41 protein-coding genes and 1 pseudogene are annotated in these 46,981 nt (G+C 53.9%); 23 read left to right on the forward strand and 19 right to left on the reverse strand.

Annotated features, from left to right (window positions below; genetic code table 11):
- Positions 1 to 144 precede the first annotated feature (144 nt).
- The 4 genes from ACQKE4_RS16310 to ACQKE4_RS16325 all read left to right on the forward strand — a co-directional run bounded on the left by ACQKE4_RS16310 (position 145) and on the right by ACQKE4_RS16325 (position 5,800).
- Positions 145 to 1,596 carry a tripartite tricarboxylate transporter permease gene (locus ACQKE4_RS16310; RefSeq protein WP_427389383.1) on the forward strand — a complete coding sequence of 484 codons (1,452 nt, stop codon included), beginning with the start codon at positions 145 to 147 and terminating at the stop codon, positions 1,594 to 1,596.
- A 58-nt stretch (positions 1,597 to 1,654) separates the two neighbouring features.
- Positions 1,655 to 3,262: a gamma-glutamyltransferase family protein gene (locus ACQKE4_RS16315; protein WP_427389384.1), complete on the forward strand. Its 1,608-nt coding sequence runs from the start codon at positions 1,655 to 1,657 to the stop codon at positions 3,260 to 3,262.
- Positions 3,263 to 3,407: 145 nt separating this feature from the next.
- Positions 3,408 to 5,258, forward strand: coding sequence for an ABC transporter ATP-binding protein (locus tag ACQKE4_RS16320; protein WP_427389415.1), 1,851 nt, complete (start codon positions 3,408 to 3,410; stop codon positions 5,256 to 5,258).
- 293 nt (positions 5,259 to 5,551) lie between these two features.
- Entirely contained in the window at positions 5,552 to 5,800 is a 249-nt protein-coding gene (locus ACQKE4_RS16325) for a hypothetical protein (RefSeq protein ID WP_427389385.1), read from the forward strand.
- A gap of 146 nt (positions 5,801 to 5,946) precedes the next feature.
- On the opposite strand, the gene ACQKE4_RS16330 is transcribed toward ACQKE4_RS16325, so the two are convergent.
- A complete protein-coding gene (locus ACQKE4_RS16330; protein ID WP_033988338.1) occupies positions 5,947 to 7,248 on the reverse strand; it encodes an ISL3 family transposase in 1,302 nt (433 codons plus the stop codon).
- Positions 7,249 to 7,326: 78 nt separating this feature from the next.
- Complete coding sequence (gene merR / locus ACQKE4_RS16335; protein ID WP_006911920.1) at positions 7,327 to 7,773, reverse strand: Hg(II)-responsive transcriptional regulator; 447 nt, start codon at positions 7,771 to 7,773, stop codon at positions 7,327 to 7,329.
- Positions 7,774 to 7,846: 73 nt separating this feature from the next.
- Here merR and merT point away from each other — a divergent pair, with 73 nt between their 5' ends.
- From merT to ACQKE4_RS16365, 6 genes are all read left to right on the forward strand, one after another.
- Positions 7,847 to 8,197, forward strand: coding sequence for a mercuric ion transporter MerT (merT, locus tag ACQKE4_RS16340; RefSeq protein WP_027965778.1), 351 nt, complete (start codon positions 7,847 to 7,849; stop codon positions 8,195 to 8,197).
- A gap of 13 nt (positions 8,198 to 8,210) precedes the next feature.
- Positions 8,211 to 8,507: a mercury resistance system periplasmic binding protein MerP gene (merP, locus tag ACQKE4_RS16345; protein WP_022519794.1), complete on the forward strand. Its 297-nt coding sequence runs from the start codon at positions 8,211 to 8,213 to the stop codon at positions 8,505 to 8,507.
- A gap of 2 nt (positions 8,508 to 8,509) precedes the next feature.
- The gene (merF, locus tag ACQKE4_RS16350; RefSeq protein ID WP_033988342.1) at positions 8,510 to 8,767 is read left to right on the forward strand and encodes a mercury resistance system transport protein MerF; all 258 of its coding nucleotides are present in this window, start codon (positions 8,510 to 8,512) and stop codon (positions 8,765 to 8,767) included.
- Positions 8,768 to 8,840: 73 nt separating this feature from the next.
- Entirely contained in the window at positions 8,841 to 9,080 is a 240-nt protein-coding gene (merF, locus tag ACQKE4_RS16355; protein WP_027965777.1) for a mercury resistance system transport protein MerF, read from the forward strand.
- Complete coding sequence (gene merA, locus ACQKE4_RS16360) at positions 9,073 to 10,722, forward strand: mercury(II) reductase (protein WP_082051506.1); 1,650 nt, start codon at positions 9,073 to 9,075, stop codon at positions 10,720 to 10,722. Before merF (ACQKE4_RS16355) ends, merA begins: the two co-directional genes overlap by 8 nt.
- Before the next feature lie 81 nt (positions 10,723 to 10,803).
- Entirely contained in the window at positions 10,804 to 10,935 is a 132-nt protein-coding gene (locus ACQKE4_RS16365) for a hypothetical protein (protein WP_427389386.1), read from the forward strand.
- 121 nt (positions 10,936 to 11,056) lie between these two features.
- On the opposite strand, the gene ACQKE4_RS16370 is transcribed toward ACQKE4_RS16365, so the two are convergent.
- Positions 11,057 to 11,332 carry a DUF5666 domain-containing protein gene (locus ACQKE4_RS16370; RefSeq protein ID WP_427389387.1) on the reverse strand — a complete coding sequence of 92 codons (276 nt, stop codon included), beginning with the start codon at positions 11,330 to 11,332 and terminating at the stop codon, positions 11,057 to 11,059.
- A gap of 127 nt (positions 11,333 to 11,459) precedes the next feature.
- Positions 11,460 to 11,612 (reverse strand): alternative ribosome rescue factor ArfA, encoded by a 153-nt coding sequence (arfA, locus tag ACQKE4_RS16375; RefSeq protein ID WP_427389388.1) that lies wholly within the window; start codon positions 11,610 to 11,612, stop codon positions 11,460 to 11,462.
- A 276-nt stretch (positions 11,613 to 11,888) separates the two neighbouring features.
- Here arfA and ACQKE4_RS16380 point away from each other — a divergent pair, with 276 nt between their 5' ends.
- The gene (locus ACQKE4_RS16380) at positions 11,889 to 13,148 is read left to right on the forward strand and encodes an MFS transporter (RefSeq protein ID WP_427389389.1); all 1,260 of its coding nucleotides are present in this window, start codon (positions 11,889 to 11,891) and stop codon (positions 13,146 to 13,148) included.
- Here ACQKE4_RS16380 and cobA read toward each other — a convergent pair.
- Together cobA and ACQKE4_RS16390 are read right to left on the reverse strand one after the other, a co-directional pair.
- Entirely contained in the window at positions 13,113 to 14,012 is a 900-nt protein-coding gene (gene cobA, locus ACQKE4_RS16385) for a uroporphyrinogen-III C-methyltransferase (protein ID WP_427389390.1), read from the reverse strand. The two genes, ACQKE4_RS16380 and cobA, sit on opposite strands and share 36 nt — an antisense overlap.
- Positions 13,972 to 16,731, reverse strand: coding sequence for a molybdopterin-dependent oxidoreductase (locus ACQKE4_RS16390; RefSeq protein WP_427389391.1), 2,760 nt, complete (start codon positions 16,729 to 16,731; stop codon positions 13,972 to 13,974). Before ACQKE4_RS16390 ends, cobA begins: the two co-directional genes overlap by 41 nt.
- 716 nt (positions 16,732 to 17,447) lie before the next feature.
- Between ACQKE4_RS16390 and ACQKE4_RS16395 the strand changes: the two genes are divergently transcribed.
- From ACQKE4_RS16395 to nirD, 3 genes are read left to right on the forward strand one after another with little or no spacing between them, the layout of a single operon-like run.
- Positions 17,448 to 18,755, forward strand: a complete 1,308-nt coding sequence (locus tag ACQKE4_RS16395) for an NAD(P)/FAD-dependent oxidoreductase (RefSeq protein ID WP_427389392.1) — start codon at positions 17,448 to 17,450, stop codon at positions 18,753 to 18,755.
- Position 18,756: 1 nt separating this feature from the next.
- Positions 18,757 to 21,282 carry a nitrite reductase large subunit NirB gene (nirB, locus tag ACQKE4_RS16400; RefSeq protein ID WP_427389393.1) on the forward strand — a complete coding sequence of 842 codons (2,526 nt, stop codon included), beginning with the start codon at positions 18,757 to 18,759 and terminating at the stop codon, positions 21,280 to 21,282.
- Between the two features lie 31 nt (positions 21,283 to 21,313).
- Positions 21,314 to 21,721, forward strand: a complete 408-nt coding sequence (nirD, locus tag ACQKE4_RS16405; RefSeq protein ID WP_290833101.1) for a nitrite reductase small subunit NirD — start codon at positions 21,314 to 21,316, stop codon at positions 21,719 to 21,721.
- 72 nt (positions 21,722 to 21,793) lie between these two features.
- Here the strand turns inward: nirD and ACQKE4_RS16410 are convergent, their stop codons facing one another.
- Together ACQKE4_RS16410 and ACQKE4_RS16415 are read right to left on the reverse strand one after the other, a co-directional pair.
- Positions 21,794 to 22,630 carry an alpha/beta fold hydrolase gene (locus ACQKE4_RS16410; RefSeq protein WP_427389394.1) on the reverse strand — a complete coding sequence of 279 codons (837 nt, stop codon included), beginning with the start codon at positions 22,628 to 22,630 and terminating at the stop codon, positions 21,794 to 21,796.
- A 98-nt stretch (positions 22,631 to 22,728) separates the two neighbouring features.
- A complete protein-coding gene (locus ACQKE4_RS16415) occupies positions 22,729 to 23,271 on the reverse strand; it encodes a GNAT family N-acetyltransferase (RefSeq protein WP_427389395.1) in 543 nt (180 codons plus the stop codon).
- Positions 23,272 to 23,401: 130 nt separating this feature from the next.
- Here ACQKE4_RS16415 and ACQKE4_RS16420 point away from each other — a divergent pair, with 130 nt between their 5' ends.
- Positions 23,402 to 24,355 carry a cation diffusion facilitator family transporter gene (locus ACQKE4_RS16420; protein WP_427389396.1) on the forward strand — a complete coding sequence of 318 codons (954 nt, stop codon included), beginning with the start codon at positions 23,402 to 23,404 and terminating at the stop codon, positions 24,353 to 24,355.
- Between the two features lie 4 nt (positions 24,356 to 24,359).
- Here ACQKE4_RS16420 and ACQKE4_RS16425 read toward each other — a convergent pair whose 3' ends face one another.
- The gene (locus tag ACQKE4_RS16425) at positions 24,360 to 25,505 is read right to left on the reverse strand and encodes an MFS transporter (RefSeq protein ID WP_427389397.1); all 1,146 of its coding nucleotides are present in this window, start codon (positions 25,503 to 25,505) and stop codon (positions 24,360 to 24,362) included.
- A 138-nt stretch (positions 25,506 to 25,643) separates the two neighbouring features.
- Here ACQKE4_RS16425 and ACQKE4_RS16430 point away from each other — a divergent pair, with 138 nt between their 5' ends.
- Complete coding sequence (locus ACQKE4_RS16430) at positions 25,644 to 27,029, forward strand: PLP-dependent aminotransferase family protein (RefSeq protein WP_427389398.1); 1,386 nt, start codon at positions 25,644 to 25,646, stop codon at positions 27,027 to 27,029.
- Between the two features lie 78 nt (positions 27,030 to 27,107).
- Here the strand turns inward: ACQKE4_RS16430 and ACQKE4_RS16435 are convergent, their stop codons facing one another.
- The 5 genes from ACQKE4_RS16435 to ACQKE4_RS16455 form a co-directional block, all read right to left on the reverse strand.
- A complete protein-coding gene (locus tag ACQKE4_RS16435; RefSeq protein WP_427389399.1) occupies positions 27,108 to 28,361 on the reverse strand; it encodes a PQQ-dependent sugar dehydrogenase in 1,254 nt (417 codons plus the stop codon).
- A 74-nt stretch (positions 28,362 to 28,435) separates the two neighbouring features.
- Complete coding sequence (locus tag ACQKE4_RS16440; protein ID WP_427389400.1) at positions 28,436 to 29,224, reverse strand: metallophosphoesterase; 789 nt, start codon at positions 29,222 to 29,224, stop codon at positions 28,436 to 28,438.
- Positions 29,225 to 29,314: 90 nt separating this feature from the next.
- Positions 29,315 to 31,027, reverse strand: a complete 1,713-nt coding sequence (locus ACQKE4_RS16445) for a thiamine pyrophosphate-dependent enzyme (RefSeq protein ID WP_427389401.1) — start codon at positions 31,025 to 31,027, stop codon at positions 29,315 to 29,317.
- Positions 31,028 to 31,809: 782 nt separating this feature from the next.
- Positions 31,810 to 32,361 carry a spermidine N1-acetyltransferase gene (gene speG / locus ACQKE4_RS16450; RefSeq protein WP_427389402.1) on the reverse strand — a complete coding sequence of 184 codons (552 nt, stop codon included), beginning with the start codon at positions 32,359 to 32,361 and terminating at the stop codon, positions 31,810 to 31,812.
- A 53-nt stretch (positions 32,362 to 32,414) separates the two neighbouring features.
- Positions 32,415 to 33,662: an NAD(P)/FAD-dependent oxidoreductase gene (locus tag ACQKE4_RS16455; RefSeq protein ID WP_427389403.1), complete on the reverse strand. Its 1,248-nt coding sequence runs from the start codon at positions 33,660 to 33,662 to the stop codon at positions 32,415 to 32,417.
- 115 nt (positions 33,663 to 33,777) lie between these two features.
- Between ACQKE4_RS16455 and ltaE the strand changes: the two genes are divergently transcribed.
- The gene (gene ltaE, locus ACQKE4_RS16460; RefSeq protein WP_427389404.1) at positions 33,778 to 34,785 is read left to right on the forward strand and encodes a low-specificity L-threonine aldolase; all 1,008 of its coding nucleotides are present in this window, start codon (positions 33,778 to 33,780) and stop codon (positions 34,783 to 34,785) included.
- Between the two features lie 37 nt (positions 34,786 to 34,822).
- Here ltaE and fhuB read toward each other — a convergent pair.
- Positions 34,823 to 36,810 (reverse strand): annotated as a pseudogene (gene fhuB / locus ACQKE4_RS16465) (Fe(3+)-hydroxamate ABC transporter permease FhuB).
- A 173-nt stretch (positions 36,811 to 36,983) separates the two neighbouring features.
- On the opposite strand from fhuB, the gene ACQKE4_RS16470 reads away from it, so the two are divergent.
- The 4 genes from ACQKE4_RS16470 (at position 36,984) to fhuF (ending at position 40,247) form a co-directional block, all read left to right on the forward strand.
- The gene (locus ACQKE4_RS16470) at positions 36,984 to 37,910 is read left to right on the forward strand and encodes a siderophore-interacting protein (protein ID WP_427389405.1); all 927 of its coding nucleotides are present in this window, start codon (positions 36,984 to 36,986) and stop codon (positions 37,908 to 37,910) included.
- Complete coding sequence (locus ACQKE4_RS16475; RefSeq protein WP_427389406.1) at positions 37,903 to 38,469, forward strand: cytochrome b; 567 nt, start codon at positions 37,903 to 37,905, stop codon at positions 38,467 to 38,469. The genes ACQKE4_RS16470 and ACQKE4_RS16475 overlap by 8 nt, the downstream gene beginning before the upstream one ends.
- A gap of 82 nt (positions 38,470 to 38,551) precedes the next feature.
- The gene (locus tag ACQKE4_RS16480; protein ID WP_427389407.1) at positions 38,552 to 39,319 is read left to right on the forward strand and encodes an ATP-binding cassette domain-containing protein; all 768 of its coding nucleotides are present in this window, start codon (positions 38,552 to 38,554) and stop codon (positions 39,317 to 39,319) included.
- Positions 39,320 to 39,461: 142 nt separating this feature from the next.
- Complete coding sequence (gene fhuF, locus ACQKE4_RS16485) at positions 39,462 to 40,247, forward strand: siderophore-iron reductase FhuF (RefSeq protein ID WP_427389408.1); 786 nt, start codon at positions 39,462 to 39,464, stop codon at positions 40,245 to 40,247.
- Between the two features lie 10 nt (positions 40,248 to 40,257).
- Here the strand turns inward: fhuF and ACQKE4_RS16490 are convergent, their stop codons facing one another.
- On the reverse strand, positions 40,258 to 41,910 hold the full coding sequence (locus ACQKE4_RS16490; RefSeq protein WP_427389409.1) for a multidrug ABC transporter permease/ATP-binding protein: 1,653 nt from the start codon (positions 41,908 to 41,910) through the stop codon (positions 40,258 to 40,260).
- 204 nt (positions 41,911 to 42,114) lie between these two features.
- Here ACQKE4_RS16490 and ACQKE4_RS16495 point away from each other — a divergent pair, with 204 nt between their 5' ends.
- Positions 42,115 to 43,479 (forward strand): glycerophosphodiester phosphodiesterase family protein, encoded by a 1,365-nt coding sequence (locus tag ACQKE4_RS16495; RefSeq protein WP_427389410.1) that lies wholly within the window; start codon positions 42,115 to 42,117, stop codon positions 43,477 to 43,479.
- Positions 43,480 to 43,488: 9 nt separating this feature from the next.
- On the opposite strand, the gene ACQKE4_RS16500 is transcribed toward ACQKE4_RS16495, so the two are convergent.
- The 3 genes from ACQKE4_RS16500 to ACQKE4_RS16510 form a co-directional block, all read right to left on the reverse strand.
- On the reverse strand, positions 43,489 to 44,211 hold the full coding sequence (locus tag ACQKE4_RS16500) for a hypothetical protein (RefSeq protein WP_427389411.1): 723 nt from the start codon (positions 44,209 to 44,211) through the stop codon (positions 43,489 to 43,491).
- Between the two features lie 76 nt (positions 44,212 to 44,287).
- Positions 44,288 to 44,845, reverse strand: coding sequence for a cytochrome b (locus ACQKE4_RS16505; protein ID WP_427389412.1), 558 nt, complete (start codon positions 44,843 to 44,845; stop codon positions 44,288 to 44,290).
- Between the two features lie 138 nt (positions 44,846 to 44,983).
- Complete coding sequence (locus ACQKE4_RS16510; protein WP_427389413.1) at positions 44,984 to 45,856, reverse strand: LysR substrate-binding domain-containing protein; 873 nt, start codon at positions 45,854 to 45,856, stop codon at positions 44,984 to 44,986.
- A gap of 99 nt (positions 45,857 to 45,955) precedes the next feature.
- Between ACQKE4_RS16510 and ACQKE4_RS16515 the strand changes: the two genes are divergently transcribed.
- On the forward strand, positions 45,956 to 46,831 hold the full coding sequence (locus ACQKE4_RS16515; protein WP_427389414.1) for a DMT family transporter: 876 nt from the start codon (positions 45,956 to 45,958) through the stop codon (positions 46,829 to 46,831).
- Positions 46,832 to 46,981 lie beyond the last annotated feature (150 nt).

Below are 46,981 nucleotides of genomic sequence, written 5' to 3' on the forward strand. Positions count from 1 at the left end.
GGCGCATACCGCACTGGAGCAACTGTTTGCGGGGGAGGTGCCAGCCTTCATGCAGCAAGAAGCCCCGACTCAGCCAACCGGTGCTGAATAGTTACGACTAATTTTTTCCTCCAAGCGCTCGCTGAGGTCGGCACGCCATCGGTTTTGGGGCTGATTGTTCTCGGCGTGTTGTTTGGAATCATTGGCGGCAGCATCCCTGGATTCACCGTCACCATGGCCATCCTGGTGGTCTTCCCATTCACCTTTGCTATGGATCCGGTAAGCGGTGTTTCTTTAATGGTCGGCGTGTTCGTAGGTGGGTATTCAGGCGGGATTGTCTCTGGCGTCATGTTGGGAATACCCGGTACACCCTCTTCTATAACGACCGTGTATGACGGCTACCCAATGGCGCAGAAAGGCGAACCTGGCCGTGCGCTGGGTATCGGTGTTGCGTCCTCGTTTCTAGGCACCATTATCAGCGTGGCGGTTTTGGTCTTTTTTGGGCCACTCATTGCCAGTTTCAGTATGAATTTTCGCCCTTGGGAAATCACTGCACTGATCGTTTTTGCGTTAACCCTGGTAGCTGGACTTTCAAATGGGGCGCTATTAAAAGGCTTACTCGCAGCAGCATTAGGCTTGCTAATCACCACTGTGGGCTACGATCGTAATAGCAATCTGCGCTTTGATTTTGGTATTCCGGCGTTTGGGTCAGGCTTTGAAATATTACCCGTGATGATTGGTATATTTGCCTTCTCCCAACTGCTCGGCAATATCGAAAAGCTTAAGGACGAGAAAAGCGAAACTAAGAAAATCGATACTAATGTCTCGATTCCCTACGGCCAAATCCTCAAAGATATGGCAGGGCAAAAGCTCAACACCCTGCGCTCTTCGTTAATTGGTAGCTTGGTCGGAGCGCTTCCTGGTACGGGTGGCACCGTGGCTAACTTTTTAAGCTACGATCAGGCTAAAAAGTTCTCTAAAACCCCGGAAGAGTTTGGTAAGGGTACCCCAAGCGGTATTGTGGCTTCTGAAGCTTCCAACAGCGCAGTGGCGGGCGGTGCTTTTGTGCCTACTCTAGCGTTGGGTATACCAGGTGATTTGCCGATGGCGATCATGATGGGGGTACTGATTCTGCACGGTATTACACCGGGGCCGATGATGTTTGAACAGAACCCCGTATTGGTGGGCGCTATCTACGCAAGCCTGTTAATTGGCGCGGTGGTGATGGTGCTGTGCAACCTGCTACTGGTGCGCTGGTTCGCCAAAATATCGCTCATTCCTCAACAGATTCTTGTACCTGTAGTGCTAATGCTCTGTGCCATTGGCGCTTACGCACTAAACAATAACTTGTTCGATATTTGGGTGTTATTTATCTTCGGGGTTATCGGTTATCTACTTTGGAAAGCTGACGTTCCACTTACACCGCTAATACTGGGTGTGGTGCTTGGCGACAACCTCGAGCGCCAGCTATTCCGAGCCCTTGAGCTAAATGAAAGCTGGTTAACCTTTTTGACTCGGCCGCTGTCTGCGCTTTTCTTAGCGTTAGCCGTCGTTTCCATTCTATTTTCGCTTTATCAGGATCGTAAGATTCAGCGTTTAAAAAATGCCGCTCAGTAAGAGAATGTTTAATACCTAAATAAGTTAAATCAACAACACCGCTTAAAAGGACTCTAGTATGCAACAAAATGCACACTATTACCCCAGCGCCTCGCGCCGCATGGCAACGTACGGCAAACATGGCATGGTAGCCACCTCACAGCCACTAGCTGCGCAGGTGGGCGTTAGCATTTTGCAGCAAGGGGGCAATGCGATTGACGCCGCGATTGCCGCCGCCGCCGCATTAACCGTGGTCGAACCTACCTCCAATGGGATCGGCAGCGATGCCTTTGCCATTGTCTGGGTCGACGGCAAGCTACACGGCCTTAATGCCAGCGGCCCTGCTCCACAAGCGGCAACTATTGAAGCGCTGAAAGCACTTGGCCACGACGCCATGCCCAATCACGGCATGCTGCCTGTCACAGTACCCGGTGCACCCGCTGCATGGGTGGCACTTTCCGAGCGCTTCGGTAAGCTGCCGTTCGCCGAACTGCTAGCGCCTGCCATTGCGCTGGCCGATGAAGGCTTTCCCGTTTCCCCGGTTATTCATCAAATGTGGAAGGAGGCTTTCAATACTTATTCAGCGTATAGCGACGCTTCTTTCAAACCTTGGTTTGATACGTTTGCGCCAGAAGGACGGGCGCCAGAGGCTGGTGAACTGTGGCGCTCTGAAGGCCATGCAAAAAGCCTAAAAGCGATTGCTGAAACTCACGCCAAAGCGTTTTACGAGGGTGAACTGGCTGATGCCATCGACGCCTTTTCTCAAGAACATGGCGGACTGTTACGCAAAGCAGACTTGACTGCTTACCAACCGGAGTGGGTAGACCCGATTAGCGTTAGCTATAAAGGCCATGATATTTGGGAAATCCCTCCCAATGGCAGCGGCATGATTGTGTTGCAAGCACTGGGTATGCTTGAGCGCTTAGATGAAGCGGGATCAGACCCAGTTGAAACGCTGCACCGTCGTATTGAGGCCACTAAACTGGCCTATGTGGATGGCTTCGCGCACGTTACTGAGCTTGAAGCGATGCGCCCCACTGTTGATCAGATGCTGGCCGACGAGTATCTGAAATCACGTGCCGCCCTGATTGGCGAGCAAGCCGTTGATCCCGTACATGGCAACCCAATCAAAGGCGGCACGGTGTATCTGGCAACAGCGGATAGCGATGGCAATATGGTGTCGTTGATTCAAAGCAACTTTAAGGGCTTTGGTTCGGGGATGGTCGTTCCTGGCACCGGCATCAGCCTGCAAAACCGCGGCTGGTCGTTCTCCCTTGACCCTCAGCACCCTAATGCTTTGGCACCTGGCAAACGTACCTACCACACTATTATCCCTGGCTTTATTACCAAAGATAACCAAGCTGTTGGGCCGTTCGGCGTGATGGGTGGCTATATGCAGCCCCAGGGCCATGTGCAGGTGGTAACAGCCATGCTAGAAGATCAACTCAACCCTCAGGCGGCGCTCGATATGCCGCGCTGGAAGTGGACAAAAGGCAAAACCATCGAAGTCGAAGCTGACTTCCCTAATCACTTAGCCCTGGCGCTAGCCCGCCGTGGCCACGACATCGTCAAAGTCGCTGACTCCATCAGCTTTGGACGTGGCCAGATCATTCTACGCGACCCTGAAACCGGCGTACTGCAAGGCGGCACCGAGCCGCGCACCGACGGGGCAGTGCTGCCCTGGTAAGTTGCTGTTCTAATAAATCGCGATTGAGCCAATACCTCTCCGCCGTGTTGCCGTTGAAGGCAACCGGTGGTTGCGCTGGCTATCCACGCTGAACCACCGCATCATGGCACTCCTTTTTTACTCAGTGCTTTTTGCCAACCTAATGATGTCCCCACCACCTTCTGAAGCTACTTCCTCCTCACCGCTAAGCGGTTTTTTTGGCGTGTTTCGGTATAGCCGCCGCGCGCTTGGCTTGGTGTGGGAAACCTCCCGCTGGATGATGCTTGGCCTTGCACTGTGCACGTTGGTCGCAGGGGTACTTCCCGCCGTGGCGGCGTGGGTCGGCCAGTTGATTGTGGATGGTGTGGTGAGCGCCATGGAGACTCATCGCGAAGCCACCAATCCCAACCTGCTGGTCTTGATCACGCCGGTTCTAAAACTGGTGGGGATTGAAGCGCTTATCATTGGGTTAATAGCGTTAGCCCAGCGCGGCCTTTCTGCTCAGCAGTCGCTGTTAAGAGCGCTTTTGGGGCAAAAAGTTAATGTGATGATTCTGGAGAAAGCGGGCGCGCTTTCACTTAGTCAGTTTGAGGATTCAGAGCTATACGATCAGCTCACCCGAGCACGGCGTGAGGCGTCTACGCGCCCCCTTGCGCTGGTGAATAAAACTTTTGGGCTGCTGCAAAATGCTATCTCGCTGGGCAGCTTCGGTGTACTGCTGGTGCAGTTTTCCCCTTGGGCACTGCTGATCTTAGTAGCGGGCGCGCTGCCAGTATTTATTTCGGAAGCAAAATTCTCCGGTGACGCTTTTCGGCTATTCCGCTGGCGCTCGCCGCAAACCCGTATGCAGATCTATTTAGAGACAGTTCTTGCCCGGGAAGACAGCATTAAAGAGGTCAAGCTGTTTGGCCTTGAAGGACTCTTTCTTAAGCGCTACCGCGATATCTTTACTCAGCTATTTGCCGAAGATCGACGTCTCACTTTACGCAGGGAAAGCTGGGGATTTCTGCTCGGTTTACTTGGCACCTTAACCTTTTACGCCGCCTACGGCTGGGTGGTCATCGAAACCATTGCTGGGTCGCTGACACTTGGTCAAATGACCATGTACTTAATGGTCTTCAAACAGGGCCAGACAGCGCTTTCAGCTAGCCTCACAGCGATCAGCGGCATGTACGAAGATAACCTCTACCTCTCCAATCTCTACGAGTATCTGGAGCAGCCGGTGGAGGCCGCGAGCGGCACGCTAACACAAGGCGCACAGCCAGGAGATGGGCTGCGCTTCGAGAACGTCAGCTTCTCCTACCCGGGCGGTGCTGATGTTCTGCACGATATCTCGCTGCACATCTCACCTGGTCAGAGCCTGGCATTAGTAGGCGAAAATGGCTCAGGGAAAACCACGCTAATCAAACTGCTGACACGGCTCTATCACCCGACCAAGGGGCGGATTCTGTTAGATGGTAGCGACCTGCGCGACTGGAGTACTCATGCGCTTCATGAGCGTACCGGCGTGATCTTTCAGGATTTTGTTCGCTATCAGCTACAAGTGGGGGAAAACCTAGGGGTAGGCGATATTCATGCCTTTGACGACGAGCAGCGCTGGCAGCAAGCCGCTCGACACGGCATGGCGGATGACTTTATTGCGCGTATGGCTAACGGTTACAACACTCAGCTTGGCCGATGGTTTAAAAATGGCCAGGAACTCTCCGGCGGCCAGTGGCAGAAAATTGCTCTCTCACGCGCTTACATGCGTGAAAATGCCGATATCATTGTGCTTGACGAACCCACCGCTGCAATGGATGCTGCCGCAGAAGCAGAAGTATTTGCACGCTTCCGTGAACATAGCCGCGACAAGATGGCAATTTTAATCTCGCACCGATTCTCAACGGTGCGCAGTGCTGACCTTATCCTTGTGATTGATCAAGGTCATATTATTGAGCGCGGCACACACGAAGAGCTGCTTAAGGAAAATGGTCGATACGCGAAGCTGTTTAAGCTTCAGGCTAAGGGCTATCGATAACTTAACGATTGACCCTACTGGTAAGCATCGGTTAAAAGATAAGAGCTGTCTTTACTAGGCAGCTCTTATCTTTTACTAACGAGAACTACTCATGCACTGGCACATCCGCGTTACACGAATCAATAAGCTACACCGCATTATGAATAATGCGGTGTCAGCATGTTGTGGTCGCGGGCCAGTGAAGTAGTGAGAAATTTGGCCGCGGCATGTGTCGCGGCCAGGTGCTTTATCGTTACTTTTGATACTTTCTGATCGCGATCATGTCGGGCCTCCTAATTAAGGAGACCGTCACCATGGCAATCGCAACCATTACATGTAAGCTATTAAGCGCCTTAAAGCGTTATCATACCCAGCGTCGCCTATACGAAAACCCGCACTTGCATGACCCGCACCTATTAAAAGATATAGGCTTACGCTGGGAGCAGGGTCAGTTGATATCGATTCATGGTGTAAATGAGCCGAATCAACACGCTCAGCGCCATCAGGCTGAAACCCGGGATGCCTACGAAACCTGTCCACTATGTGGGAGCAGTCTGACATAGCGAACGCCCCGGCCACAGGGAGTGGTCGGGGCGTTTTGAACACTTACTCGATTAAATGCTAATTAGTAATTGCTTAGAGCAGCGCTTTTAAAAAATAGGGTATCCGGATTAAGTGGTAGATGGAGCCCCCTTGCTCCTTCGAACCCTTAACTCTCCCAGAAGGTTGATAGATCGACGCCGTAGTTTTTCTCAGGCTCGGGAAGACCCATGCTGTAGGTCATGGTGGCCTTGCCCAGGAAGGGGGATTCCTTGATCTGCGGCACCTTCTTCTTGTGCTTGGTGGTGTAGAGCATCCGGGCCCGCATCACCTCGAATGAGTAGCCCCGGCCATCGCGGTTCTTGTCCTTGGCCAGCCGATTGATCGACTCCGTGAAGGCGTTGGTGATTGGGGTGTCGGTTTCGAAGTAGGCCAGCACCTCCTCGCGCCATCCGCTGACGGCGCTGACGAGATCCTTCCACACCTCTTTCTGCCCCTGTGGAATGTCGTCAATCCAGCGGGCCAGCGCCTTTTCGGCATCACGCCGGGTGGTGCTGTCCCAGATGTGGTAGAACCGCTCCTTGTGCTCGTAGGCCGCCAGGAGCTGAGGGAAGGCCCCTGTCCATGTCTCCATGATAAGCCGCTCGCGATCTGAAACGTCGTGGGCACGCTTCAGCAGGATCTTCCTATCGCCCTTGAGGGTCCGCCGCTGGTTTGGCTTCAGATCCTTCCTGAGTCCCTTACGCACCTTCTCCAGGGCTTCGTTGGCCATCCGCACCACATGGAACTTATCGACCACAATGCGAGCCTGCGGCAGTACCGCCTGGACAGCACGGCGGTAGGGTTTCCACATATCCATGCTGACGATCTCGACCTGGTGGCGCTCGGTCATGCTCATGAGGCGCCTCGTCACCGCGTCCTGCTGGCGACCGGGCAGCAGGTCCAGTAGGGTACGCTCCTCCAGGTTGGTCAGGATGCAGCGGTAGCGGCGGTTCAGGTACAGCTCGTCGATCCCCAGGCAGCGGGGTGTCTCGAAACGATGCCAGGCTGCCAGGAACTCAGCCTTCTTCTTGAATATCTCGCGGACAGTCTTCTCGTCGAGGCCCGTGGTATCAGCCACGTAGGCGTAGGGGTGATTGAAGGCTTCCTTCTCGACGTGGTTGTAAAGCCTCCGCGTCATGCGGTGATCGTCTACCATTTCCGGAAGAGCTGGCCGGAACGTCCTTCCACACGCCCGGCAGGTGTAGCGGCGACGGACCACCCAGAGGGTGACCCGCTTTCCGTGGATGGGTAGGTCGCGATAGGCCACATCGCGCTTGCCGAACCTGACAAACTCACTCTCAACGCCGCATTCCTCGCAAGCTAGAGGCTCAGGAGCTTCGACCTGGTAGTGGAGATCATGCTCTTCCATCTTGGTGCCTAGGACGTGGTACTCGGGAAGGTGAAGGATGTTGTCAGGCAAGCTAGTCATGCAAACTTTCCTTGTCGACATGGTCCATAGATGATCGCGACTCTTTGACCGCGTTGTTTTCAACGAACTGAAGGTGAGTTACTCCCTTGGGTCTTCTGCTTCTCTGAGCCCTTCATGCAATGACGCAATTAGCGGGCAAGTGATATTGCCTTGTTGTGCATGGCATCTGTCGACCATTTCGCTCAGCACCTTCTCAATTCTTTCAAGCCTGTCGATCTTCTCGCGAACGTCCCCTAACTTGTGCTCTGCGAGAGCACTGGCTTCTTGACAGTGGGCGCCATCTTCCAGCCGAAGTAGGTCACTGATCTCATCCAGACTAAAGCCCAGCTGCTGCGCCGTTTTCACGAACGTCAACCTGTCGATATCGGCGGCACTATAGCGTCGAATACCTCCGGGAGGGCGTTCGGGCTCCGATAATAGCCCTCGTCGCTGGTAATAGCGGATTGTCTCGACATTGACGCCGGCCGCCTTGGCCAGGCCGCCAATGGTCATGGTGTCCGCCACTTTATCTGCATGTCTCTTCATGATGCTTGACTCCGTACCAAGCTACGGAAGTAACCTTATCGTAGCTCCCCCCATCCCGAAAGGAGAATCGTCAATGCGGACATCTAAAACGGGGCGAGGGCCCCTGGCCGCCGGAGGAGTCGCGGCCCTCCTGGCCTCGGCGTGTTGCCTCGGCCCGCTGGTGCTGATCACGCTGGGCGTTTCCGGCGCCTGGATCAGCAATCTGGCGGCGTTGGAGCCCTATCGCCCGCTCTTTATCGGCGTCGCGCTGGTGGCGATGTTCTTCGCCTGGCGTCGCGTCTTTCGGCCAGTGGAAAAGTGCCAGCCGGGAGAGGTGTGTGCCGTGCCACGGGTCAGGACGGGCTACAAGGCGATCTTCTGGCTCGTATCGCTGCTGGTGCTAATCGCCCTGGTATTCCCCTACATCTTGCCCCTGTTCTATTAAAAGGAGATCTACCATGAAAGCTCGTTTCGCCTTCATCGCGCTACTCGCCCTGCTCAGCACGCCCGCCTTAGCGGCCCTGCAGACCGTGACGCTGTCGGTGCCGGGCATGACCTGTGCCGCCTGCCCGATCACCGTCAAGGCCGCCCTCAACAAGGTGGACGGCGTCTCGCAAGTCGACGTGAGCTACGCGGATCTCGAGGCCGTGGTCACCTTTGACGACGCCCGAACGTCGGTGGAGGCATTGACCGAGGCCACCATCAACGCTGGGTATCCATCAACCCCGACATCCTCGCAAGCGGATCGAGAGTGATCATGAAGAATCCCAAGCCCCTGCTGCGCGTGAGCGTGATCGGCACCGTCCTGGTGGCATTGTGCTGCTTTACGCCGATCCTGGTGATCCTGCTTGGCACGGTGGGCCTGGCGGGGCTGACGGGCTATCTCGACGTTGTGTTATTGCCGGCCCTGGCCTTCTTCATCGGCCTGACCATTTATGCGATTTGGCGTAAGAAGCAGTTCGACGCCTGTTGTGACAACGGCTCTATCAAATCAAGGAATACGCCCCCTGAGTGACATCAAGCAGCTGCACATCGCGGTCATCGGGTGAGTTGTTTACGAGCTTGCCCGCCACGGTGAAGGAATAAGCGTGAAAGATTCGCAGAAATTTTTAAGCGTCGTGCTTGGCACCGGGTTGATGGTGCTGTGTTGCGCCGCGCCAATCGCCCTGGTGCTATTCGGTACGGCGGGCCTGGCCGCGTTGGCAGGCTATCTCGATTACCTGCTGTTTGCCGCCCTGGCCATCGGCTTACCTCTCTACGCGCGATACCACAAGCGGAAGCAGGATGCCGGCTTTACTAATGAAGACTCGGAGAAACGTGATGATTGAACTCAACGTGAGTGGCATGACCTGTGACCGCTGTGCGGATCATGTCAGGGAAGCCCTGGAGAAGCTGCCCGGCGTGCAGTCGGTGGAGGTATCCTATCCTCAGGGGACGGCATCGGTAGCCGTTGATCCGGAGACACCGGCCTCGGCGTTGACGTTTGCCGTGACCCGACTTGGCTACCAAGCTCGACTGGCCAACAGTGGGCCCACTTCCCCGGCAGGCGCATCGGTGTCCAAGGGCCGTGATGAAGACGCCCCGCACATCGCGGTGATCGGCAGCGGCGGCGCCGCCATGGCGGCGGCCCTGAAAGCCGCCGAGCGCGGCGCCCGGATCACCCTGATCGAACGCGGCACCGTCGGCGGTACCTGTGTCAATACAGGCTGTGTGCCTTCGAAGATCATGATTCGCGCGGCCCATATTGCCCACTTGCGTACGGAAAGTCCCTTCGATGCAGGCCTGAGCGCCCAGGCGCCGGTGGTGGATCGGGCCAAGCTGCTCGAGCAGCAGCAGCGACGTGTCGAGGAACTGCGTGACGCCAAGTACGAGGGGATTCTGCGCGACCACCCGGCCATCACGGTCCTGCACGGCGAGGCCCGGTTTATCGATGCCCATAGCCTGATGGTCAAGCTGAACGAGGGCGGCGAGCAGGTCGTCCACTTCGACCGCGCCTTAATCGGTACTGGCGCCCGACCGGCAGTACCGCCGATCCCGGGTCTTGCCGACACCCCCTACCTGACCTCTACCAGTGCGCTGGCCCTGGACACCCTTCCCGAGCGGCTGATTGTGATCGGCGCCTCGGTGGTGGCCCTGGAACTGGCCCAGGCCTTCGCCCGGCTGGGCAGCCGGGTCACGGTGCTGGCCCGCAGCCGCCTGCTCTCCCAGGAAGACCCGGCGGTAGGGGATGCGGTGGAGGCGGCGTTTCGCCGCGAGAGCATCGAGGTCCTCAAGCAGACCCAGGCGAGCCGCGTGGACTACACCGACAATGAATTCATTGTCGACACCAACGCCGGCACCTTGCGGGCGGATCAACTGCTGGTGGCCACCGGACGGACACCCAATACCGAGGCCCTGAACCTGGCGAGCCTCGGCGTGGAAACCGCACGTGGGGCGATTCTGGTCGATGAGCATCTGCACACCACGGTGCCGGGGCTCTATGCCGCCGGTGACTGCACCGATCAGCCGGAGTTCGTCTATGTCGCCGCCGCCGGGGGCAGCCGGGCTGCCGTCAACATGACCGGGGGCGAAGCCACCCTGGACCTGAGCGCCATGCCGGCGGTGATCTTCACCGACCCCCAGGTGGCCACCGTCGGCCTGACGGAAGCCGAGGCCATCGAGCAAGGCTTCAGCGTCGATACCCGCGAGCTGGACCTGGAAAACGTGCCGCGTGCGCTGGTGAATTTCGACACCGGTGGTTTCATCAAGCTGGTGGCCGAACGCGACTCGGGCCGGTTGCTGGGGGTGCAGGCGGTGGCGGGGGAAGCCGGTGAGCTGATCCAGACGGCGGTGATGGCGCTACGCGCACGCATGACCGTACACGACATCGCCAATGAGCTATTTCCCTACCTGACCATGGTGGAAGGGCTCAAGCTCTGTGCCCAGACTTTCACCAAGGATGTGACGCAGTTGTCCTGCTGTGCCGGGTGAACGATATGAGCGCGACCGTGGTGCCACTGGGCGGCGGCACCACGGGTTTTGGGCATGGACACCACAGGGAGCTCTGTCACGATGAACACGACACTACCCGATTGCGGGATGATGGGGGCGATGGGCTGGATAATGCCAGTGATCGGAATTGCCCTACTACAGCTGGTCCTGGGCATCGCCTGTTTGGTGAAGTATCTGCTCTCTAGCAAGTGAGCGTACTGAGCGAGCCATCAACCAGCTAATCCGTTGTGGGTTGAGTTTGTCGGCCACCTTTCTCTCTCGCATACCAACCAGATAATCCGGATACCCAAAAAATATACGCAATTATTGCCACTTAATCATCAATTTCAATTTCTCGTACGATCTGTCGGCCATCTTGATAGTCATAATCTACTTCGACACGCATACCTTCTTGTAAACCTTCAAAGCTACGGAGGCCATCGTCATAATCGGTACGATCATCAACTTCAAACTCAATTCCTTGTACGGTGAACGTCTGGCTATCTGCATTAATGCTCTCAATGACACCTTCAACATCATCCGCGTGGGCGGAAAGAGCAAACCCAGAAAGCGCAACAGCTGCTACCAAGTGACGAATTTTAACTGCCATGTGAAAACTCCTTTTTCGTTAAGTGACTTACTTTATACCGACTACGTGTTGAAAAGTTCTATCCTTGAGACCGATACGCTAATTTTAAGACAGAAATATAGCCAAATCACTTGAGTCAAAATGTTGCTCAAGCGGCTTGGCTATATCCCCGCTGGGTATCACCACGGTTTTTACGGGAGTAGCTGCCTTTGCCTTTTTTGGGGGTTTGCTGCTGCATTTTGAACATCGGCGTTCGCAGCTGAGCTTTTAAGGCGTTGTCTTGGATATTGCGCGTTTTCATCGTTTTCTCCTGACTTTTGAAAGATGCCTGCCAGTAGGCAGATATCTACTATGACATAGCTTATCTGTTAGCGTTCCAAGCTGCACTTATCCCGCATACACTTTCGCTGATACAACCTAATTCGCTGATACAACCTAACGAAATGCAAAGCAGGGTTAGGCATTACATTTTGCATCATTAACATCCTTTTCTATTGATAGCGTGTTAACTAACATGGGGTAGCAACCTCCCCACTTCAACCCTTTGCTAGTGAAACTCGCCTACCATGACGATGCTATGAACGCTGCTACTAACAATGACCTCAGCTCTTCAGAACCTTTACTACCGCTTCACCGGCAATCGGGCTTTTTAAGCTTTCTGCTGTCGCGATTGGCAGCGGTCTTTGCCATGCAAATTCAAGCTGTCGTGGTGGCTTGGCAGGTCTACGATATTACCCGTGACCCTATGGCACTAGCCTATGTGGGATTGGCCCAATTTCTGCCTATGGTAGTACTCCTATTACCCGCGGGCGATTTTGTTGATCGCTTCTCACGCAAACGTATTTTGCAACTTAGCTGGGTAGTGCAAGGGCTGTGCAGCGCGCTTCTTCTCACCCTTTCGCTAAATGGAAGCCAGAGTGTGGGGGGATTTTATGCAGTACTGGCGCTATTTGGTGCCGCGCGCGCCTTTACCGGCCCTGCATTACAAAGCTTGCTGCCCAACATCGTGCCCCGATCGCAGCTTGCCTCCGCAATCGCCCTGAATAGCTCCATCATGAAAATTGCCGTGATTGGCGGCCCGCTATTAGGCGGCATTCTGTATGGGTTAGGCGGTGGTAACCTTGCCTACAGCGTATGTTTAGGATGTTTTATAGCGGCGCTTATACTGCTGCTTCCAGTACCGATTCGTTTCACCGAAGCGGCTAAAACGTTAGAGAGCACCGCCGTGAAGCGCTTTACGGCGGGCATTCGCTATATCCGCCATCAGCCGATTATTTTGGGCGCTATTTCGCTGGATCTTTTTGCAGTGTTGTTAGGTGGCGTCGTGGCACTACTGCCTATTTATGCCCAGGAAGTACTCCATGTTGGGCCCGAAGGGTTGGGCGCGCTTCGCAGCGCTATTGCGGTTGGCGCACTGCTAATGGGGCTGTACTTAGGCATACGCGGTATTAAGCGTCGCGCTGGTTTAGTGATGTTTATCGCGGTGGTGATTTTCGGCGTTGCCAATTTGGTGTTCGCCCTATCGACGATTTTCTGGCTCTCGCTGGTGGCCATGTTAGTAGCAGGTGCTGCCGACATGATTAGCGTATATGTGCGCATGACGCTGATTCAACTTGCCACTCCCGATGAAATGCGCGGACGCGTGAATGCGGTCAATATGCTGTTTATCGGCTCCAGCAATGAGCTAGGCGAGTTTCGTGCAGGCAGCATGGCAGCCTGGTTTGGGGCTGTTCCCGCTGCAGTGATTGGAGGTGTCGGTACGCTGGCGGTTGTCGGCGCCTGGATGAAACTCTTCCCCACTCTACGCCGGGTCGACCGTTTTGATGATGCTCGCTAATGACGCTGAAGAACCTGTTCGCACCATGCTCACCACGCTGCCCACCACAATCAAACACGGCGAAGACAGTGGTTCAGCGGCTAAACGAGCAGGCATATCCGCAAGTGTACCTACCAGTGACTGCTGCTCCGGTTGGCTGGCATTGGCCACCAACATGACTGGCCACTCATCAGGAAGACCCGCTTGGCGTAAACCGTGGCAGATCGCGTCCACCTTGGAGAGCCCCATATAAAACACCAGGGTCTCGTCTTTACGCGCCAGCGACTTCCAGTCGGGAGTGCCATCTTCCCGGCACAGTTGCGCGGTCACAAAGCGCAGTTGCTGGGCATGACCACGATCGGTGAGCGGAATGCCCATACAGGCCGCCGCCGCTGATGCAGCGGTAATACCCGGTACAATAGCCGCAGGCACGTGAGCAGCAGCTAACGCAGCCAACTCTTCACCCATCCGCCCAAACACGCCGGGGTCGCCGCCTTTTAAGCGCACGACCGATTTGCCGGCATTGGCGAGCTTAACCATCAAGGCGCCAATTTCTGTTTGAGGAACGCTGTGATGGCCACGTGCCTTGCCTACGTAGTAGCGTTCGGTGCCCCGCGGGATCAGCGCCAGCACGTCATCGCCTACCAGACGGTCATACACCACTGCATCCGCCTGCATAAGCAGCCTTGCAGCTTTAAGCGTTAGTAGCTCGACATCGCCACTGCCTGCACCCACCAAATAGACCTTACCTGGCTGACAATCCCCGCTTAACGGCAGTCGTAAACGCGATGATGGCTCACGACCGAAAGGCGCTAGCACCCGTTGCCCCAGGCGCGTAAAGGCCTCAGGCCACTTCTGTGTTAGGTGTTTGCTTAGCGCGCGCATTGGGCCGCTCCTCTTCAATCAGTGATTTCAATTCAGGAATACAACTGCCGCACTGGGTTCCGCAAGCAAGCCTTGCACCTAATGCTTCTACGCTGGTGTCACCATCGCGGATTGCATTGGCAATCGTGATTTGGCCCACCTGATGACAACTGCATACTATTGGCCCGGTATCCGCTGCACCATCATCGCAGCCTGCGAGTAAGCGGCGTCGATGGTTAGTACTCAGCGCCTCATCTTCAAAACGTGCCTCCAGCCAAGCAAGCCCTGGTAACTCATTAGGCGGCCCGACCATCAACCACCAACATAGCCTGCCGTTTTCAATCCCAGCGACGCGTAACCGTCCGCTGGCAATATCTTGAGACCATATAGAAGCTGGTGTTGGCAACCAGTTCGCCAGTTGTGCAAACCAATCCTCCACCCGTTGAGTATCGGCTAACTGCCAACGCTGGCAAGCTCCCATAGGGATACGTGCCCAGTAGTCGCTCATCTGCCATGGCGCAGCCACTCGATCAGTTATCGTATTGGCGATGAGTAACGTTGCCTGCCAAACAGCGGGTAATGGCCTTAGCGCTACCGCCCCATGCTTGGACTCCGGCTGGCCAGAAAGCGGGTCGATGATACCAGCAATCAAGGCACTACTTCTGGCCTGTTTTGTAAAACAATCGGTCCAGTGGATAGGCACAAACACCTCTCCGCGCCGCTGCGCATTGGATACCCGCACGCGTGCGCAAAACTCACCTGTTTGGGCACTAAGCTTAGCCAACCCTTGATCTTGAACACCGGCAGCCAGTGCATCGTCTGGGTGTATCTCCATAAACGGTTCTGCACGATGATTCATTAAACGCGGCGCGCGACCCGTTCGCGTCATGGTGTGCCACTGATCGCGTATTCGTCCGGTATTTAAGCGCAGCGGATAGCTGGCGGAGAGCGCTTGTGCAGGCCCCCGCGGCTGAACTGCCAGCAGTTTCGCACGGCCGTTAGGGGTGGCAAAAATGCCATCTTCAAATAGCCGTGCAGTCCCATGGGGTGCGGTGGCGGTGACCGGCCACTGAATGGATGCCAAGGCATCGTAACCCTCACGTCCCAATCCAATAAGTCCCGAGATATTAAATAGGCGCTGAGGCCCACCTTGTGCTGCGCTGTTTTTAAAGTCGTTTTCAAATCCTGATAGCCGCGCATGCTCGTCAAAAATCTCCCACGGATGCGAATAATTAAACGCCTCGGCAAACCCTAAACGCTTCGCCACTTCGCACATTATCCACCAGTCATGGCGTGCCTCACCGGGAGGCGACAGCATGCCCCGTTGGCGCGAGATTCGCCGCTCGGAGTTAGTGACGGTGCCATCTTTTTCTGACCATCCCGAGGCAGGCAGCACAATATCAGCGTAGGGAAGTAAGTCAGTGTGGGCGGCACATTCGGAGACAATCACCAGCGGGCACTTTTCCAGTGCAGCGCGAACGCGAGCCGCATCGGGCAGACTAATCGCCGGGTTAGTCGCCATGACCCACAGCGCCTTTACTTCACCGCGCTCAATCGCTTCGAATAGCTCCACGGCTTTGTAGCCAGGCGCTTCAGGCAAAGTAGGAGTTAAGCTGTCAGTGGCCCAAAAACGGCTAACAAGATCGAGCGCCCCCGGCGTATGGTAATCCATGTGTGCCGCTAGCTGATTAGCAAGCCCGCCCACTTCGCGCCCCCCCATGGCGTTGGGTTGCCCGGTAATCGAAAATGGCCCCGCCCCAGGCAAGCCGAGTTTTCCGCCAGCCAGGTGACAGTTAATAATCGCGTTGCACTTATCGGTGCCGCTAGAAGATTGATTAACACCCTGAGAATAGAGCGTGACCACGTGCAGTTGGCTAGCAAACCAGTAGTAGAAGGTTTCCAGGCGTTCAGGGTCAACATCGCAGGCGGCGGCTACCTCTGCCACCGAACCCGCCGATTGCTGAGCGGCTGCCAACGCCTCCACAAAGCCTTCGGTATGCCGCTCTAGATAGAGGGTGTCGAGCTTGCCTCGCTGCGCCATCCACGCCAGCAGGCCATTAAATAGATACGCATCGCTGCCCGGCTTGATACCCAGGTAGAGGTCAGCGATTTCGCAGCTATCCGTTACTCGAGGGTCGATCACCACTAAGCGCATCAGCGGGTTGCGTTCTTTAGCGACTTTGATGCGCTGATAAAGCACCGGATGGTTCCAGGCAAGATTAGAGCCCACCAGCACCACCAATTCAGCCTCTTCCAGATCTTCGTAGTTGCAGGGCACCACATCCGCGCCAAAGGCGCGCTTGTAAGCTGCCACTGCCGACGCCATGCAGAGCCGCGAGTTGGTATCTAAATGCGGCGTGCCTAGAAAGCCTTTAAACAACTTATTGGCGACATAGTAATCTTCGGTGAGCAGCTGTCCTGACAGATAACCCGCTACCGTATAATTGCCGTGCTCCTCTCGCAGAGCGTTTAGCCGCTGGGCCGTGACCGTTAACGCCTGCGCCCAGGAGACTTCAACGCCATCGATCCGTGGCTGGGTTAAACGACCATGCCCCCCCAAGGTTTCATGAAGTGCGCTCCCCTTTACGCATAGCCGACCATAATTAGCCGGATGCTCACGGTCGCCCTCAACGCCACTCAAGATATCGCCTTGCAGGGTCGCTTTAACGCCACAGCCTACCCCGCAGTAAGGGCAGGTAGTGAGCATTTCTCGCTGGGCAAGCTGGTTCGCCTGGGGCATGGCACTTTCCTCCGGCCTTAAAAGCAAAAAAGCGCCCAAGCGAGCTTCATAAAAAGAAGCCTGCCTGGACGCCGTTGTCTCAGGGACACCTACTTTACTCGGGTGCCATACTCATCAGATTTTTGCTGCGATTAAGCTTGTTCTTTTAAAAACCGTTTTTTACAAACTGTTTTTGCAAACTGCTTGTTGCAAATAAACTGCAATGAGCCGTTGTTGCTTATTACATAACCATTTTGTTAATAAGATATAGCAAGACCCGCACCCACCTGCCCTAATAAAAGATATTAATTAATAAAAACAACGCCCTAAAATTCAACATACTCTTCTCATTCGGGGCGCTTAAAAACGCCAATAGCGATTTTTCGCTGCATCTAAGTGCATAACGGCCCCGATGCGCACCAGCAGCGTGCACCAAATGAACATACAGAGGCGTTGAGCATTCTTAAAAACACCGCTAACCCACTGAATCAAAAATATAACCAAAGTAATATAAGCTTATTGGCCGATGTTTTGCTTTTTGTATTGCATAGAACAGCATTGTAACGAACATCAAGCATTACGTTAGCTAGCAGCCAAAGGCGGTTGCTGCGCGTTTTGAAACAACGCTATCGGGCAACGACGCCCCTGATACCTCTTTTTCTCGAAGAGGGGTATCAGGGGCGTTTTTTTGTTTAGGCCTTTGTAAGCACCACTTGTTAGCAAATAAGGAGCCACCTATGGAAACCACTTCCCGGTGCTCGACTCACAAACATCTAGTGATTATCGGTAACGGCATGGCGAGTCATCGTTTGGTGGAGGCGTTGGTAAAGCAGCCTACGCGCCCCCAACGCATTACCGTGATTGGCGCAGAGCCCGCGCCTGCCTATAACCGCATACTGCTTTCCCCACTGCTGGCCGGTGAAATGCAGCAGGACGCGCTGACGCTGCGCGATGCCGATTGGTACGCCGTACAGGGCATCGCACTGATACTGGGTGAGAAGGTTGAGGCGCTTGATCGCTCACGCCAAACATTAACCACGGATAGCGGCCGATCACTTGATTATGATCACTTGGTAATCGCCACCGGTTCGCGCCCAGCGATGCCCAGTATTCCAGGTATTGCGCTTGAGGGCGTGCACAGCTTCCGCGATTTACAAGATGCTGCAACGCTGACAGAGATCGCTCAGCAAGGTGGTGACGCGGTGGTTATCGGCGGTGGCCTGCTTGGGTTAGAAGCTGCCGAAGGCCTGCGTAAACGTGGCAATGAAATGCAGGTTAGCGTGCTTCAGCGCAGCAATAGACTGATGAACCGCCAGCTAGATGCTACTGCTTCTAAATTGCTTGAAGAGGAACTGACCCAGCGCGGTTTGAACATCATCACTGGGGCCGAATTAGCGCAATTAGAGGGCGATGAAAAGGGCCGGGTATCCAAGGTACATCTTCTTGATGGTCGCCAACTAAACGCTACCAGCGTGATTATCACCGCCGGTATTACGCCTAATGCGGAGCTTGGCCACCAAGCGGGTCTTACTACCGAGCGCGCCATCGTGGTGGATGAATACCTCACTACCAGTAACCCAGCGATTTCTGCGCTTGGCGAATGCTGTCAGTTTAATGGCACTACCTACGGCTTGGTGGAGCCTATCTGGCGTCAGGTAGAGGTACTCGCCGCCACGCTATGTGGCACAACCACCCCTTGCTACGTGGATGTCCCCAGCGCCACCAAACTCAAAATCAGCGGCGTTGCGCTCTACGCCTTTGGCCCCACCGAGACTAACGATGAGCACGAAGTGCTCAGTTACCACGACGTTGAACTAGGCGATTACCGCCGCCTGTTACTGCGCGATGGACAGATTGAAGGCGCTGTTCTTTATGGTGACACCTCCCTGGGCCCTTGGTACTTCGAGCAAGCGCTCGCCGGGCATAGCCTGAGCAACTGTCGCCAAGCACTGCTGTTTGGCGCGGCAGATATAGAAGTGCTCCAAGCGGTCATTGCTGACCAGCAGAACGATACTCCCCATTTATCGACCTTAGAGGCGGCATAAAATGAACATGACCAATCACGAACAGCTCATCATTATTGGTAATGGCATGGTCGGCCACCACCTTGTCGAGCAGCTAGTCGAAAATGGTGCCCTAGAACGCTATCAGGTCACCGTGTTTGGCGAGGAGCGCCACCGCGCCTATGATCGAGTGCATCTGTCGGAATACTTCAGCGGTCGCGATGCTGACTCACTAGCGCTGTGCGAAGCGGATTACTATGACGTTAGCGGCGTGGAACTGCGCAGCGCCGAAACCGTCACTCAAATTGACCGCACCACCCATGAAGTAGTCACCGACCAGGGCCGCTACCCTTACGACCGCATCGTGCTGGCTACCGGCTCCTACCCGTTTGTACCGCCGATCCCCGGGAACGATCGCGAAGGCTGCCTGGTATATCGTACCCTTGACGACCTGGATGCCATTCGTGCTGCCGCTGAAACCGCTACTAACGGCGTTGTAGTTGGGGGTGGTTTGTTGGGGTTAGAAGCCGCTAACGCCCTGCGCGGATTGAACCTGGACACTGCCGTAGTCGAATTTGCTTCCCGGCTAATGCCCATGCAGGTGGATAGCGAAGGCGGCGAACTGCTGCGCGAAAAAATCGAAGCACTAGGCGTACAGGTGCTGACCGAACGGGCGACGCAGCGCATTGAAGATGGAGAGGCAAGCCGCCATCGTATGGTGTTTCAGGATGATAAAGTCCTAGAAACTGACCTCATCGTCTTCTCTGCCGGTATTCGTCCCCGCGACCAATTAGCCCGGGACTGCGGGCTGGAAATTGGCGAGCGCGGCGGCATCGTGGTGGATAACCAGTGCCATACCAGCGACCCGTCCATTTTGGCGATTGGCGAAGTGGCTCTGTGGAACCAGAGTATTTTCGGCCTTGTAGCGCCGGGCTACCAGATGGCTAAAACGGCGCTTTCGACGCTAACTGGCGGCGATACCCACTTTAGCGGTGCGGATATGAGCACCAAGCTCAAGCTGCTGGGCGTAGATGTGGGCTCGATTGGTGACGCCCACGGCAACCAGAATCCTGGCGCACGTATGTTCCGCTACTTAGACCCCATCAAGCAGGAGTACCGCAAGCTGGTTGTCTCTAGCGATGGTAAAAAGCTGCTTGGTGCCATGCTGGTGGGCAACAACGGCGTTTACGATACGCTGCTGCAGTATTACGCCAACGGTATTGAATTGCCCGCCGAGCCCGCCTCGCTGATTCTGCCACAGAGCAGTGTCACCCCAGCACTAGGCCCGGATGCATTGCCAGAAACAGCAATGATCTGCTCTTGTCATAACGTTACCAAAGGCGATATTTGCGCCACCATTGAAAGCGGCGCGGTAGATCTCGCCGGTGTAAAAATCGCCACCAAAGCCAGCACTGGCTGTGGCGGTTGCACTGCTCTGCTAAAAAGCATGGTCGATCATGAGCTGGAAGCCCGCGGTGTAGAAGTAGATAAATCGATCTGCGAGCACTTCGCCCACACCCGCCAAGGGCTTTACGACATTGTGCGTGTCGAAGGTATCAAAACATTCACCGACTTGATCGGGAAGCACGGCAACCCCGACACTCATCGTCTGGGTTGCGATATCTGCAAACCTGCTGTGGCGTCCATTCTGGCCTCCTGCTTTAACGAACCAATCACCGACGCTGCGCATATCCCTTTGCAGGATACCAACGATACCTTCATGGCCAACATGCAGAAAAACGGTACCTACTCAGTAGTGCCCCGCATCGCTGGCGGCGAGATCACCCCCGATAAACTGATCGTGCTGGGCGAAGTGGCCAAAAAATACAGCCTCTACTCCAAAGTCACCGGCGGCCAGCGCATCGACCTGTTTGGCGCCCGCCTGGAAGATCTGCCGGATATATGGAGCGAGTTAATTGCCGCTGGTTTTGAAACTGGCCACGCCTACGGAAAATCGCTACGCACCGTAAAATCCTGCGTGGGCAGCACCTGGTGCCGCTACGGTGTTCAGGACAGCGTTGGCATGGCGATCTGGTTAGAGAATCGCTATAAGGGGCTGCGCGCGCCTCACAAAATAAAATTTGGTGTTTCTGGCTGTACTCGTGAATGTGCCGAAGCTCAAAGCAAAGACATTGGCATTATTGCTACCGAGAACGGCTGGAACCTTTATGTGTGCGGTAACGGCGGTATGCGCCCTCGCCATGCCGAACTATTCGCTACCGACCTCAACGACGAACAGCTCTACCGCATCATTGATCGCTTCTTGATGTTCTATGTGCGTACCGCCGACCGCTTACAGCGCACCTCCGTATGGCGCGAAAACCTTGAAGGCGGGCTGGATTACCTCAAAGAGGTGATTCTGGAAGACAGCTTAGACATCAATGACGAGCTAGAGCGCCAAATGCAGACGGTGGTGGATACCTACCAGTGCGAATGGGCGGATGCTATTAGCGACCCGGAAAAGCTCAAGCGCTTCCGCAGCTTTGTTAACGACGACCGCCCGGATCCTTCGATCATTATGACCTCCGAGCGCGGACAGCCACGCCCAGCCCAATCCACATCTCACTGACGCTTTTGAATAGCTAAAAACGAGGCACCCAATGACCGCAACTGCATTGAAAAACGAGATGGATACAATAGGATCTCAACATACGATGGTATGGCAAAACGTATGTAACAAAGCTGACTTGGTGGCGTTCTCTGGCGTCTCCGCTTGGCTTGAAACCGCCGAAGGCCCAGCGCAAGTGGCGATCTTTTATCTTCCAAGTCAACATTCAAAAGGGCTGAACAGTGAGCTTTTCGCCCTTGATCACTTTGACCCTTTCTCTAACGCCAACGTGATCGCCCGTGGCATCGTCGGCGATCTTAAAGGATCGGCGGTGGTCGCCTCGCCTATCTATAAGCAACACTTTCGCCTTGAAGACGGGCAGTGCTTAGAGGATGAGAACGTTAAGCTGCGCACCTGGAAGATTGAATTTAAAGGGGAAGAGGTTTGGATTGAGGGGTAAGTAGTACCCTCATTAAAACGCCGCCTGGACAGGCGGCGATTCGTCACGACTGCATCATAAAAACAGAGTTATTTAGCTACCCAGAAACTTAATCAAAGCCTGATTAAATTCTTCAGGGTGCGTGGCATTTAGGCCGTGCGGGCCGCCTTTGATCACTTCTGTTTGCGCATTGGGCAGTAGCTCCTGTGCCCGCTTACCGCTTATTTCAAATGGCACGATGCCATCTGAATCGCCGTGCAGTATCAGAGTGGGGATATCGATATTGGGCAGGTCTTTGCGGAAGTCGGTATAACTAAAGGCTTTGATACAATCGTAAGTGGCTTTGGGCGAAGCGAAGGCGGCAATATCGCGATGATACTGGCGGTTAGCCTCGCTGATTAAATCGCTGCGCTCACCAGCAGTAAAGAGGTTCTTGGTGAAATCCTCCAGAAACGCAATGCGGTCACCTTTCACACCCTCTAAAAACTGATTAATCGTCGCGTCATCCAGGCCGCCCTCCGGATTATTGTCTGCTTTATACAAGTACGGAGGTACCGCTGCTGCAAAAACGGCTTTATCGACTCGCCCTGTACCGTAGTTTGAAAGGTAGCGCGCGACTTCTCCACCGCCCATCGAAAAGCCCACTAACGTGGCATCGTTTAGATCGAGAGTTTCAATCAGCTTTTTAAGATCGGCTGCTAACGTATCGTAATCGAAACCGCCATCGGGTTGAGTCGACCAGCCAAAGCCACGGCGATCATAGGTCACCACCTTATAGCCCGCCTCGACCAACGCAGGCACCTGCTTTTCCCAGGAGCGACCGCTGAGCGGCCAGCCGTGAATCAATACGACAGGCTTACCTGCACCATACACTTCATAATAAAGCTCTACCGGCGTGTCTTTCTCCGTTCCTACGCTTAGCGTTGGCATCGTTTTACCCTCCTACTTGGCTTAACGTTAATCCTTCATATGCCATGTAAGGCTAGTACAACCTTTTCGAGCTTTCCAAAGCGCGGCTCTGGCAGGCGTCATACAGCACTATCCTGGGTGGTAATTTTCATGTTTTTCTCATACACCACACAATCTATCTTTTGATCCGCGACCAATGAATACTCAGGCAGCGCTTCCCCTACTTCAAACCCGCCTTTTTCCAGCACTCGCTGAGAAGCCCGGTTATCGATTGAAACAATCGCCGAGAGCGTGCTCAGTCGATAAACGCAGCGCGCTTCACCGATTAGGTGCCGCAGCGCGCGTTGGGCAATACCCTGGCCGCAGGCTTGCTCTGCAATGCGATAGCCGACCTTGCCATGACCATTGTGCATATCACGCAAATTAGCACGGCCTACAATAGCGCCCTTATCACGGATCAGTAGTGGACTCATACGACGCCGTGCATTAAGCGCCAAGCACTCAATGATGTGCTGAGCAATACCTTCGGGGGTGTAAAAGTGCTCAGAGCGCGCTTCAATGTGCTGCTCAAACCAATCACGCTCTCGGGTTTCAAAGATTAGCAGCTCGGCGGCATCTTCTGGCGTTACAAGTTTGAAAGACAAATCGTTGGCGTGGCGCATAAGCACTTATCTCCCTGGGTGCTAAGTCAGCGGGCTAACGTTTATGGCAAAAAATCGCTGACATTGCGGTCAATGATGTTGCTATGCTTGCCAGCCTCTTTGTTAAGTAAGCATCGGAGCAGAAAAGTTCGTGAAGAGTGAATCGAATACGTTAGCTTTCTCCGCCTTTATGGCGCTGCTCATTGGCTGCGCAGGCATTGTGGCAACGTTAGCCTCAAACTCCCAAGCGATCCTGTTGGATGGGCTTTTTAACCTGATTTATTTCAGCGTAGCACTGGTGACGATAAAGGTAAGTAAATTAGCCAGCCGTCCAGATAGTGAGTCCTACCCCTTTGGCTATAGCTACTTTGAGTCGCTGGTGAACCTCTGCAAAGGGCTACTGATTTTAGGTGTTTCTATTTTTGCCCTGGTTGATGCCATTGCCGCCCTGCTCACCGGCGGCCGTGAAATATCAGCAGGCCTGGCAGTCATCTATGCCCTTTTTGCTACCTGTGCCTGCTCGCTAACGGCATGGGTGATGCATCGCAGCCAGCGCCATATTCGCAGCCCGCTTATCAGCGCCGATAAACTTAACTGGGTCGTCAACAGCGTAATATCTGCGGCGGTGTTAGCGGCTTTTTGTTTGGTGATGCTATTTGAGCAGCTGGGCTGGTATGCCGTACTGCCCTATGTAGATTCGGTGTTAGTCATTGCGGTAGTGGTGCTATGCCTGGGTGTACCCGTGCGTATGGCGTCACAAGCACTTCAGGAATTGCTCAACAAAACCCCAGAAGAAGCCGTTGCTGCGCCGGTTCGCCAAGCCGTGGCACGCGGTCTTGCCGATATCGATACCGTCGAAGTGCGCATGCGCATGGTACGCCCTGGCCGCTTGCTTTACGTCATTGTGCATGTGGTGCTACCCGATGCCGCTGAGGTTTCTATCGCTACCCAAGACTCACTGCGCGCACGCGTTGATGAGGAAGTGCGCCGTTACCACTCCCCGGTTGTGTGTGACGTGGTGTTTACCTCGGATACTCGCTGGGCGGCGCCCTCTTGTGGGCTGTTAATAGAGAAGCAGGGCTCATCTCAGCTTGAGAAACCGTAATTAACTACTGTGCCTTTCGCAGCAGGCTCCCCGTCACAACGACGCCCGCGAGTAATGCAAGCCCAAACAGCATTAACGCGAGCGTGTGCCCTAGGACATCAATCAGTATCCCGGTGGCGATCACCGGGATACTGAAACCCAGATAGGCCATCAAAAAAAAGCCGGCGCTCGCTTGGGTAGAGGATGTACCAGCAACCGCCATAACGCCGCTTAATCCACCCAAGTAGATAAACCCATAGCAAGCGCTACTGGCGGCAACCGTCCCTAGCAGCACCGCCGCCAAATAGCCTTGAGTGGCACCCCAGGCAATCAGCCCATACGCGGGCAGCAGAATCGTTAACCCCAGTAATGTGGCCCGATACGGTGAAAGCTTTCTCGCCCACGGCTGAAACAGCACACCACAGCTGCAAATACCGAAGGTCGCAAAGCCGCTCCAAGCGCTTAAACCGTGGGGCTGTAATGCAGAAGGTAGAATCGCGATCACTAACCCTACCATTGCCCAGGCAAGCAAAATTGCCAGCCCATAAGGCAGCGCCCCCTTTGGGTAGCTTGGAAGACGCAGCATAGCGCTTTTAGTAGGGCTCGGCGCGCTATCCTTCAGCGATAGAACCACTAGCAGCGCCAGCACGGCGGCCACTAGATAAAGCCACAGGCTGGGCGGAGAAACAGTGGGTGTATAGAAAAGAAATAGACTGGTAACCGCCGCCCCCAGGCCAAAACCCAACGCAGTACTGGCGGTGACATAGTTGGTTGAGATGTTTGTTGAGATGCGACTGTCCTGCCCACCCAACACCATTTGCATATAAGCGGGGGCAACCGCTGAGGTTAACCCCATGCTGATCCCCAGCAGAAAACGGGCGAACCCCAGCGCTACCAAACTTGGCACTATTAAAGTGATCGCGGTAGCCAAGAAACTTAACAGCAGTGCAGTCATGATTAATGGCTTGCGTCCTACCCGATCGGCAAGGCCATTTAGCCCGAGCAACACCGGTAAAATGCCCAGCACATAACATGCAAATGCAATGGTGGTGGACCCCACCCCTAAGCCATCGCGAGCGGCTAGCGCATCATAAAGCGGGGCCTGCAAATTGACTGCTGAGGTAATCACACACAGCGCAAATGCCAATCTCGCAGCATCCATTCGGTTCATAGCTCAATTCCTGAATAAGCAATCGGTTGAACCGTTACGCTCGCACGCTTACCCGCTAGCAGTAAGGTACACTTAACCACCATTATCTCGACACTGTTCCCCAGTTTTAGAGAACAGTTGAGGGCAACAGAGCCAGTGATGAAACTACCCATTAATCGGCATAGCGCCACTCCCATTGCACAACAGCTCGAAAGTGGTATTCGTGATTGGATTGAATCGCATGGCGCAGGCGGTGGCCGTCGTTTACCTTCCATACGCCGTTTAGCAGTGACCCATAACATCAGTCGTAACGCGGTGATTGAAGCTTACGAGCGACTAGTCGCTATGGGGTTGGTACGTTCAAGGCCTGGTGCGGGTTTTTATGTAGCGGACAACGCAGCGTCTTTCACGCAACAGCCTGCTAGTCCGCTTGACGAGGTGACCAACGGCCTGTGGGGACTTTTTAGTGCTAATGAACATTCGCTCAAGTTAGGTTGTGGCTGGCTGCCTAGCGAATGGCGAGAAGGTGATGATCTTACTCACGCCATTCGCCACGTTGCCCGAAACAGCCGTTCAGGAATTTTCGAGTACAGCACGCCTCAAGGACCTCTGGAGTTACGCGGATTGATTCAAGAGCGCCTGCGCCCATTGGCTATTACCGCTGACACGCAACAGATCGTCATGACCGGTGGCGGCAGCCACTCGCTGGACTTGTTAGTACGCCAGTTGCTTGAGCCCGGCGATGTGGTGTTTGTGGAGTCGCCTGGCTATTACAATCTGTTTGGGCTGCTACATTTGCAGCGTATTCGCGTGATTGGCGTGCCACGCTTAGCGGATGGACCGGATATCGAGCGTTTGGAAGCTCTCTTAGCGCTGCATCGCCCCAAGCTTTTTTACATCAACAGCGTATTTCATAACCCTACGGGCAGCACGCTCACTCCAGCGATTGCGCATCGGGTGTTACAGCTTGCCGAGCAGCACGATTTTAAAATCATTGAAGACGATATTTACGCCGATTTTCAGCACACCCCTACCATACGGCTAGCGGCGCTGGATGGATTGAACCGTGTTATCTACCTGGGTAGCTTCTCGAAAAGCCTCTCCTCGTCGCTACGGGTAGGCTTTATCGCCGCCCCAGCGACATTGGTACAACGCTTGGTCGATATCAAAATGCTGACCAGTATTTCTTCTTCTCGCTTTGCTGAGCAAGTAGTCACTACCATGCTACAAAACGGCAGCTACCGGAAGCTCACCGAGCGGCTAAGAATCAAACTTTCCAGCCAAATGACAATGGCGCTGACGATGCTTAAAAACGCCGAATGGGAGATTTATACTAAACCGGCGGGCGGCATGTTTGTGTGGGCAAAGCCGCCCGCCGCTATTACGCCCGACAAGCTGGCCGAACTGGCTAGCCAGTGGAAAATTACGCTATCACCGGGGCATCTGTTCTTTGCTGATAACCAAGCCACTCCTTGGCTGCGCCTTAACGTTGCCTATATACAAGATCCTAGAGCAGCGCATTTTATTACTTTAAAAACGGCATAAATTTTCGGTCTTTCAACACAATAGGCATCCGGAGGTGCCTATTGTGAGCTGCTTTAATGAGCTTTTATCTTTACAACATTATGCTTCCGGCTCTAAACGATAAACGCCGCCGTCCTCTTCATCGGTCACCACATAAAGCATGCCGTCAGGCCCCTGACGCACATCACGGATGCGGCCTACTACTCCATCCAGCACCACCTCTTCGTGGGCAACTTCATTATTTTCATCCAATACTAAGCGGTGCAACTGCTCACGGTATAGCGAGCCTACGAAGAGGCTGTTTTGCCATTCGCTGACATTATCACCGGTATAAAAGACCATTCCGGAAGGGGCTAATGAATCCTCCCATACGTGCGTGGGTTCCATCACCCCAGGGGCCTCAGTGCCAAGTCCAATATGCGCTTCAGTGGTGTACTCAGTGCCATGGGCGACCATCGGCCAACCGTAATTGGCGCCTTCCTCTACGCGATAAAGTAGGTCGCCACCATTCGGCCCGTGATCAACAGCCCACACATCGCCCGTTTCAGGATGAATCGTTAAGCCCTGGTTGTTGCGATGACCAAACGAGTAAATTTCCGGGCGCAGGTTGCCTGGCTCAACCCCAACAAAAGGGTTATCCGGATGCGCGCCGCCATCTTCCAGCAGGCGGATCATCTTGCCGCCGGGGTTGGTTAGATCTTGGGGCAAATTCTGAACGTTACGATCCCCAATGGAAAAAATGATTTCTCCATCACCGGGGAAAATAATCCGCGATCCATAATGGGCGCCAGGTTGCGTTCTAGGCACCTGACCATAAATGGTTTCTACGTCTGTCAGTTCACCGTTGTCTGCATCAATGCGAGCACGCCCTACGGCAAGGCCAGTACCATAGTCCGGCTCATAGGTGCTAAACGCGCGAGGATCACCGGGGCTGGAAAAGGTGAAGTATATCCAGCCGTTCTCCTCATAATCCGGGTTAACAGCTACATCTAATAAGCCACCTTGGTTGCCACCCTCTGGCGCAGATAGCTGGTCTTCATCGGTATCAATTTTTGGCAAATTACTCAGTTCAACCACCTCATCACCATCAATGAGATGTAGTCGCCCTGGGCGCTCTGTCACTAACATACGGCCATCAGGCAGCCATGCGACCGCCCATGGATGCTCTAACCCGCCGACGACTTTAGTAATGGTTAAATTGGTTTCTTCGGTTTCGTAGCCTGTTTCGATGCTATCTTCTTCAGCACTGACGCTGGCATTGGCAATACCCACCGCCCCCATCAACATCGCGCCTGCTACATACGTTGAAAGAGGTGTTTTACGGCTAGGGAAAGGGCGTCCTTGGGGTGTCATGCATTGCTCCTTGCAAAGGTTAAATACTGTATCAGCCTTAAACTTCCTCATTAGCCTAGAAAACCTTCGTACAATCAGCAACTAATATTAGCAGGCGAAGCTTTTATATCCACGATCAGATCCTTGCAAAAAAGCGGCGGGTCGAATTCATAGGGGTAACCGCCGGGGTTGGCAATAACACGGGTACCGTCACGCATAATATCAACGGGTTCGTGGACATGCCCGTGCACCCATAGATCCATTTTCCCCATCAGATGAGGCAGGTGGGAAGCAAACGCGGGGGAAAGTGCATCGCCTACATATTGATCAGGAATGCAATCGTGCAGAGGTGCGTGGTGGCTGACGACTATCTTTGGGCCGTCAAATGGTTGAGCCAGCTCATGCTCTAACCAGTTAAGCGCTTCGGCGTGTAATTGGCTGCTCGCTAACGGTGTAAAGGTAACACCGGGCGAGGTTTGTACGATTTTAAAGTCAGGCATATAACGCAGCGCCTTAGACTCTGTCTCCGCTGGGCTTTTGGTTGGATCACCGGCGTAAAGCGCAAAATCGGTCCATAATGTCGTGCCGTAAAAACGTACTCCATTTAACGTTACGGCGCGGTTATCCAGCAGTTCAATATCGAGCCGCTCGGCTTCCAGCCTCAACTCTTCGCGCAGAAGCGGTATGCAGGTCCCGTAGAATTCGTGATTGCCAGGCACATAGATAATCGGCACATCTGGAAATCGACGGCGAGCCCAGGCAAGCCCTTCGCTTTTACGATGGATATCGCCAGCCAGGACGATTACGTCAGCGTCTACGTCTGGCAGCTCGCGGTTTTCGTCAAAGAACTCCAAGTGTAAATCAGACAAAATACGCAGGCGCATTGGGCTACTCGTTGCTAAAAAGAGATTAGGCTTTGTACGAATACTGCTTTAGCTCGCCCCTCCCGGCAAGCTAAAGCAGGGAAGGCAAGTTTAACGCTTCAGAAAGTTACTTTTGACTAGATGTACTACCTCATCCATGCGACCGCTCAACACCGCTTTGGCAGAGTAAAGCGCGGTAGAAGCCACTTGCCCTGCTTCTACTTTTGGTGGCATTACCAGTTCCATCGGATTAACGACGACATCGAGCAGTGCAGGCCCTGGCTGAGCCAGCCAGTCGTGAATGGCATCATCAAGCTGATCTTCACGCTCTACGCGCTTGCCCCATAATCCCATAGCTTGGGCAACTTGACCAAAATCGGGATTTTCCAACGCCGTATAAGCATCCAGCAACCCTTCAACTTTTTGCTCTAATTCGACAAAGCTTAAGGAGCTGTTGTTATACACCACGATTTTAAGGGGAATCCGCCGCTGAACCAGGGTTAACAGATCCCCCATCAACATCGAGAGGCCACCATCGCCACACATTGCGATCACTTGACGATCGGGGTAGGCCAGTTGCATTCCCAACGCCTGAGGATACGCATTTGCCATGGTGCCATGCTGTAAACTGGAGTGTGTGCGGCGCTTTTCTAGAGCACGAATATGGCGCAACATCCATACGTTAACACTGCCAGTATCGGCGGTAATCAATGCATCATCGCTAGCTAAACGGTCAATAGCGAGAGTTAGCTCTTGAGGGTGAATTAGCCCATCGTCTTTACTGTTATGGGCCGATTTATCCCACGATTTTTGATAGCGTTTGCGACACTTCTCCAGCCAACGTGTGCTGGAATTGGCTTCGACGACTTGAAAGAGTGCTTCGCAGGTATCACGCACGCTGCCGATGATCCCCACATCAACAGGGTAGCGTTTACCAATCTGCGCGGGATCATTATCAATCTGAATAATCGACGCGTCTTCTGGGTAAAACTGGCTAAACGCGAAATTACAACCCAGCAATAGCAGCGTGTCGCACTCCGCTACCGCTCGATAGCCACCTTCAAGGCCATAAATGCCGGTCATGCCCACTTGGTAGGAGTTGTCGTACTCGATAAAATCTTTAGCGCGCGAGGTCCAAGCGATGGGAGCCTGCAGTTTTTCTGCCAATGCCATCACCTGCTCACGTGCACCTTCACAGCCTGCGCCAGCAAAAATGGTGATATTGCCACCCTTATTAAGCTGCTGCACCGCAGGCACTAATGACTCAGCCGATGGGCGCAATGAGTAACTAAAACGGTGAGTACGGTAGGCAAGTTGGTTTTGCGGCGTTTGACTAAAAATATCGCCAGGAACAATTATCACCGCAACGCCACCCTTGGCCAGCGCGGTTTGCGCGGCAAGCGCTGTCATACGACGCGCCTGTTCGGGGGAGTTCAGCGTTTCACAAAATACGCTGTATTGTTCAAATATCTGGGACTGATCGACTTCTTGCGGAAAGCGCCCGCCCGTTTCACCAAGCGGGACCTGAGTGGCAATAAATACCACCGGTGCGCCATTACGGTGGGCATCAAATAGGCCATTAACAAAATGCAGGCTACCAGGGCCACAAGAACCGGCACATAGCGCTAATTCCTGGGTGATATAAGCTTCACCCCCGGCGGCAAAACCGCCCACTTCTTCGTGGCGAACCCCTATCCACTCTATGTCACTTTGTCGCAGGGCATCGGTGAAGTGATTAAGTGTATCCCCCACCACACCATAGCAGCGCTTTGCTCCGGCATCGTGGAGGGTTTCTATCATAATTTCAGCAACATTGGTGCTCATAAGCGACTCCTTTCGCAACTACGTTAAAACGGATTAATCGCCTTAAAGCCTAGCTGATGAATAGCAATCTTGCTTTGTGTACTGTCCCAGCCAAATGGTCACTCACAGAATTATGCTGCACCGCAACAAAAAAGTACTATACTAGGTGTGTAGTCCCACTAGGAGGACCACACAATGACTTTTTTAATAACCTCCCCTGCACGCGACAAAGAAGTTCTAGAGTTCTGGAACTTGAATGCTAAGTGGCATCGTGAAGCAGTTGAAGCGATGAAAGCCTACCTAGGCTAATTCAAGCGCTTTTAGCTTCTATAGACCAAAAGCTAATCACCGAAGCCGGATGAATTTCCGGCTTTTTTACGGCTATGAAAATCCTTTCCATTCAATTAGATGAACGCATTCGAAGCTTAGGCGTAAGCAATTGCTTACACAAAATGGCAAATTACCTACATCTTTGGGACTAGCTCTCGTCAATGAATGCCCCTAGTATCTATTACCACAGCTCAATTGCTGCTCTGCACAACACAAGCTGTGTATAACAATTAGCGGTATATAAAAAATCCTTAATGAACCCCTGAAACCGGAGTGGACGCCATGCAAAGCTCAGTTACCCAAGGTCACATGTTGGAAGTTGAAGTTATGGAAGTATGGGCACAGCGTGCGCTGCAACAGCGCGCGGCACTAGATGCCATTAAGGCATATTTGCGCTAAACAAACGCCAGTAGTGAGCGGTTTGTACCATCCAACGCCTCGTTCACGAGGCGTTGTTTTGTGCGGCAGGCGAATTACAACCAGTTGGCTTCTGGCGCTTCGGAGCTATCAAGCTGCGAGAGATAGGTGTCTTGTAAAATATACATCCGCTTTACATCCCGGTATTTGCCGTTGATAAAGAACTCCTGCACAAGGTGGCCTTCTTCAATGAAGCCACTCTCCTCATAGAGATGAATCGCTTTTACGTTTTCCACCGCCACAATCAGGTAAACCTTATGCAGGTTTAAGATCGTGAACGAGTAATGCAATGCCTGTTGGATCAACGAGCGTGCAAACCCTTTTCCCTGGTGGTCAGGCGTAATGATGATTTGAAACTCGCCGCTACGGTGGATGTAGTCAATCTCAATTAACTCTACCAGCCCAATCGCATTACCATTACTGTCTTCGGCGACAAAGCGCCGTTCTGCGTTGTCATGAATGTGCTTATTATAAAGCTCCTCCAATTCGTCAAACGATTCGTAGGGCTCTTCAAACCAGTACGACATGATGCTCTGGTTGTTGTTGAGTTCATGGACGAAACGCAAGTCGTTACGCTCCAGCGCACGTAAGTAAAGTTTGTTGTCCATTACCTGCTACTCTTTGAAAGTTACATTCTGATTAAGCATTTTAAACAATACGACTATTCAACTGCTTGCTGCATTTTGTCACTCGATATTTTCGTTAGCCGTTTGAATGCAAATAGCTCCGCCAGTGGGTGTTCCTTTCCTTCAATTAGCGCCCGTAGTAGCTTGGCACCAATCATGCTATAGCTGATCCCATTGCCACCATAAGCCATGGCAAAATGTACCCGTGGGCCGTAGGCGCCGTGGGGGCCAAAAAAAGGCAGGCCATCGTCTGTTTCAGCAAAGGTACCGCCCCAGGAGAACGTTGGATTAATCTCAAGCTTAGGCCATAACGCTTCGACTTTGTGCGCTAATCCTTCGGCTTTCTCTTCGACCCGTGCATCACGTCGTTTAGGGATATCTTCATCGTCATCATCACCGCCGATTAATAGGCGGCCATCGCCAGTCGTGCGCATATAAAGGTAGGGGCGCGCCGACTCCCACACCATGGTGTGGCGCAGCTGACCTAACGCCTCTGGTGATAGCGGGTCAGTGATGAGAGCATAACTACTGCGATTGATCGCCACCGTTTCAGGCAACCAAGCTTGTGACTCGTATCCTGCCGCCATCACTACATACTGGCAGCGCAGGGTGGCGCCGTTAGTCAGCGTTAACGTAACGCCCTGCTCATCAGGTGTCATCGTCTCCATTTGCGTACGGTCATACACCTCACCACCCCGCTCGACGACCTTGGCAAACAGCTTATAAGCCATGCGATAGGGGTCAATACTGGCCGCTAACTGGGTGAGAATAGCCCCTGGAGCTGCGAAGCCGTACTCCTTTAACACGGCCTCACGGTCAAGCCAGGAAGCCTCAAAGCCATGCTTCTGGCGCAGCGCCAGCTCCGCTTTCAAAGATGCCACGTCTTCTTCATTACTGGCGTAATAAAGGCTTTTTTGGCGCTCAAAATCCACATCGCCCAGCCCTGCGGCCAGCGTTTCAAGCTCCCCAATGGCGTCAGCACAGGCGCGATAAGCAAACACCGCATCCGCCTCACCATAACGTTCGGCTAATTCAGTCATATGCGTGTCGATTTCGTATTGCAGCAACGCTGTACTGGCAGCGGAGCTACCCCAACCGATATCGCGCCGCTCTAACACCACCACCTGATGACCGTGACGGCTCAGCTCATCGGCAATTAAAGCACCGGTAATACCTCCTCCAATGACCACTACCTCGCTTTGATGATCGCGGCTAAGTTTGGGAAATGCTTTCAACAGGCCGTTTTTTACAGCCCAAAATGGATAGCCACTTTTTAGGTCCATCGGGATGCCTATGCTGGATTGACTTGAAGTATGCTGTTAACCATAGATGGTTCCTGGAAACTTGCTCGATAAAGCGCTCCTAAGTAAGCGCCCATACACAAAAAAGGAGTTCCGCATGATTGATTTACGCAGTGACACGGTGACCCGCCCTACCCCCGCTATGCTAGAAGCGATGATGGCTGCTCCGGTTGGCGATGACGTGTGGGGCGATGATCCTACGGTGAACGCATTTCAAGCAGACCTGGCCGAACTGACAGGCAAAGAAGCGGCGCTGCTGTTTCCTAGTGGCACGCAGAGTAACTTGGTGGGATTAATGGCCCACTGTGAGCGGGGCGATGAGTACATTGTTGGACAGTCAGCCCATACCTACAAATATGAAGGCGGGGGTGCTGCGGTACTGGGTAGCATTCAACCACAGCCGATTGAAAATGCCGCCGATGGCACGCTGCCGCTGGAAAAAATAAGCGCGGCGATTAAAGCCGATGACTTTCACTTTGCCCGTAGCAAACTTTTGGCATTGGAAAACACCATTGGGGGCAAAGTTTTGCCCGCCGATTATGTACTAAAAGCCACCGAACTTGCCCGAGAGCGTGGGTTAGCAACGCATCTGGACGGGGCACGCCTCTTCAATGCTGCGGTCGCGACAGATACGTCGCTCAAGCAACTCTGCTTGCCGTTTGACAGCATCTCACTATGTTTTTCAAAAGGGTTAGGCACTCCCATGGGCTCAGCACTGGTGGGCTCTCAAGCGCTAATCGATAAAGCACGGCGGTTACGCAAAATGGTGGGTGGCGGTATGCGCCAAGTAGGAATTATCGCCGCTGCTTGCCAGTACGCAATAGATCATCATGTTGCCGACTTAGCCGATGACCACCGTCGCGCGGAACGTTTGGCGGCAGGCTTAGCAAAACTGCCCGGCATTGAGATCACTTCCCAGGCAACCAATATGGTGTTCGCCCGTTTCCCCGACGCCCATGTGAAACCACTTTCCACTTGGCTAAAAGAGCACGGTATTTTAATCGAGCTGCTTTACGCCACGCGCTTCGTTGTTCACCGCGATATCAGCGATGCGGATATCGATAAGGTGATTGCGGTGATGGAAGCCTACTTCAGTCAGCATTGAGTGCTTTCTCCTGGGGCCTGGGGTGGCTTATAAAAGCTTATAGGCGCCGTAGCCCCCACATAAAGTAAGCACCACCAATCAGGGAGGCGACCAAACCCGCGGGTATCTCATAGGGAAAGATAATCTGACGACCGACCCAATCCGCCAGCACCATCAACAGCATGCCGATCAACGCCGCTCCTAGCAGATGCTGCCCCGCGCGCGAGAAGCCAACCAGCCGTGCCATATGCGGTGCCAGCAGGCCAATAAAAGAAAGCGGCCCCACCACTAGAGTGGCGCAGGCAGTGAGCAGTGCCACCAGCAACAGCAGTGCTAGGCGGGCACGATTGAGCGTTACCCCAAGCGCTTTAGCGGTTGGTGCACCCAAGGGCAGAATATCCAGCCAGCGGGTAAAGGGTAGCGTGACCAGCGCCAGTATCGCGGCAATTCCCCCCACCACCACCGCATTGGTGACATCCACATAATAGGTAGAGCCCGCCAGCCAGGCGATGACTTGCTGGCCACGGGGGTCGCCGCCCGCCAGCATCACGCTGCGTACGGCGTCAAACAGCGCACTAATCGCCACCCCGGTAAGCAGTAAGCGTTCGGGCAAAAAACCGCTCTTGCGGTTAATACCAACAAGAACTAGCAGCGTCGCGAAAGCACCTAGTGTGCCTACGCCAATCAGCATCATGTTAGTGGGGCGGGTAGGAGGAAAATGCCCAATATCAGCGCAATAGCACAGCCACCACTGATACCCAGTACTTCGGGGCTAGCCATGGGGTTGGCAGAAAGGCGCTGAAGAATCGTGCCCGCAATTGCCAGCATCAGCCCACTTGCCGCTGCTGCCATTACCCTGGGTAAACGCCACTGCATGACGCCCCAGTTATTGGGCGCCAGCCAATACCAGCCATCTACGCCCTGACCAAACAACAGCCCCAGCAGCGTCGCTGCCAGTAGCGCTAACAGTAAACCAGTGGCTAAGCGGGAAGGAGCGGGATGACGATAAGCAAAAACAGACACGCCTTTGGGCGGTCGGTCACCCTGCAACTTCAAGCGCGGAATCAGCCACATTAATAGCGGTGCACCCAGGGCACCGGTAATCGCTCCGGTAGGAATAAAGGCCGCGGCCATGCCCGAGAACTGCTGCAGCAACAGGTCTGTGGTGGCCAGCAGCACCGCCCCTAGCAGCGTCGACCAAAGCAGCCGAGGGCCTAGCCGTCGAGCGCCCGCCATACGTACAATATTGGGTGCGGCAAGGCCGATAAAACCGATAATACCCACCACGCTAACAACGCTACCGGTAATAAACACCGCCAGCCCCATCCCCGCAAAGCGTAGATAAGCGAGCGACACGCCTAAGCTTTTGGCGCTGGCGTCATCAAGTTCCAGCACCGCCAGCGGGCGCAGTAGAAACCATGCTGCAACACAGCTGATTGCCAGCCGTGGCCAGAGCACCGCAACGCCATCCCAGCCGTTTTGCGCTAATGATCCCGCGCCCCAAATAAGCAGCCCCGAGAGCGCTTCATGGTTAAACAGCAACAATGCGGTGGATAGCGCGCCCAAATACAGGTTCACCACCAGCCCCGCCAGCACCACTACAATAGGCGCCAAGCCACGCCGCCAGGAAAGTAGGAAAACTAACCCCACCGCCAGCGCGCCACCCAGCAAAGCGACCCACTCGCGCCCTACAATGAGTAACCCCGGAGCCAATAACGTGGCGGTCATCAGTGCTAGATTAGCGCCCGACGCTACTCCCAGGGTGGTGGGCGAGGCCAATGGGTTGCGCAACACTTGCTGCATCAATACACCCGCCAGCCCTAAGCCACCCCCGGCTAATAGCGCAATCGAAAGGCGTGGCCACCAAGTGAAATAGAGCAGCAGTTCGTCAACGTTCTCAAAAGAGGGCGCTATCAACGCCTGCAAACCTAGCGAAAACCCACCCTGTTCCTGTAGCCCCACCCAAAATAGCACCACCATCGGCAGGCTAAGCAATAGGCACGCTTTCGCTGGGGACATTCCCCCTATGCGCTGCCCCCCTAGCATGGCAAATAACCTTGCGTAATAGCCGAGCATGTCGTCACGGGTGGCGTGATAGGCAGCAGCGTCATTTTTTAGCCTTAATATTTGCAGAACGTTAAAGATTAAATTATTGACAACGATTCTAAATGATAACGATTAGCACTACAATTGGCATCTTTGTTAGCGGAGATAATGCAATGGCGGCTAAACCCAGCTACCAACTCTTTGATATCACGCTCGCTAGACGCACCCAGGTTAGTGCCTCATTAGTTAAATTTACCTTCAGTGGCCCTAACGTCAGCCAAATGGCGACCTATGCTCCCGATCAGCGCATTAAGCTGTTTTTCCCCGATGCTGGCGGCACTCTTGATCCACTATTTGCTATTGCCAAACTGGAGGAGCATGACTGGTACAGCGCCTATCGCGCACTCCCGGATGCCCAGCGCCCCTCTGCGCGTTCTTATACGATCCGCGCCCTTCGCCCAGAACAGGCCGAGGTAGACGTGGAATTTGTTCTTCACGGAGACACTGGCCCCGCATCGCGCTGGGCAATGCGTGCCAGGCCAGGCGACCGACTGGCCATGACAGCACCCGTGGCCAACGCAGCAGGGCCAACACTAGGCTACGAGTGGAAACCGCCAAAGGGGGTACGCCGGATTTTAATCATCGCCGATGAAACTGCCCTACCTGCTGCCGCGGGTATTCTGGAAACCCTTGCTGACCTTCCGCTAAAGCCAAAGGTGGAAGCCCTGTTTGAAGTGCCCCGCAGTGATGATGTACAGCCGCTCCCCCAGGCCGCAAAACTACGCTGGCTGGCGCGCGATACAGAGCCCGGCTGCCAACACGGCGAACTGCTAAGGAGAGCACTAGGCGATATCGATTTGCAGCAAGAAATTATCGCCTTGGGCGGAAAACCGTCGACTGTTACGGATGATAGTGAGGATGGCGAGGAACCGCTTTGGGAATCAGCTGCCGTGGACGACAGCGCGCCCTTCTACGCCTGGATCGCCGCTGAAACCAAGGTTGCCATGAAGCTACGGCGCTACTTGGTTAACGAGTGTGGGCTACCCAAACAGTACGTGACCAGCATGGGCTACTGGCGCCAGGGCAAGGCCAATGGTTAATTGGCGAGATACCCCTAGCCATTATGGAAGAGTAAGCCGAGCGCTGCACTGGCTGACCGCGGTATTGGTAGCGTTTCAATTTATTGTTGTATTGGCTTGGCGCGCCATGGGTGAAAACACCATCACGCTACTGCTGGCAAGGATTGGGCCCCACGGGTCATTAGGTATTCTGATTTTACTAGTTACGTTGGCTCGCCTTGGCTGGTTATGGATTAACCGAAAGCAGCGACCACCAAGCTCACAAGCGCCCTATGGCCGATTGGCGCGTCTCTCCCATATAACGCTCTATGGGCTGCTACTTTGGCTACCTGCTTTTGCCCTGCTGCGCCAATATGGCCGTGGCGGTGCAATTCACTTTTACAGCATTGAGTTAATCCCCGCAATGGAGCGCGAAATAGCCTGGATGATGGCCCCTGCAGGCGCTCTGCACAGCCCACTCTCGTGGCTACTGTTGGCGTTAGTAATCGGCCACATCGTGATGGCGCTGATTCATCGGTTTTGGCTCAAAGATGACGTGTTTACACGTATAACGGGGGGTAGCTATGTGGGAGATAGCTGATTATTGGGCCCGCAAGGTTACAAATGATAACCATTAGCACTAGAATAAGCGCCTTAACGCTTCCTATCGCCAGGAGTCAGTCATGTTCGAGGTCAAAGGTGCCACCTTTGAAATCAATGGTAAGCCACTTTTGCAGCCCATTGAGCATACCTTTCAAGAAGGCAAGGTTTACGGCCTGATTGGCCATAACGGCTCGGGAAAGTCGACGTTGATCAAGTTGATGGCCCAGCAGCAGCCGGTAAACCAAGGTGTGATCCACTTTGACCAGCGCCCGCTAAGTGATTGGGGAAATCGTGAGTTTGCTCGTCAAGTCGCTTACTTGCCGCAGCATTTGCCCAGCGCCGAGAACCTGACTGGCCGCGAACTAATAGGCTTTGGCCGATACCCATGGCACGGGCTACTAGGCCGCCACACGCAAAAAGATAAAGATGCTGTGGAGCGTGCCATAGCGCTCACCCATACCGAGGCGTTTGCTGACCGCTTAGTCGACACGCTCTCAGGCGGCGAGCGCCAGCGGGTATGGCTTGCCATGCTGCTCGCTCAGGGTAGCCGTTTTCTGCTACTCGATGAGCCGCTGGCGGCGCTGGATATCGCCCACCAGATGGAAGTACTGGCGCTGATCCGTAAGCTTTGCGATGAACTCAATCTCGGGGTGATCATTGTGCTGCACGATATCAATATGGCATCCCGCTACTGTGATGAACTAATGGCGCTACACAGCGGCCGCTTACTGGCCCATGGCACGCCTGGGGATATGATGTGTGATAGCACCCTGGAAGCTATTTATGGCCTCCCCATGCAGGTCATGAAACACCCTAACGGTGAGCACAATATCGCCTTTGCCCAATAATGCTTAACGCGCGCTTTCTGTTTAAAACGTAGTCACCCTGTTTAAAACGTATTCATTCTCAACAAATTACTTCAATTGATATGCATTATCGTTTAACCTGACAAAAGATTACTTCCCCAGCGCCCTGTGTTGGAGTTCTGCAATGCCCCTTGCCCTGCGTCAGCCGCAAATATTCGAGCCCTCATTGGCCACCTGCTACACGGGGTCATTGGCTAACTTTACGCCGCCTTTAATTGGCGGCACACCGCCGTTGCAGGCGTTTAAAGCGGCACGCTGGCGTAATGCTAGTTGGTTGCAAAAAGATCTCGCCCGTTTCGCTGAACAGTATCCCGGCGGCGACCAACGCGCCATCATATCGATTTGGTCTAAATGGCACTTCAGCGCCCTCACTGTGCCTGCATTGGCCGCTAACCTGCTGCTCAATCGCGACCTGCCGGTAGGCTTGGATAATGTGCAGGTTATCTTTAATGAAAAAGGCGCGACTTCCCGGCTTTGGCTACCCCACGAAGGCACCGCGCTCACCACCCAAGCGCCGTTTGAGCGCTTTGCCAGCTTGATTGAGCAGCACTGGGCACCGTTGATTGAACAGTTGGCGGAAATCTCGGGTGCCGCGCAGCGGGTATTCTGGAGCAATGCGGGGGGTTACCTGGATTATTATGTCAATGCTCTCGCCGAGCATCCGCTTGTTAATGACGCGGCGCTCGACGCAGCTAAGGCGCTGCTAGCAACACCTACGCTACCCAACGGCAAGCGCAACCCACTGTTTCAGCCGGTGCGCTACTTTACGCCTAAGGGCAGTGAAGAGGTAAAGCGGGTGCGCAAGCTGTGCTGCCTGCGCTATCTGTTAGATGAATTTGATACTTGCGGGACCTGCCCACTGGAAGGCTGCGACCTTGAGGCGCGCAAGCGCGCCAAGCAAACCGCCTGATAAACGCTGTTTAGCTATTAATCTGTGCCACTGCATCTTCACTTGCTCGCGCCCGCTGCTCGCCTTTTAGCTCTGTTAGCTGTCCTTTCGACATCTCTAATAAACGATCAGCATGCACGAAATAGCTATCATCATGACTGATGGCAAACACGGTTTTACCCATCGCCTTAAGATAGGGTAACAGCTCGCGGTAGAACAGCCGCCGGAACTGCGGATCCTGATCTGCCGCCCATTCGTCCAGCAATAAGATATCGCGCTTTTCGGCAATCGCCAGCAGCAGTGCTAGGCGCTTGCGTTGACCTTGTGAAAGCTGCGTGTTAATCACCCGATCACCTTCCCACTGCAGTTTGTGCTGCATCTGCAGTCGCTCAAGCCAGGTTTCAACGAGCTGCGGGTCAGCGGGAAGCCCTTCAGGGCCCATGGTTTGATCGAACTGATGAAAATCGGTAAACACACTGGCAAAGCGAGCGCGGAATGCATCCCATTGGTCGGCAGTTATCACTTGCCCATCAATCTTGATGGTGCCACTTTGGGGGCGGTACAACCCGGAAAGCAGCCTTGCCAGCGTCGATTTACCGCTGCCGTTGCCGCCAATCAAAAACACCTGCTCACCGCGCTCAAGCGTCAAATTAAGTGGCCCCACCTGGAAGCCTTCGCCTTGGGCAGTGTTTGGGTAGTGATAGCTGACATCGACCAGCTCAAGGTGCCGCCAATCGGCCAGCGTATCGTCAACCGCGAAGCTTGGCTGGTACTCGGCCAATTCCAGGCTGCTCAACTTATCGAAAGCGACCTGAGCACTAATTAGCGTTGGCCATGCGCCCACCGCTTGTATCAGCGGCGTACGCAGAAACAGCAGCGTCAACGCAAACGTGGAGGCCACCGTAGTGTTCGCCCAGCCAAGCCCGTTGGAAAGAAAGAACACCACGCCGATGGCACCTAACATCATAATGTTTGACCAGTTATTGGCGCTTAAATGGTAGGTGTCAGCACGGATGATATGGTGACGATAGTCCCGCGCATTGGCGGTGTAGCGTTCATCAAAAAAACGCCGTGCACGGTCGCGGTTCAATGCCAGCTCTTTGCGCCCTTCAATGGCCGCCTGGAAATCTTTATACAGACTGTCTTCGCTTTCACGCACGAGGTGAAAATGGCGATATACCTTAGAGACCAACCACCAGCCCACGCCCATGGTAAACGCGATCCACAGCACGGTGATCACCACCATTTGTGGTGAGAGCCACGCCAAGTAAGCGACCGAGGCAAGCGTTAGTACTACCCCTTGAATCAATTCCGGCAGGCGCACAAAACCGATAGTGATATTACGCACATCACTGGACAGACTGGCGAGCAATGTCGCATTGCCCAATTGCTCTAAACGCTCAATATCAGTATCAAGAATCCGCTTCACCAGCCGTGAACGAAGATCAAACACAAAGTGATGACCAAGGACGGTCAGTGCCAGCTGGGTGGCTAAGGTAACCGCGAGAAGTACCGCTAACAGGCCTAGAAATTGCGGCAGCGCAGTCAGGCTACCTACTTCTATCAGGCACTGATTGATAAACGCAATCACGCCTACCCCTAACCCAGCACTCAATAGACTCAGGCCAATCGCACCTAAAAAAGGCCAGCGATAGTGACGAAATACTAAGCGCAGCAGCTCCATTATTGACTTCCACCATGGCGATATAAGCGGCAAATTGTGACGGACTGAAGCGCTAAGTCAATAAAGAAGTGATTTTCATTTACCTTTAATAATCTTGATTTAAACACCATCATTTGAAGAGCAGGTCATTTATATAAAGATTGAAGTGGCTACTAACACGTCTACACTCAAATTATGCATCTGTCGGTACAGAGAACTTTATAAATGACGTCATCAGCCTCCTTATTTACCCTGCTAATAGCAGGTGGCCTACTGGCTGCCCATGCCGCCTACGCACAAGAAGCGTCTAATGCTCAAGCAACGACTAGCTCACAATCCTGGGATGACGCTCTGGTGAGTGCCGCACAACAGGTAACTTTAGGGCCGCGCCCACTATTCTTGGTCAATGATATGAGTGCGGAGAACGATCACGAACGCGCTTTAAAAGACTCTTTATTGGCCTGTGCTGCCGAGCAAACTCAGTGGCAGCGCTCTCCCATTGCCATTGGCCACCGTGGTGCACCGTTACAGTTCCCAGAGCATACCCTTGAGTCTTACATTGCGGCCGCTCAAGGCGGCGCTGGAATTATGGAGTGCGATGTTGCCTTCACCGCCGACGAAGAGCTTGTCTGTCGCCACTCTCAGTGTGACTTACATTTCACCACCAATATTGTCGAAACTGAGCTTGCTGAGAAATGCAGTGTGCCACCCGCCTTTGATGAAACCAGCGGCGAACTCACCAATGCAGCCGATATTAGCTGCTGCACAAGCGACATTACGCTGGCTGAGTTTCGCAGCCTGCAAGGCGCCATGGAGGGCGTGAATACTGACGCCACCCACTTGCAAGAGTATCTGGCAGGCACCCCCGCGTGGCGAACCGAGCTTTACGCCTCACGCGGCACACTGATGAGCCATGCCGATAGCATTGCACTGTTTAAACAGTTAGGTGTGCAGATGACCCCTGAACTAAAAGTGCCTGAGGTCGATATGCCGTTTACAGGCCATACCGAGCAGGGATTCACGCAGCAGGCATATGCTCAAAAGATGCTGGATGAGTATAAAGCGGCAGGCGTTCGCCCAGGCGATGTTTACCCACAGTCGTTCAATTTGGAGGATGTGCTTTACTGGATAGAAAACGAGCCGGAATTTGGCCAGCAAGCCGTGTATCTGGATGGCCGCTATAGCGATGAATCCTTTGATCACACGAACCCCGATACTTGGCAGCCAAGTATGCAGTCACTGGCAGACAGCGGCGTTCAGATTATTGCGCCTCCCACTTGGATGCTGCTAGAAGCTAACCCGAATTTCGGTAATGATGATCAAGAGAAACGCCTACAGCCATCACTTTATGCGCAGCGCGCCCGTGAAGCAGGGCTTAGCATGATCGCTTGGACACTTGAGCGTTCAGGGCCATTAGCGGATGGTGGTCAGTGGTATCACAGTACAACGGAGGATGTTATTCAGCGTGACGGCGACAAATTAATCACCCTGGACGCCCTGGTAAATGATGCGGGCGTTATCGGGGTGTTCAGTGATTGGCCCGCGACCATCGCCTTCTACGACAACTGCGCGCAGCGCGGCGCTCCATAACACTTTTCATTAAGAGAATGACAACAGCGCAGCACAGGTGGCCGCACCCGCAGCGAATGGCCAGAAGCGGCTATGGCGGTCTTCAGGCAACTCCTCTTTTAATACATTTAAGACCAGCCCTCCTGCGACAAAGGCATACAGTAAACCGATAACCGCTTCCGTCACTTCAAAAGTATTACCCACCAACCAGCCTATCACTACCGCAGCGGCTAACACCCAGCGGCCTTGTGCCAAGTAGCTGTGTCGGTGGTGCTGAGCCAAGCCGTGGTCATTAACCAAGAAATGAAAGCCCATTGCCAAGAAGAAAAACGCGACCTCTGGGAGCTGATTGTCTCGGTAAACCAACAGATAGCCAATCAGCGCGTTATACAGTGAGAATGAGGCGATATGGATCCAAAAAACGCCCTTTAAGCGCTGCGGTGAAGCTACCGTTTGTGGGCGATCGCGGCGGGTATGCTGTTTGGCAACTTGCTCCAAGCCATAAAATACGCCTAGCCCAAGCAGCGCCGCAATATAGGCATTGTGTTCCAGATAAACCAGCGGCCCATGCTCTTCTATGGTTTGGTGAGCATCACTCAGCGCTGGGAAAATATGGATAAACACATAGCCAACAGAGACGCCACCTGCAAAAGAGAGCCAGGCACTGCGGGGTAAAGCATTCAAGCGCTGTAGTTTACCTGCATAGAGATGAATGGCCGCCAATCCAATAACAAAGGCGATTTGCAGCCCCATAACGTTGTCGCTCCCTGTTGCCTACCATCCTTCGCTGCTCCATCAAGGTAGTTAATCAAACCACTCAATCAGGCCCTCAATCAAATAAGCTCATACGCTTCATCACATTATCGCGCTTAATTTTCCAGTGGAAAAGCGCGCCCGCCACATGCAGTACCACCAACCCTAAGATGACCCAGCCAAGCCGTTCATGCCACATGAATAGCTGCTCGGAAAGCTCAGGATGTTCGCCAATCAAGCCTGGTAGATACCAATGGAAGAATTCGACAGGGAAGCCACCGCTGGCCGTCGCGGCCCACCCTATCAAAGGCATAGCCACCAGCGCCAGATAGAGCAGATGGTGAACGCTGGTGCTAACAATTCGCTCAAATGCATTTAATGGCGGCTCATGGTCAGGTACAACAAAGGCCAAACGGGTAATAATGCGCAGCGTCATTAACAGTAGTATCACTACGCCGAGCGTTTTATGGCTGGTGTAGAGCAGGTTCGTCAGCGTATTGCCTAACAGTTCCAGGGTACGCTCAAAGCCCAGAAAGCCGAGCGTTAAACCGCTGGCTAAAGAGAGCAACACCGCACCTGCGACTAACCAGTGAAGTATGCGATGCGGGTAGATATAATGATCTAATTCGTGCATTTATTGCTCCCTAAGCTTATTGATTTGTTCTTCATTCTAGTCAGTAACTTCCCCTTTCGCTGATTAAAACATCGTGCGCGAACGGCTGAATAGCCACTATCGGCATTATTGTCCTCTTAAGGATCAATAACCTCTACCTTATAGCGCTTCTGATGAGGCTGCTAGCTGCTCGCGTATTAATTCTCCCAGTCGCCGTGCAGGCTCAGAAGGACGGTGAGGTGCACGGTGCAGCGCTAGTTCAATCATAGGCAGCGCAGGTAAGCCACTGCTTTCATCTAAAGGCCTTAGCGCAGGCGTCAGCATACTGCGTGTAACTACCACCACCGCTAATCCTGCGGTCACAATAGGCGCCAACCCAGCCATGGATTGGCTAGTATAGGCCACACGCCAACTGCGCCCGGCGGCTTGCAGCGCTTGCTCTGCCACTTCACGAAATACATCCGCGCCTGGTGAGTAAAGCGCCAGTGGTAGCGGGTCGCTCAGTAGCGGCTGATGATTAACTCCCACCGCCCAAATCAACTGCTCACGGCGAATTACATCGCCCCCGGGCGAGTTACGCTGGCGGGTGACCAACGCAATATCTAACTCCTTGGCTTTTACTTGGTCAACTAAATGCACGCTGGTACCACAAATCACCTTCAAGCCAACGGCGGGATAAAGCTGATGAAAATAAGCAAACACTGAGGGCAAAAGGGAGGCGTAATCTTCGGGAATACCTAGCGTGAGATCCCCCGTTACTTGACGCGCCTGCATGTCGCTCCATGCGTCATCATTTAACGCTAACAGCCGGCGCGCATGGCTTAGTAAGCGCTCTCCTTCTGAGGTAAAGCGGATTCGCCTCCCCTCCCGCTCGTGTAAGCTAAGCGCTAACTGAGCTTCTAACCGTTGTAACTGCATGCTCACGGTGGATTGGGTGTAAGCCAAGCGTTTTGCGGCGGCGGTCACACTGCCTGTATCTGCAATCGCAACCAGCGTACGCAGCAGTGTTAGGTCTAACGTAGGGGCTCGCATATCACCAACCTTGATACAATTGATCAATAAAGATCGATATTGTGATGCTTTGTTAGTGAGTATGCTGCCCCGCATATGCACTAATCAAGGAGATCAGCTATGCATCCCGTTCACTCCCCCGCCTTATTGCCACGTTGGTACAGTGTTGGCGCGGCGTTAGTGGCCGTGATGTTATGGAGCGCGGCTCCGCTATTAGCCGAATTTGCCCGCACCACACCGCCACTACAACTAACGGCCGTCACTCTGTTAGCGGGTGCACTGGCGACATTACCGCTCAGCCGTCGTGCCAATGTAGCGGCCTGCGGGGCAGCATGGCAGTTCAGCATTTGGGTGGGCATACCGCTGCTCATTTTTGGCGCTGTTAGCACCTACTTTATTGGAATGCGTTTAGCACCGGCCGCTGAAGCAGCCCTGATCACTTACACTTGGCCAGTCTTGTTTGTACTACTTAGCCAATGGAGCCGTTTCGGACGCTTGCGGTTAAGCGGTGTATTAGGCGCGCTGATTGCATTTTCAGGCGCGGCGCTACTGCTTGTGCCACAACCAATCAGTGGAGGCCTGGGGGGAGCTACCATAGGTTATGGGTTAGCGCTCATGGCGGCCTGCTGCTGGGCACTCTACTCATGGTTAGGTCAGGTGGCACCCGTGGCATTAACTCGGCTACTGCCCAGGTTGCTGCTCATCGCGTGCGCCATTGCAGTAGCAGCCAGCCTGCTACTTGAAGGCCCTCTCCCATTACCCAGCGGTGAAGCCCTGCTAGCAGGGATTGCGCTGGGCTTAGGCCCTTACGGAGTGGCCATGGTGGCGTGGGATAAAGCACTGCGCTGGGGGCATGCAAGCCTAGTAGGCAGCTTAGCGTATGGCGTTCCTATCCTGGCCGCGCTACTACTCGTACTGGCGGGCATGAGCGTGCTGGACTGGCGCCTGCCCATGGCCGCAGTGCTGGTCGTGGTGGGTTGCCTTAAAGCAGGTTAAAAGGGCTACAGGTTCAAATAACGCGGCTCGGCAATGCCTTCCAATTCGTCGTTACGAAGTAAGCGTTCATTCCAAGACGTAGTTGACCTACTTCACGTCCCGGAGAGGTCTCAATAACTCCGGCGAGACCTTGTACTGCTTCCTGCCATC

The sequence above is a fragment of the Halomonas sp. NPDC076908 genome (genome assembly GCF_050269715.1).
Taxonomy (GTDB): Bacteria; Pseudomonadota; Gammaproteobacteria; order Pseudomonadales; family Halomonadaceae; genus Vreelandella.

Bases quoted from the DNA above. Each gene is read 5' to 3' on its own strand.
- ACQKE4_RS16435 (WP_427389399.1), bottom strand. From the start codon at position 28,361: ATGACACCCCAAGGACGCCCTTTCCCTAGCCGTAAAACACCTCTTTCA.
- ACQKE4_RS16410 (WP_427389394.1), bottom strand. From the start codon at position 22,630: ATGCCAACGCTAAGCGTAGGAACGGAGAAAGACACGCCGGTAGAGCTT.
- ltaE (WP_427389404.1), top strand. From the start codon at position 33,778: ATGATTGATTTACGCAGTGACACGGTGACCCGCCCTACCCCCGCTATG.
- merA (WP_082051506.1), top strand. From the start codon at position 9,073: ATGATTGAACTCAACGTGAGTGGCATGACCTGTGACCGCTGTGCGGAT.
- ACQKE4_RS16495 (WP_427389410.1), top strand. From the start codon at position 42,115: ATGACGTCATCAGCCTCCTTATTTACCCTGCTAATAGCAGGTGGCCTA.
- ACQKE4_RS16475 (WP_427389406.1), top strand. From the start codon at position 37,903: ATGGTTAATTGGCGAGATACCCCTAGCCATTATGGAAGAGTAAGCCGA.
- merF (WP_033988342.1), top strand. From the start codon at position 8,510: ATGAAGAATCCCAAGCCCCTGCTGCGCGTGAGCGTGATCGGCACCGTC.
- merR (WP_006911920.1), bottom strand. From the start codon at position 7,773: ATGAAGAGACATGCAGATAAAGTGGCGGACACCATGACCATTGGCGGC.
- ACQKE4_RS16470 (WP_427389405.1), top strand. From the start codon at position 36,984: ATGGCGGCTAAACCCAGCTACCAACTCTTTGATATCACGCTCGCTAGA.
- ACQKE4_RS16390 (WP_427389391.1), bottom strand. From the start codon at position 16,731: ATGCCCCAGGCGAACCAGCTTGCCCAGCGAGAAATGCTCACTACCTGC.
- ACQKE4_RS16325 (WP_427389385.1), top strand. From the start codon at position 5,552: ATGGCAATCGCAACCATTACATGTAAGCTATTAAGCGCCTTAAAGCGT.
- ACQKE4_RS16365 (WP_427389386.1), top strand. From the start codon at position 10,804: ATGAACACGACACTACCCGATTGCGGGATGATGGGGGCGATGGGCTGG.
- merP (WP_022519794.1), top strand. From the start codon at position 8,211: ATGAAAGCTCGTTTCGCCTTCATCGCGCTACTCGCCCTGCTCAGCACG.
- ACQKE4_RS16515 (WP_427389414.1), top strand. From the start codon at position 45,956: ATGCATCCCGTTCACTCCCCCGCCTTATTGCCACGTTGGTACAGTGTT.
- arfA (WP_427389388.1), bottom strand. From the start codon at position 11,612: ATGAAAACGCGCAATATCCAAGACAACGCCTTAAAAGCTCAGCTGCGA.
- ACQKE4_RS16315 (WP_427389384.1), top strand. From the start codon at position 1,655: ATGCAACAAAATGCACACTATTACCCCAGCGCCTCGCGCCGCATGGCA.
- ACQKE4_RS16510 (WP_427389413.1), bottom strand. From the start codon at position 45,856: ATGCGAGCCCCTACGTTAGACCTAACACTGCTGCGTACGCTGGTTGCG.
- ACQKE4_RS16330 (WP_033988338.1), bottom strand. From the start codon at position 7,248: ATGACTAGCTTGCCTGACAACATCCTTCACCTTCCCGAGTACCACGTC.
- ACQKE4_RS16425 (WP_427389397.1), bottom strand. From the start codon at position 25,505: ATGAACCGAATGGATGCTGCGAGATTGGCATTTGCGCTGTGTGTGATT.
- speG (WP_427389402.1), bottom strand. From the start codon at position 32,361: ATGGACAACAAACTTTACTTACGTGCGCTGGAGCGTAACGACTTGCGT.
- ACQKE4_RS16370 (WP_427389387.1), bottom strand. From the start codon at position 11,332: ATGGCAGTTAAAATTCGTCACTTGGTAGCAGCTGTTGCGCTTTCTGGG.
- merT (WP_027965778.1), top strand. From the start codon at position 7,847: ATGCGGACATCTAAAACGGGGCGAGGGCCCCTGGCCGCCGGAGGAGTC.
- ACQKE4_RS16490 (WP_427389409.1), bottom strand. From the start codon at position 41,910: ATGGAGCTGCTGCGCTTAGTATTTCGTCACTATCGCTGGCCTTTTTTA.
- cobA (WP_427389390.1), bottom strand. From the start codon at position 14,012: ATGCGCGCGCTAAGCAAACACCTAACACAGAAGTGGCCTGAGGCCTTT.
- ACQKE4_RS16415 (WP_427389395.1), bottom strand. From the start codon at position 23,271: ATGCGCCACGCCAACGATTTGTCTTTCAAACTTGTAACGCCAGAAGAT.
- ACQKE4_RS16455 (WP_427389403.1), bottom strand. From the start codon at position 33,662: ATGGACCTAAAAAGTGGCTATCCATTTTGGGCTGTAAAAAACGGCCTG.
- ACQKE4_RS16440 (WP_427389400.1), bottom strand. From the start codon at position 29,224: ATGCGCCTGCGTATTTTGTCTGATTTACACTTGGAGTTCTTTGACGAA.
- ACQKE4_RS16445 (WP_427389401.1), bottom strand. From the start codon at position 31,027: ATGAGCACCAATGTTGCTGAAATTATGATAGAAACCCTCCACGATGCC.
- nirD (WP_290833101.1), top strand. From the start codon at position 21,314: ATGACCGCAACTGCATTGAAAAACGAGATGGATACAATAGGATCTCAA.
- ACQKE4_RS16430 (WP_427389398.1), top strand. From the start codon at position 25,644: ATGAAACTACCCATTAATCGGCATAGCGCCACTCCCATTGCACAACAG.
- ACQKE4_RS16395 (WP_427389392.1), top strand. From the start codon at position 17,448: ATGGAAACCACTTCCCGGTGCTCGACTCACAAACATCTAGTGATTATC.
- ACQKE4_RS16380 (WP_427389389.1), top strand. From the start codon at position 11,889: ATGAACGCTGCTACTAACAATGACCTCAGCTCTTCAGAACCTTTACTA.
- fhuF (WP_427389408.1), top strand. From the start codon at position 39,462: ATGCCCCTTGCCCTGCGTCAGCCGCAAATATTCGAGCCCTCATTGGCC.
- ACQKE4_RS16505 (WP_427389412.1), bottom strand. From the start codon at position 44,845: ATGCACGAATTAGATCATTATATCTACCCGCATCGCATACTTCACTGG.
- nirB (WP_427389393.1), top strand. From the start codon at position 18,757: ATGAACATGACCAATCACGAACAGCTCATCATTATTGGTAATGGCATG.
- ACQKE4_RS16500 (WP_427389411.1), bottom strand. From the start codon at position 44,211: ATGGGGCTGCAAATCGCCTTTGTTATTGGATTGGCGGCCATTCATCTC.
- ACQKE4_RS16480 (WP_427389407.1), top strand. From the start codon at position 38,552: ATGTTCGAGGTCAAAGGTGCCACCTTTGAAATCAATGGTAAGCCACTT.
- ACQKE4_RS16320 (WP_427389415.1), top strand. From the start codon at position 3,408: ATGTCCCCACCACCTTCTGAAGCTACTTCCTCCTCACCGCTAAGCGGT.